This window comes from Kitasatospora sp. NPDC056138 (assembly GCF_042264695.1).
Taxonomy (GTDB): Bacteria; Actinomycetota; Actinomycetes; order Streptomycetales; family Streptomycetaceae; genus Kitasatospora.
Genome location: NZ_JBHJVK010000046.1, coordinates 1 through 56,079 on the forward strand (window position 1 = coordinate 1; position 56,079 = coordinate 56,079).

Annotated in this window: 54 protein-coding genes and 1 riboswitch (1 of these 55 only partly in view); of the genes, 42 read left to right on the plus strand and 12 right to left on the minus strand. The window is 72.3% G+C overall.

From position 1 onward, the window contains the following. The 7 genes from ACFC1R_RS25260 to ACFC1R_RS25290 form a co-directional block, all read left to right on the plus strand. A partial coding sequence (locus tag ACFC1R_RS25260; RefSeq protein WP_375942237.1) for a chorismate synthase occupies positions 1-390 on the plus strand: 390 nt, incomplete at its 5' end. Next, entirely contained in the window at positions 387-902 is a 516-nt protein-coding gene (locus ACFC1R_RS25265) for a shikimate kinase (RefSeq protein ID WP_375942239.1), read from the plus strand. The genes ACFC1R_RS25260 and ACFC1R_RS25265, both read left to right, overlap by 4 nt. After that, positions 899-1,987 (plus strand): 3-dehydroquinate synthase, encoded by a 1,089-nt coding sequence (gene aroB / locus ACFC1R_RS25270; RefSeq protein WP_375942241.1) that lies wholly within the window; start codon positions 899-901, stop codon positions 1,985-1,987. Before ACFC1R_RS25265 ends, aroB begins: the two co-directional genes overlap by 4 nt. Continuing rightward, positions 1,984-2,424 (plus strand): type II 3-dehydroquinate dehydratase, encoded by a 441-nt coding sequence (gene aroQ, locus ACFC1R_RS25275; RefSeq protein WP_375942243.1) that lies wholly within the window; start codon positions 1,984-1,986, stop codon positions 2,422-2,424. Before aroB ends, aroQ begins: the two co-directional genes overlap by 4 nt. 131 nt (positions 2,425-2,555) lie before the next feature. After that, positions 2,556-3,410, plus strand: coding sequence for an AAA family ATPase (locus ACFC1R_RS25280; RefSeq protein WP_375942245.1), 855 nt, complete (start codon positions 2,556-2,558; stop codon positions 3,408-3,410). Between the two features lie 309 nt (positions 3,411-3,719). Next, positions 3,720-4,529 carry an Fpg/Nei family DNA glycosylase gene (locus ACFC1R_RS25285; RefSeq protein WP_375942247.1) on the plus strand — a complete coding sequence of 270 codons (810 nt, stop codon included), beginning with the start codon at positions 3,720-3,722 and terminating at the stop codon, positions 4,527-4,529. Positions 4,530-4,567: 38 nt separating this feature from the next. Continuing rightward, positions 4,568-4,756 (plus strand): hypothetical protein, encoded by a 189-nt coding sequence (locus ACFC1R_RS25290; protein WP_375942249.1) that lies wholly within the window; start codon positions 4,568-4,570, stop codon positions 4,754-4,756. 57 nt (positions 4,757-4,813) lie between these two features. Here the strand turns inward: ACFC1R_RS25290 and ACFC1R_RS25295 are convergent, their stop codons facing one another. Beyond that, on the minus strand, positions 4,814-5,248 hold the full coding sequence (locus ACFC1R_RS25295; protein ID WP_375942250.1) for a MarR family winged helix-turn-helix transcriptional regulator: 435 nt from the start codon (positions 5,246-5,248) through the stop codon (positions 4,814-4,816). 101 nt (positions 5,249-5,349) lie between these two features. On the opposite strand from ACFC1R_RS25295, the gene ACFC1R_RS25300 reads away from it, so the two are divergent. Next, a complete protein-coding gene (locus ACFC1R_RS25300; RefSeq protein WP_375942252.1) occupies positions 5,350-6,297 on the plus strand; it encodes a zinc-binding alcohol dehydrogenase family protein in 948 nt (315 codons plus the stop codon). 228 nt (positions 6,298-6,525) lie between these two features. Continuing rightward, complete coding sequence (locus ACFC1R_RS25305) at positions 6,526-8,193, plus strand: peptide-N4-asparagine amidase (RefSeq protein WP_375942254.1); 1,668 nt, start codon at positions 6,526-6,528, stop codon at positions 8,191-8,193. 79 nt (positions 8,194-8,272) lie between these two features. Here ACFC1R_RS25305 and ACFC1R_RS25310 read toward each other — a convergent pair whose 3' ends face one another. The 4 genes from ACFC1R_RS25310 to ACFC1R_RS25325 all read right to left on the minus strand — a co-directional run bounded on the left by ACFC1R_RS25310 (position 8,273) and on the right by ACFC1R_RS25325 (position 10,986). Then, complete coding sequence (locus tag ACFC1R_RS25310; RefSeq protein WP_375942256.1) at positions 8,273-9,340, minus strand: M14 family metallopeptidase; 1,068 nt, start codon at positions 9,338-9,340, stop codon at positions 8,273-8,275. A gap of 15 nt (positions 9,341-9,355) precedes the next feature. After that, positions 9,356-9,667: a hypothetical protein gene (locus ACFC1R_RS25315; RefSeq protein ID WP_375942257.1), complete on the minus strand. Its 312-nt coding sequence runs from the start codon at positions 9,665-9,667 to the stop codon at positions 9,356-9,358. A gap of 96 nt (positions 9,668-9,763) precedes the next feature. Further along, on the minus strand, positions 9,764-10,504 hold the full coding sequence (locus tag ACFC1R_RS25320; RefSeq protein WP_375942259.1) for a TetR/AcrR family transcriptional regulator: 741 nt from the start codon (positions 10,502-10,504) through the stop codon (positions 9,764-9,766). Between the two features lie 119 nt (positions 10,505-10,623). Beyond that, positions 10,624-10,986, minus strand: a complete 363-nt coding sequence (locus tag ACFC1R_RS25325) for an ArsR/SmtB family transcription factor (protein WP_375942261.1) — start codon at positions 10,984-10,986, stop codon at positions 10,624-10,626. An 82-nt stretch (positions 10,987-11,068) separates the two neighbouring features. Continuing rightward, positions 11,069-11,285, plus strand: a riboswitch (cobalamin riboswitch). A gap of 30 nt (positions 11,286-11,315) precedes the next feature. On the opposite strand from ACFC1R_RS25325, the gene ACFC1R_RS25330 reads away from it, so the two are divergent. After that, a complete protein-coding gene (locus ACFC1R_RS25330) occupies positions 11,316-12,419 on the plus strand; it encodes a HoxN/HupN/NixA family nickel/cobalt transporter (protein WP_375942355.1) in 1,104 nt (367 codons plus the stop codon). Between the two features lie 76 nt (positions 12,420-12,495). On the opposite strand, the gene ACFC1R_RS25335 is transcribed toward ACFC1R_RS25330, so the two are convergent. Then, positions 12,496-13,812, minus strand: coding sequence for an MFS transporter (locus tag ACFC1R_RS25335; RefSeq protein ID WP_375942263.1), 1,317 nt, complete (start codon positions 13,810-13,812; stop codon positions 12,496-12,498). A 97-nt stretch (positions 13,813-13,909) separates the two neighbouring features. Here ACFC1R_RS25335 and ACFC1R_RS25340 point away from each other — a divergent pair, with 97 nt between their 5' ends. The 6 genes from ACFC1R_RS25340 (at position 13,910) to ACFC1R_RS25365 (ending at position 19,197) form a co-directional block, all read left to right on the plus strand. After that, positions 13,910-14,836: a winged helix-turn-helix transcriptional regulator gene (locus ACFC1R_RS25340; protein WP_375942265.1), complete on the plus strand. Its 927-nt coding sequence runs from the start codon at positions 13,910-13,912 to the stop codon at positions 14,834-14,836. 38 nt (positions 14,837-14,874) lie between these two features. Then, positions 14,875-15,981, plus strand: coding sequence for a M24 family metallopeptidase (locus tag ACFC1R_RS25345; RefSeq protein WP_375942267.1), 1,107 nt, complete (start codon positions 14,875-14,877; stop codon positions 15,979-15,981). A 78-nt stretch (positions 15,982-16,059) separates the two neighbouring features. Beyond that, a complete protein-coding gene (gene efp / locus ACFC1R_RS25350; RefSeq protein ID WP_045304247.1) occupies positions 16,060-16,623 on the plus strand; it encodes an elongation factor P in 564 nt (187 codons plus the stop codon). A 2-nt stretch (positions 16,624-16,625) separates the two neighbouring features. Beyond that, positions 16,626-17,066 carry a transcription antitermination factor NusB gene (gene nusB / locus ACFC1R_RS25355; protein ID WP_375942269.1) on the plus strand — a complete coding sequence of 147 codons (441 nt, stop codon included), beginning with the start codon at positions 16,626-16,628 and terminating at the stop codon, positions 17,064-17,066. Positions 17,067-17,194: 128 nt separating this feature from the next. After that, positions 17,195-18,052 (plus strand): acyl-CoA thioesterase, encoded by an 858-nt coding sequence (locus tag ACFC1R_RS25360; RefSeq protein ID WP_375942271.1) that lies wholly within the window; start codon positions 17,195-17,197, stop codon positions 18,050-18,052. A 242-nt stretch (positions 18,053-18,294) separates the two neighbouring features. Beyond that, positions 18,295-19,197, plus strand: coding sequence for a hypothetical protein (locus ACFC1R_RS25365; protein WP_375942273.1), 903 nt, complete (start codon positions 18,295-18,297; stop codon positions 19,195-19,197). Between the two features lie 151 nt (positions 19,198-19,348). On the opposite strand, the gene ACFC1R_RS25370 is transcribed toward ACFC1R_RS25365, so the two are convergent. Next, entirely contained in the window at positions 19,349-19,852 is a 504-nt protein-coding gene (locus ACFC1R_RS25370) for a transcriptional regulator (RefSeq protein WP_045304251.1), read from the minus strand. Between the two features lie 364 nt (positions 19,853-20,216). On the opposite strand from ACFC1R_RS25370, the gene pyrR reads away from it, so the two are divergent. From pyrR to ACFC1R_RS25445, 15 genes are all read left to right on the plus strand, one after another. After that, positions 20,217-20,813 carry a bifunctional pyr operon transcriptional regulator/uracil phosphoribosyltransferase PyrR gene (gene pyrR, locus ACFC1R_RS25375; RefSeq protein ID WP_375942275.1) on the plus strand — a complete coding sequence of 199 codons (597 nt, stop codon included), beginning with the start codon at positions 20,217-20,219 and terminating at the stop codon, positions 20,811-20,813. A gap of 110 nt (positions 20,814-20,923) precedes the next feature. Next, positions 20,924-22,228 carry a dihydroorotase gene (locus ACFC1R_RS25380; protein WP_375942277.1) on the plus strand — a complete coding sequence of 435 codons (1,305 nt, stop codon included), beginning with the start codon at positions 20,924-20,926 and terminating at the stop codon, positions 22,226-22,228. Then, positions 22,225-22,785 carry a hypothetical protein gene (locus tag ACFC1R_RS25385; protein WP_375942279.1) on the plus strand — a complete coding sequence of 187 codons (561 nt, stop codon included), beginning with the start codon at positions 22,225-22,227 and terminating at the stop codon, positions 22,783-22,785. The genes ACFC1R_RS25380 and ACFC1R_RS25385 overlap by 4 nt, the downstream gene beginning before the upstream one ends. Continuing rightward, a complete protein-coding gene (carA, locus tag ACFC1R_RS25390) occupies positions 22,782-23,957 on the plus strand; it encodes a glutamine-hydrolyzing carbamoyl-phosphate synthase small subunit (protein WP_375942281.1) in 1,176 nt (391 codons plus the stop codon). Before ACFC1R_RS25385 ends, carA begins: the two co-directional genes overlap by 4 nt. Before the next feature lie 2 nt (positions 23,958-23,959). Next, positions 23,960-27,268 carry a carbamoyl-phosphate synthase large subunit gene (gene carB / locus ACFC1R_RS25395; RefSeq protein WP_375942283.1) on the plus strand — a complete coding sequence of 1,103 codons (3,309 nt, stop codon included), beginning with the start codon at positions 23,960-23,962 and terminating at the stop codon, positions 27,266-27,268. Between the two features lie 67 nt (positions 27,269-27,335). After that, on the plus strand, positions 27,336-28,436 hold the full coding sequence (locus tag ACFC1R_RS25400; RefSeq protein WP_375942285.1) for a quinone-dependent dihydroorotate dehydrogenase: 1,101 nt from the start codon (positions 27,336-27,338) through the stop codon (positions 28,434-28,436). A 227-nt stretch (positions 28,437-28,663) separates the two neighbouring features. Then, positions 28,664-29,512 carry a dihydroorotate dehydrogenase electron transfer subunit gene (locus tag ACFC1R_RS25405; protein ID WP_375942287.1) on the plus strand — a complete coding sequence of 283 codons (849 nt, stop codon included), beginning with the start codon at positions 28,664-28,666 and terminating at the stop codon, positions 29,510-29,512. Further along, on the plus strand, positions 29,512-30,483 hold the full coding sequence (locus tag ACFC1R_RS25410; protein WP_375942289.1) for a dihydroorotate dehydrogenase: 972 nt from the start codon (positions 29,512-29,514) through the stop codon (positions 30,481-30,483). Before ACFC1R_RS25405 ends, ACFC1R_RS25410 begins: the two co-directional genes overlap by 1 nt. Then, positions 30,480-31,316: an orotidine-5'-phosphate decarboxylase gene (pyrF, locus tag ACFC1R_RS25415; protein WP_375942291.1), complete on the plus strand. Its 837-nt coding sequence runs from the start codon at positions 30,480-30,482 to the stop codon at positions 31,314-31,316. The genes ACFC1R_RS25410 and pyrF overlap by 4 nt, the downstream gene beginning before the upstream one ends. A 266-nt stretch (positions 31,317-31,582) precedes the next feature. Continuing rightward, a complete protein-coding gene (gene mihF, locus ACFC1R_RS25420; RefSeq protein ID WP_375942293.1) occupies positions 31,583-31,909 on the plus strand; it encodes an integration host factor, actinobacterial type in 327 nt (108 codons plus the stop codon). 72 nt (positions 31,910-31,981) lie between these two features. After that, entirely contained in the window at positions 31,982-32,539 is a 558-nt protein-coding gene (gene gmk / locus ACFC1R_RS25425) for a guanylate kinase (protein WP_375942295.1), read from the plus strand. 80 nt (positions 32,540-32,619) lie between these two features. Then, a complete protein-coding gene (gene rpoZ, locus ACFC1R_RS25430) occupies positions 32,620-32,886 on the plus strand; it encodes a DNA-directed RNA polymerase subunit omega (RefSeq protein WP_030240625.1) in 267 nt (88 codons plus the stop codon). A gap of 216 nt (positions 32,887-33,102) precedes the next feature. Beyond that, positions 33,103-34,326: a bifunctional phosphopantothenoylcysteine decarboxylase/phosphopantothenate--cysteine ligase CoaBC gene (gene coaBC, locus ACFC1R_RS25435; protein ID WP_375942297.1), complete on the plus strand. Its 1,224-nt coding sequence runs from the start codon at positions 33,103-33,105 to the stop codon at positions 34,324-34,326. 183 nt (positions 34,327-34,509) lie between these two features. Further along, positions 34,510-35,718 carry a methionine adenosyltransferase gene (metK, locus tag ACFC1R_RS25440; protein ID WP_375942299.1) on the plus strand — a complete coding sequence of 403 codons (1,209 nt, stop codon included), beginning with the start codon at positions 34,510-34,512 and terminating at the stop codon, positions 35,716-35,718. A gap of 422 nt (positions 35,719-36,140) precedes the next feature. Further along, positions 36,141-38,210, plus strand: a complete 2,070-nt coding sequence (locus tag ACFC1R_RS25445; RefSeq protein WP_375942301.1) for a primosomal protein N' — start codon at positions 36,141-36,143, stop codon at positions 38,208-38,210. A gap of 248 nt (positions 38,211-38,458) precedes the next feature. Here the strand turns inward: ACFC1R_RS25445 and ACFC1R_RS25450 are convergent, their stop codons facing one another. Next, positions 38,459-38,971: a hypothetical protein gene (locus ACFC1R_RS25450; RefSeq protein WP_375942357.1), complete on the minus strand. Its 513-nt coding sequence runs from the start codon at positions 38,969-38,971 to the stop codon at positions 38,459-38,461. Positions 38,972-39,234: 263 nt separating this feature from the next. Between ACFC1R_RS25450 and def the strand changes: the two genes are divergently transcribed. From def to ACFC1R_RS25465, 3 genes are all read left to right on the plus strand, one after another. Continuing rightward, on the plus strand, positions 39,235-39,780 hold the full coding sequence (gene def / locus ACFC1R_RS25455) for a peptide deformylase (protein WP_375942303.1): 546 nt from the start codon (positions 39,235-39,237) through the stop codon (positions 39,778-39,780). A gap of 28 nt (positions 39,781-39,808) precedes the next feature. Then, the gene (gene fmt / locus ACFC1R_RS25460) at positions 39,809-40,744 is read left to right on the plus strand and encodes a methionyl-tRNA formyltransferase (RefSeq protein WP_375942305.1); all 936 of its coding nucleotides are present in this window, start codon (positions 39,809-39,811) and stop codon (positions 40,742-40,744) included. Positions 40,745-40,888: 144 nt separating this feature from the next. Next, positions 40,889-42,319 carry an RsmB/NOP family class I SAM-dependent RNA methyltransferase gene (locus ACFC1R_RS25465; RefSeq protein ID WP_375942306.1) on the plus strand — a complete coding sequence of 477 codons (1,431 nt, stop codon included), beginning with the start codon at positions 40,889-40,891 and terminating at the stop codon, positions 42,317-42,319. Between the two features lie 381 nt (positions 42,320-42,700). On the opposite strand, the gene ACFC1R_RS25470 is transcribed toward ACFC1R_RS25465, so the two are convergent. Next, a complete protein-coding gene (locus tag ACFC1R_RS25470) occupies positions 42,701-43,396 on the minus strand; it encodes a TetR/AcrR family transcriptional regulator (RefSeq protein WP_375942308.1) in 696 nt (231 codons plus the stop codon). 97 nt (positions 43,397-43,493) lie between these two features. Between ACFC1R_RS25470 and ACFC1R_RS25475 the strand changes: the two genes are divergently transcribed. The 4 genes from ACFC1R_RS25475 to ACFC1R_RS25490 all read left to right on the plus strand — a co-directional run bounded on the left by ACFC1R_RS25475 (position 43,494) and on the right by ACFC1R_RS25490 (position 47,234). Next, entirely contained in the window at positions 43,494-44,444 is a 951-nt protein-coding gene (locus tag ACFC1R_RS25475; RefSeq protein ID WP_375942310.1) for an ATP-binding cassette domain-containing protein, read from the plus strand. Beyond that, on the plus strand, positions 44,444-45,280 hold the full coding sequence (locus tag ACFC1R_RS25480) for an ABC transporter permease (RefSeq protein WP_375942312.1): 837 nt from the start codon (positions 44,444-44,446) through the stop codon (positions 45,278-45,280). Before ACFC1R_RS25475 ends, ACFC1R_RS25480 begins: the two co-directional genes overlap by 1 nt. A 204-nt stretch (positions 45,281-45,484) precedes the next feature. Continuing rightward, positions 45,485-46,456: an aldo/keto reductase gene (locus ACFC1R_RS25485; protein WP_375942314.1), complete on the plus strand. Its 972-nt coding sequence runs from the start codon at positions 45,485-45,487 to the stop codon at positions 46,454-46,456. 151 nt (positions 46,457-46,607) lie between these two features. After that, positions 46,608-47,234 (plus strand): C39 family peptidase, encoded by a 627-nt coding sequence (locus tag ACFC1R_RS25490; RefSeq protein WP_375942316.1) that lies wholly within the window; start codon positions 46,608-46,610, stop codon positions 47,232-47,234. Positions 47,235-47,397: 163 nt separating this feature from the next. On the opposite strand, the gene ACFC1R_RS25495 is transcribed toward ACFC1R_RS25490, so the two are convergent. Further along, complete coding sequence (locus ACFC1R_RS25495; RefSeq protein WP_375942318.1) at positions 47,398-47,781, minus strand: hypothetical protein; 384 nt, start codon at positions 47,779-47,781, stop codon at positions 47,398-47,400. Between the two features lie 1,141 nt (positions 47,782-48,922). Between ACFC1R_RS25495 and ACFC1R_RS25500 the strand changes: the two genes are divergently transcribed. Together ACFC1R_RS25500 and ACFC1R_RS25505 are read left to right on the plus strand one after the other, a co-directional pair. Next, the gene (locus tag ACFC1R_RS25500) at positions 48,923-49,957 is read left to right on the plus strand and encodes a glycosyltransferase (RefSeq protein WP_375942320.1); all 1,035 of its coding nucleotides are present in this window, start codon (positions 48,923-48,925) and stop codon (positions 49,955-49,957) included. Between the two features lie 53 nt (positions 49,958-50,010). Continuing rightward, complete coding sequence (locus tag ACFC1R_RS25505) at positions 50,011-51,549, plus strand: ATP-dependent DNA ligase (RefSeq protein WP_375942321.1); 1,539 nt, start codon at positions 50,011-50,013, stop codon at positions 51,547-51,549. Positions 51,550-51,769: 220 nt separating this feature from the next. On the opposite strand, the gene ACFC1R_RS25510 is transcribed toward ACFC1R_RS25505, so the two are convergent. Further along, complete coding sequence (locus ACFC1R_RS25510) at positions 51,770-52,624, minus strand: hypothetical protein (RefSeq protein ID WP_375942323.1); 855 nt, start codon at positions 52,622-52,624, stop codon at positions 51,770-51,772. Positions 52,625-52,854: 230 nt separating this feature from the next. On the opposite strand from ACFC1R_RS25510, the gene rpe reads away from it, so the two are divergent. After that, positions 52,855-53,538, plus strand: a complete 684-nt coding sequence (gene rpe / locus ACFC1R_RS25515) for a ribulose-phosphate 3-epimerase (RefSeq protein ID WP_375942325.1) — start codon at positions 52,855-52,857, stop codon at positions 53,536-53,538. Positions 53,539-53,949: 411 nt separating this feature from the next. Continuing rightward, a complete protein-coding gene (locus ACFC1R_RS25520) occupies positions 53,950-54,909 on the plus strand; it encodes a pirin family protein (protein ID WP_375942327.1) in 960 nt (319 codons plus the stop codon). A gap of 197 nt (positions 54,910-55,106) precedes the next feature. Here ACFC1R_RS25520 and ACFC1R_RS25525 read toward each other — a convergent pair whose 3' ends face one another. After that, on the minus strand, positions 55,107-56,079 hold the 3' portion of the coding sequence (locus ACFC1R_RS25525; RefSeq protein WP_375942329.1) for a YrhB domain-containing protein. It continues 332 nt past the right edge of the window; only the last 973 of its 1,305 coding nucleotides appear in the window; its start codon lies beyond the right edge, outside the window; its stop codon occupies positions 55,107-55,109.

Below are 56,079 nucleotides of genomic sequence, written 5' to 3' on the forward strand. Positions count from 1 at the left end.
GGGGACGGTTTCGAGCTGGCCCGGGTTCCCGGTTCCCTGGCGCACGACGAGATCGTGCCGACCGCCGGGGGCGTCAGGCGCACCTCCGGGCGCTCCGGCGGCACCGAGGGCGGTCTGTCCACCGGTGAGCTGCTGCGGGTGCGTGCCGCGATGAAGCCGATCGCCACCGTGCCGCGCGCCCTGCAGACCCTGGACGTGCGGACGGGTGAGCCGGCGAAGGCGCACCACCAGCGTTCGGACGTCTGTGCCGTTCCGGCGGCGGGGATCGTCGCGGAGGCGATGGTCGCGCTGGTGCTGGCCGACGCGGTGAGCGAGAAGTTCGGCGGCGACAACGTCTCCGAGACCCGCCGCAACGTGCAGAACTACCTCGACAACCTGATCGTCCGATGACCGCGCCGCTGGTCGTGCTGGTGGGCCCGCCCGGGTCCGGCAAGAGCACGGTCGGCCGCCTGCTCGCCGAGCGGCTCGGTGTCGCCTTCCGCGACACCGACGCCGACATCGAGCAACTGGCGGGCAAGCCGATCCCGGAGATCTTCGTCGACGAGGGCGAGCCGCACTTCCGCGAGCTGGAGGTGCGGGCCGTCCGCGAGGCCGCCGGGACCCACGACGGTGTACTGGCGCTCGGCGGCGGCGCGGTGATGGCCCAGGCCACCCGTACGCTGCTGGCGCCGCTGCCGGTGGTCTTCCTGGAGGTCGCCCTGGGCGACGCCGTGAAGCGGGTCGGCCTGGACGCGCCGCGCCCGCTGCTCGCCGTCAACCCGCGCGCCCGCTGGCGCGAGCTGATGGAGGCCCGCCGCCCGCTGTACCTGGAGGTGGCCACCGCCGTGGTGAACACCGAGGGGTGCACCCCGGAGCAGGTCGCCGACGCCGTACTCGAAGCACTGGAGCTGAAGAACCCATGACGGACACCGTCACCATCCACGTCGGTGGCAGCGCCGGCCACGACCCGTACGACGTGCTGATCGGGCACCAGCTCCTCGGTGAGCTGGGCAAGTTGGTCGGCAACCGGGCGAAGCGGGTGGCGATCATCCACCCGGAGGCGCTGACCGCGACCGCGGACGTGATCCGCGAGGACCTGGCCGGCGAGGGCTACGAGGCCATCGCCCTCCAGGTGCCCAACGCCGAGGACGCCAAGAGCGCCGAGGTCGCCGCGTACTGCTGGTCGGTGCTCGGCCAGACCGGGTTCACCCGCAGCGATGTGATCGTCGGTCTCGGTGGCGGCGCCACCACCGACCTGGCGGGCTTCGTCGCGGCCACCTGGCTGCGCGGGGTGCGCTGGATCTCGATGCCGACCACGCTGCTCGGCATGGTGGACGCGGCGGTCGGCGGCAAGACCGGCATCAACATCGCCGAGGGCAAGAACATGGTCGGCGCCTTCCACCCGCCGGTCGGCGTGCTGGCGGACCTGGCGACCCTGGAGACCGTCCCGAAGCACGACTACGTCAGCGGCCTGGCCGAGGTGATCAAGGCCGGGTTCATCGCCGACCCGGTGATCCTGGACCTGATCGAGTCCGACCCGCAGGGTGCCACCAGCCCCGCGGGCCCGCACACCCTGGAACTGATCCGGCGGGCGATCCAGGTCAAGGCGGACGTGGTCTCCGGCGACCTCAAGGAGGCCGGCCGCCGGGAGATCCTCAACTACGGCCACACCCTCGGCCACGCCATCGAGCGCAACGAGCGCTACAAGTGGCGGCACGGCGCGGCGATCTCCATCGGCATGGTCTTCGCCGCCGAACTCGGCCGCCTGGCCGGGCGGTTGGACGACGCGACGGCCGACCGTCACCGCACGGTGCTGGCCTCGGTCGGCCTGCCGCTGAGCTACCGGGCGGACGCCTGGCCGAAGCTGCTGGACGCCATGAAGATCGACAAGAAGTCGCGCGGCGACCTGCTGCGCTTCATCGTCCTGGACGGCCTCGGCAAGACCTCCGTACTGGAGGGCCCGGATCCGTCCCTGCTGGTCGCTGCCTATGCGGAGGTCTCGGGATGACCCGCGTGATCGTGCTCAACGGCCCTAACCTGGGGCGCCTGGGCAGCCGGGAGCCGGACGTCTACGGCGCGACCTCGTACTCCGGGCTGGTCGAGCGCTGCACGGCGCTCGGCAAGGAGTTCGGCTTCGAGATCGAGGTCCGCGAGACCAACTCCGAGCAGGTGATGGTCGAATGGCTGCACCAGGCGGCGGACGAGGGCACTCCGGTGGTGATCAACCCCGGTGCGTTCACGCACTACTCGTACGCGATGCGCGACGCCGCCGCCCAGCGGACCGCACCGCTGATCGAGGTGCACATCTCCAACCCGTACGCGCGCGAGGAGTTCCGGCACACCTCGGTGATCGCCTCGGTCGCCTCCGGCACCATCGCCGGCTTCGGCCTCGGCTCGTACGAGCTGGCGCTGCGCGCCATCGCCGAGCAGCTCACCACCCGCTGACGCCCGATCAACGGCAGCTCACCGACTGCTGATCCGCAGCTGACCTGCGACTGATCGGCAGCTCACCGGCCCGGCGGCGGACTGTGCCCGCCGCCGGGCCGACGTGTAGTGTCGCCGCTTGGGAGGTGTCAGTGACGCAGTACGCAGGGGGAGGACAGGTGCCGCCACGGCCGCCGGCGCCGCCGAACGTCCACCCGAACCAGCCGACGGGCGGGCATCCGCCGTACCCTCCGGCGACCTCCGGACGAGGGGGCCCGCTCCAGCCCGCCGCGCACTCCCAGCAGCAGTCGCCCCAGCTCCAACCCCAGCCGTACACCTCGCAGTCGACGGTGCCGCTGACCGTCGTACCGCCGGGCGGGGCGACCGGTCACTTCATGCTGCCGCTGGGTGCGCCCGTGCAGCTGCCGCCGCCTCCGCCGCTGCACGCCGCCACCGGGCCGATCGCCGTGCTGTTGATCGGTCCGGCCGGGGCGGGCAAGACCACCGTGGCCAGGCACTGGGCGGAGCGCCGTCCGACACCGACCGCGCACATCAGCCTGGACGACGTCCGCGAGTGGGTGCAGTCCGGCTTCGCCAACCCGCAGTCCGGCTGGAACAACGCCTCCGAGGCCCAGTACCGGCTGGCCCGCCGCACCTGTGGCTTCGCCTGCCGCAACTACCTGGCCAACGGCATCTCCTGCATCATCGACGACGCCGTCTTCCCGGACCGGCCGGCGATCGGCCTGGGCGGCTGGCGACGGCACATCGGGCCGGGCATGATCCCGGTCGTCCTGCTGCCCGGCCTCGACTCCGTGCTCGGGCGCAACGCCCGGCGCAGTGGCAACCGGCGGCTGAGCGACGACGAGGTGGCCCGGATCCACGGACGGATGGCCGGCTGGTACAACTCCGGCCTGCCGATCATCGACAACTCGCAGCTCGACGTCACCGCGACGGCGGCCGCCCTGGACCGCGTGATCGTCGCCCAGCTCTCGGGGCGCCCTGCCTGACTGCCGGCGCCCGGCCTCAGCGCCACCGCTCGGCCTGAGTGCCATCGCCCGGTCTGAGTGTGGGCGCCCGGCAGGTCACCGCCACCCGGGACTCCGCGCTCCTCGCCTGGGCAGCCGGCCCCCGAGGGGCGCCGGGAACTGGGCGAGGGGCCGGGTCGCCCCCGGACGGTTGCGCGTGCACAGCCCTCGCGCCCCCTCCCGGAGGCTCTGCCGAACCGCTGTCGAACGGCCGCCTTGCCGATCCCGGCTGTCAGTGCGGGCTGCGATGATTGTCGGGTCGCAACGGATCGATCGGGGGAGCTGCCGCCCGTGCCAGAAGGCCACATCATCCACCGCCTCGCCATCGAGAACGCCAGGACCTTCGGTCTCCGTCCGGCCAGGGTCTCCAGCCCGCAGGGCCGCTTCGCCGACGGCGCGAGGCTGATCGACGGGCAGATCCTGGCGGAGGCGGAGGCGCACGGCAAGCACCTGTTCCTCGGATTCGAGGAGGGGGCCTGGCTCCACGTCCACCTGGGCCTGTACGGCGGTTTCACCTTCGGCACGGGGCCGGCCCCCGCCCCGGTCGGTCTGGTCCGGCTGCGGCTGGAGAACGACGACGCGTACGCGGACCTGCGCGGCCCCAACACGTGTGAGCTGCGCACACCCGCCGAGAAGGCCGCCGTGCACCGGCGGCTCGGCCCCGATCCGCTGCGCCAGGACGCCGACCCGGACGCCGCCTGGCGGCGGATCTCCAACAGCGGTACGACGATAGCCGCGCTGCTGATGGACCAGAAGGTGCTGGCGGGCGTGGGCAACGTCTACCGCGCCGAGGTGCTGTTCCGGCTCGGTATCGCCCCGCACCGGCCCGGGCGCGAGCTCTCCCGCACGGAGTGGGACGCCGTCTGGGCCGACCTGGTCGCACTGATGCGGGACGGCGTCGGGGCGGGCCGGATCGACACCGTACGGCCCGAACACACGCCCGAGGCGATGGGGCGCCCGCCGCGGGTGGACGACCACGGCGGCGAGGTCTACGTCTATCGCCGGGCCGCGATGCCCTGCCTGGTCTGCGGCACCGAGGTCCGTACCGAGACGCACGCCGCCCGCAACCTCTTCTGGTGCCCCACCTGTCAGCAGCGCTAGCCGTGCGGTCCGCTGTTCTCGGGGGCGAGGCGGACGGCATGGACGACGCGGACGACGAGATCGAGGTCGTGCCTGCGGTCCGCTCAACCGGGTCCGCGCCCGGCTTCGGTGCCCGGTCGAACGCCGTGCGGCTCAAGCGGCGGCGGATCCTCTGCCGGGCCTGCAGCGTCCCGGACGGGCTGACGTCGGCAGCCGGAGTCGGCCTCACCCCGGAGGGTCGCTGCTGAGCGGGCTCGCTGTTCGATCACGGCCACCGACCGACTTCGGAATGCCCGTCCGGCGGCCTAGCGGTCGGCGATGATCCGCCTGAGCAGGTCGTTGAGCTGTTCGCGTTCGGCGGGGCTGAGCGGGGCGACGAGTTCGGCGTTGGCCTGTTCGCCGAGGGCCTCCGTGCGGTGCAGCAGTTCGCACCCGCCGGGGGAGAGGGTGATCAGGTTCCGCCGGGCGTCCTTGGGGTCGCGGGTCCGGGTGACGAGGTCGCGGGCCTGCAGGTCGTTGAGGACCGTGACCATGTCCTTGGGGTCGATCTTGACGGTGCGGGCCAGCTCGGCCTGGGCGACCGGCTGGTACTCGGCGACCGCGCACAGCACGGCGTGGTGCGACAGCCGCAGCTCGACCTCGGCGAGGTGATCCGCGACCAGGCGGTGGCCGAGGGCGGCGGCGCGGCCGAGCAGCCAGCTCGGCAGGGTCTGGAGGCGTCTGAGCGCGGGGTCGGTCATGACCGGAATCCTATCGCCAAAACGTTGGACATCCCCATGGATTTACATCTATCGTTGGGATCGCCAACGAAACGTTGGTGATCCCAACGAAGGGTGTTCCCATGCGCAAGGTCAGGATGCACGGCTACGACGGTCCCTCGGCGCTCCGGCTGGACGAGGTCCCCGCGCCACTGGCCGGCCCGGGCGAACTGCTGGTCCGCGTCGAGGTGGCCGGCCTCACCCTTCCGGTCCTCAAGGTGCTGAACGGCTTCGGCCGGGTCCCGCTGCCGCACACTCCGGGTGGTGACCTGGTCGGCCGGGTGGAGGCCGTCGGCCAGGGGGTGAAGGGCTACCGGGTCGGCGACCGGGTCGGTGGGGTGGTCTTCCAGGACCTGTACGCCGAACTGGTCCCGGTCCAGGCCGCGCTGGTCACGCCGGTGCCCGAGGAGATCGCCGCGGCCGACGCCCTGGCGGTCGTCCGCGGCGGACTGGTCGCGCTCGCCGCGCTGCGCGCCGGGCGGCTGGAGCGGGGCGACTCGGTCCTGATCACCGCCGCCGCGGGCGGGGTCGGCCACCTCGCCGTCCAACTGGCCCGCGCGCTCGGCGCGAGCCGGGTGGTCGCGGCGGTCGGCTCGGCGGCCAAGGCGGAGTTCGTCCGCGGGCTCGGTGCGGACGAGGTGGTCCGCTACCAGGACGCAGCCTGGGGCGAGCCGGTCGACCTGGTCGTCGACAGTGTCGGCGGGCAGGTGCTCCAGCGGGCGGCCGAGGCCCTCGTCCCGTTCGGCCGACTGGTCGTCAACAGCGGTGCGGGCGGCACCCTGGACGCGGGCGTGCTGCTGCGCGGCATGCACACCGTCACCGGGCTGGCGATGGCCCAGCTCTCGCGGTTGCGGCCCGACCTGGTCGAGAGCCACCGTGCCGAGCTCTGGGCGCTGCTGGCGGACGGGGCGCTGCGCCCGGTCGCCGAGCGGTTCCCGCTGGAACGGGCTGCGGAGGCCGCGGAGGTGCTGGCGGCGCGGGCCAATCTCGGCAAGCTGCTGCTCGACCTCTCCCTGGAGCCGGCCGCCTGATGCCTGCCGTCTGATGCGGACTTTCTGACGCCGGCCGCCAGGTGCCAGCCACTCCGGCTCCTGCGCCCACTCCGGCGCCGGCTCCTGCCTCCCACTCCGGCGGCGGCCGCACGCCACGCCCTTGACAGGTCCAGTTCACCGCCTGGAGGATGCCCGGTGGCCCGCTCGCGACGACGGGTCGTCAGCATCCGTCGGTGGCACCGGCGGTGAGAAACGAGGTCGAGGGCTTTGTCAGCGCACCCCGCACTCCGCCGGACGGCCCGGTTGCTGCTCGCCGCCCTGCTCGCCCTGGTCGCCACCCTGACGGCCGGCGCCCCGGCGCACGCCGACTTCGGCACCGACTACCACGACCCGTTCACCGTCACCCAGCCCCTGAAGCGGCCCACCACCGCATCCTGTGCGGTCGAGGTGATGCACGAGCGGCAGTTCCGCAACGGGTACGGCAACCCGCCGGACACCCCGTACGTCGGACAGCTCACCCCGCCCACCGCCTGCGCGGGTCCGTGGTCGAAGGTGGTGCTCGACCTGCACGGACAGGTGGCCGGACGACAGTTCGACCGGCTCTTCACCGTCCGGGTCGGCGGCATCGAGGTGATGATGTCCTCCACCCCCGAGCCCTCCCAGGACGGCATCGAGTGGCGGGTCGAGCACGACCTCACCCGCTACGCACCGCTGCTGAACACCCCTCAGCCCTTCGAGTTCGACCTGGCCAACGTCACCGACGCCACCTACACCGGCGTCTTCACCGTCTCGGCCACCGTCACCTACTACACCGCCGACGCCGCCTGGCCCGCGCCCGAACAGGCCGACCGGCTGCTCACCACCGGCGCTTTCAGCCTCACCCAGGCCGCGCCCTCGGCCGCCAGGGACCTGGTCTTCCCGGCCAACCTGGAGCGCCTCACCGCCGAGGTGTACGCCAGGGGCGGCGGCGCCTGCGAGGAGTTCGCCTACGCCTCCGCGCCGGACGACTTCGTCTCCCGGAACCCCGGGCTGGGCTACTGCGGCAAGGGCCCGTTCCGCGAGCTGCGGCTCGCCGTGGACGGCCGGATCGCCGGGACGGTGTGGCCGTACCCGGTGATCTACACCGGCGGCTGGGAACCGCTGCTGTGGCGACCGGTCCCCGGGATCTTCGCCTTCGACCTTCCCGCGTACCAGGTGGACCTCACCCCGTACGTCGGTCTGCTGCTCGACGGCCGTCCGCACTCCGTGTCGATCACGGTCAACCAGGCCGAGAAGCAGGGCAACGACGCCTGGACCGGCCAGGTCAACCTGTTCGCCGGGGTGGACCACGGCAGTGCCAGGACCACCGGTGCGCTGACCGACCACCGGGTCGCCCCCGACGCCGCCGTCTCCACCACGCTGGACGACCAGGGCGGCGGCAGTGGCGCCTGGCAGGTCACCGCGGTCCGCCACGATCTCGCCCGGGGCTGGGTGCAGACCTCGCACGGCCGGGTCACCACCGAGGTCCGCAGCGACCTGAGCTTCCGCTCGGGGCAGCAGCTGCGGGACAAGGGCAACGACCTGGTGCTGCACAACGACGCCGACCTGACCCGGACCACCTCCAGCTGGGGCGGGGGCCCGCACCGGGTCCGCACCGTGCGCGAGGGCGAGCCGCTGGACGTGACCTACCGCAGCACTTCGGACTCCGCCGGGAACTCCGACCAGCGCACCGCCATGCGGCTCGGCTACCACCGCACCGACACCACGGCCGTCGGCGCCCGGATCACCGCCCGCTCGACCGTCGACCACACCCTGAGCCCGAGCGCCCACCGCCAGAGCGGTGCCACCACGGTGCGCACCGCCGACTCCACCGAGAGCTACCGCGCCACCGGCCCCGACGGACCGTACGCGCGCACCGTCACCACCCGCGACGGCTGGCCGGTGGACGGCGGCTGACGGGAGCGCCCGACGGCGTGATCGGGCGTGATCAGGCGGCCCCGGACGACCCCTGACGGTCGTCCTGGGCCGCCGGTCGCTACTTCAGTGCCGCCAGGCAGAACTGCACGAGCCCGGCGTCCACGTCCTTGATGATCTTCGCCATCTCCGCCCAGGGCGGCTGGAACTCGGTGCCCCACTCGACGGTGTAGCCGAAGATCTTGCCCTTCTCCGGGTCGGCGAGGTGCCGGGAGAAGGCGTAGTCGTCGCTGGTTCCGCTGGTCGGGTAGAGGTCGTAGCCGGCCTTCGGCGTGTAGCCGGTGCCACGGACGCTCTGCAGCCCCTGGCAGAACTGCTGGGCGAGCAGGGTCGAGGTGTCGAAGTCGTCCTTGGCGATGAACTCGCCGTAGGCGTCGTGGGCGATGCCGCGCTTCCCGTCGAAGGTGGGGTTCAGGAAGGTCATGGTCCTGTCGGTGGACTGGTTGTTGTCGTCGCCCCAGACGTAGAGCATGTCCTCGGAGTAGCTGTGCACGTCGACGAACCACCGGGTGCGCGGGTAGGACTCCAGCAGTGCGCGGACGTTGCGCGTCTCGGGTTCGGAGAACGCACTCGGGCCGTGGAACACCTGGTAGTCGCAGGGGTCGGCGGAGACCTGGACCCCGGAGGCCGGGGCGAACGCGGTGGTGAAGTCGAACAGGAAGTCGTAGTTGCGGTTGATGTCCACCCCGACGCAGGCGGCGCGGCCGCCCGAGTACGCCGGGTTGCGGTTCTTGCGCCACATCGGGTCGACGGTCTGGCTGTAGTGGCGTCCGTCCGGGTTGACCAGCGGGAAGACCACGAGGTCCAGGCCCTCCACCACGGCGCGCACCTGTGCGGAGCCGAAGCTCGCGGCGCCGTAGCGCAGGCCGGTGCCGACGTGGTACGCCTCCAGCAGGTCGGCGGCGAGGTGGACGAGGATCTCGCAGCTGCCCCATTCGCGGGCGTGCACCCCGCCGATCAGCACGGCGCAGTCCCGGGTGCCGGTCGGGGCGGTGCCGATCCGCAGGGCGTGGCAGGCGGTCTTCTCGACCGAGGTCTCGGGGAGGGTGAGGAGTTGACAGAGCGCCGGGTACGCGGTCGACAGGTTGGTCACCGCGGAGTCGACCTCGGCGGTGTTCAGGTACGACATCTCGACCTCCTGAGGTCAGTCCTGCACCTTGAGGCCCAGGCCGCGCGGAACCTGTTCCCCGGCGGCGTACCGGTTGCCCTGCCCGACCTCGGCCTGGCGGGCGCGCCCGGTGGCGGAGGCGTCCTCGATCACCTGGACCGTCACGCCCTCGCGCTGGAGCGCCTCGGCTTCGTCCGGGGAGACGTAAGCCTCGACGCTGATGCTCTCGTCCGCGCCGCGACTGGGGCGTCCGCCGACGTCCGGCCGTTTCTCGCGGAGGAGGGCGTGCAGTGTGGCAGGGTCCGTGGCCGTGACGCGGACCCGGAGAATCGTGTCGCGAGTGGACATGGCGACCTCTTCCGGGGGCGCCGTCGGAGCGCTCGTCGCAGACGTCGACGACGGCGCGGCCTGTGTAGGGATATGTCCTATGTGTACCTCGTATCCTCAGCCTGCTCTTCCGTCGTAGAACGCGTCAAGGGGGGCGTCGGGCATTCGGCTGAGCAGACTGTCGAGCCCGTCCAGCAGTTCCTGCTGGTCGTCGTAGTCGGCGAGCAGCGGGACGAGTGCCCGCAGCCTCGGGTACTGGTCGGCGGCCAGCCGGTGCAGGCCCAGCCGCAGCATCGGGTCCGGCTCGTCCGGGTTGTCGATCACCTGGCGCTTGTCGACCAGCAGGCAGCCGAGGTTCCAGGCCACGAACATCCGGTAGACCATGAGCGAGGTGGTGTGGTCGAACCCGGCCCGGCCGAGCACGGCGAAGACGTGCTCGGTGAGCTGCAGCATCGGGGCCGGTCGGCGGGCCATCGGGACGCTCAGCGGGCGGGTGGCCACCAGCGGCAGGATCTCGGGATGGGCGTGCGCCACGACGGCGAACGTACGGGCGATGCGGCGCAGCTCCGCGCGCCAGGCCTGGCCGCCCTCGGCCGGTTCGGTGGCCTCGGCCGAGGTCCGCAGCAGGGCGTTCACCTCGGCGAAGAAGGCTTCGACCAGACCGTCCACCAGGGCTTCCTTGCCCGGGGTGTAGCGGTAGATGGCCATCGACTCCACCCCCAGCTCGGCGGCCAGGCGGCGCATGGTGAGCGCGGCCAGCCCCTCCCGGTCGACCAGTGCGACGGCTGCGGAGAGCACCAGGGGGCGGCTCAGGCGTCCTCGCTTCTCCGGAGTGCTCCGGTCGGGCTCCGCTGCCATGTCGGCCTCCCTCGCCTGCCTGCGGGGACGAACCCGGGCTGTTGTCGGGTGACACCAAAAGGATACAAGGTATGTATCAGGCATAAAGCGACGCGGGACGGACGACTTGTGCGGCCGGGTCAGTCCTGGTGGCCGAGCACCCCGTGGGCCAGGACCTCGGCGACGGCGGTGTCGACCAGCCGGTAGCGGATGATCCGCCCGTCGCGCTCGCCGCTGACCAGCCCGCCGGCGCGCAGCAGCCGCAGCGCCTGGGAGACGGCGGGGTCGCGCATTCCGGTGGCGACGGCGAGGTCGGTGACGGCGAGCGGTCCCGTCTCGTACAGGGCCAGCAGCAGCGAGAGCCGTCCGGGGTCGGCGAGCAGGGCGAAGCGCTCGGCCCAGGCCCGGACGTGCTCGGTGTCGCCGATCGCGGCGATGGCCTCGCAGACCCGGTGCCCGTCGATGGTCCTGCGGTCGGCGCGGTCGGCGGGGACGAGATGCATGCCTCGCATTCTCGCAGCAGACCCCTGTGATACCGGACACCTGCACAGCTGTGCAGGCTTGCAGCGGTGGCGCGCGGACCCCTACGGTTGTCCCCGCCGTGGTGTTCGGGAAGACCGGTGACAGACCCTCAGGGGTCTCAGACCGGAGCGGCCCTCGCCACTGTGATCGGGAAGTACCGGCACCATCCCCGTCCCTGCCAGGGCCGGGCGGCCACTGGACGCAGCCGCGTCCGGGAAGGCCGGGTGCGGGTGCGTTCGACCCGTCAGCCAGGAGACCGGCCACGGCATCTCACGAAGTGATCCACGAGGTGCTGGAGCGTGACCCGCAGATGACCCTGCCCGGAATCGAGACCGCCCCGGCGGCGGCCCCCGCCCTGCCGGCCTTCCGCTGGAAGCGCGAGGACACGGTGCGGACCGCCGGTCTGATGGCCGTGATCCTGGCCATGCACGTGCTGGCCTTCGGAACCCTGATCTTCCTGGTGGTGCCGGAGAAGTACGAGGTGGGCACCCAGGTCTACGGGGTCGGCCTCGGCATCACCGCCTACACCCTCGGCATGCGGCACGCCTTCGACGCCGACCACATCGCCGTCATCGACAACACCACCCGCAAGCTGATGGCCGACGGCAAGCGCCCGGTCTCGGTGGGCTTCTGGTTCGCGCTCGGGCACTCCTCGATGGTGGTGGTGATGGCCGCGCTGGTGGCCGGAGGCGCGGCGCTGGCCGGGACGCTGATGGACGATCAGTCGACCACCCACCAGGTGCTCGGCATGGTCGGCACCACCGCCTCCGGGGTCTTCCTCTACCTGATCGCGGCGCTCAACCTGGCCGCGCTGGTGGGCATCGCGAAGGTGTTCCGGGCGATGCGCGCGGGCCGGTACGACGAGAGCGAGCTGGAGGCGCACCTCAACTCGCGGGGTCTGATGAACCGCATCCTCTCCCGTGCCACCCGTTCGATCACCCGCCCCGGTCAGATGTTCCCGGTCGGCATGGTGCTCGGTCTCGGCTTCGACACCGCGACCGAGGTCACCCTGATGGTGATGGCGGGTTCGGGCGCGGCGGCCGGTCTGCCCTGGTACGCCATCGTCTGCCTGCCGCTGCTGTTCGCGGCGGGGATGAGCCTGTTCGACACCCTCGACGGCACCTTCATGAACTTCGCGTACCAGTGGGCGTTCTCCAACCCGGTCCGCAAGGTGTACTACAACCTGACCATCACCGGCCTGTCGATCGCGGTCGCCTTCATCATCGGCACCATCGAACTGGTCGGCGTGCTGCACGAGAAGCTCGACCTCACCGACCCGGTGACGGGCTGGATCGCCGGACTGAGCCTGGACAACGTCGGGTTCGTGATCGTCGGCCTGTTCGTCGTGGTCTGGGTGGCGGCGGTCGGCTACTGGCGCTTCGCCAAGGTCGAGCAGCGCTGGTCGACGGAGTAGGCCGCGCCGTGGACGCGCCGTCCGCTCGCTCCGGCGCCGGCCGGGCCTGATCGTCCGGGCGGCGGGCGGCGGGCGGTTACGAGCGGGGGATCGACACGTCCCGCTCCGCGCCTGCCGGCGCGGCCCGCCCACCCGCTGAGCGCTCCGGGCGCGGGAGGTCCGCCGTCCCGCGCCCGGAACGCAGGCGGGCGGCGGTGGGCCGGGCAGCGGCGAACACGGCCAGCCCGGCGAGGGCGGCGAATCCGGCGCACAGCGGCCAGAGCAGGCCGGGCGCGGACTGGTAGAGCGCCCCGCCGAGCGGCGGCGCGAGTACGGTGCCGCTGGTCGAGGCCCCCGCGTAGAGGCTCTGGAAGCGGCCCTGGAACTCCTGCGGCGCGCTGTCCGCGACATAGGCGGTCGCCGGGGTCTTGTAGAGGATCTCGCCCGCCGTGACCAGCAGCATCATGACCACCGCGGTGCCCACCGACGCCCCCGAGGCCAGCGCCGCGAAGCCCGCACCGACCAGCAGCAGACCGGTCCCGATGATCCGCAGCGGCGCCCGGTCGCGCAGCGCGACGGTGGCCGGCAACTCCAGCAGCAGGATCGCCCCGCCGTTGACCGCCAGCACCAGGCCGTACACGCCGGTGCCGATCCCGTGGTCGGCCAGGAACACGGGCAGGGTCGAGTACTGCTGCCGGTAGACCGTGTCGACCACGACGATCGCGGGGAGCAGCACCAGCAGCGCGGGCCTGGCCCGCAGGGCCGTCCACAGTCCGCTCCGGGCGGCGGCCGGCCGGCTGCGGGGCCGGCCGGCCGTCACCACCCGCGCGGCGTACACGGCGAAGAGCAGCGATCCCAGGCCGTCGGCACGGAACAGCCACTCGTAGGACCAGTGGGTCGCCACCAGTGCGCCGAGCGGCGGCCCGACGGTGAACCCGGCGTTGGACGCGAACCGCATCACCGCGAAGCCCTGCCGCCGGTCGCCCGGCGGCACGGTCTCGGCGACCAGCGCCGAGTTGGCCGCCCGTACGGTTCCGGCCGCGTACTGGCAGACCGGCAGCACCAGCAGCAGGGCGGCCGTCGGCAGCGCGGGCAGTGCGACCAGTCCGGCGCCGGAGACCGCGGCCCCGGTGAGCAGCGTGCGGCGGTGCCCGAAGCGGTCGCCGAACCAGCCGCCGGTGAAGTTGCCGGCCACCAGCCCGATGCCGCCGAGACCGGCCACCGTCCCGGCCCCGGCCGTGCTCAGCCCCCGCCCGTCGGTCAGGTAGACGAAGAGGTAGACGAAGGTGAAGGCCATCACCATGTTGACGAAGGACCCCGCCGCCAGCAGCCACACCACCTTCGGTACGGCCCGCAGCGCACCGCCGGACCGTCCGCCGCCCCCCTGCCCAGCCGCTTCGCTCCTGCCGCGCATCTTCGCCCCCTTGTCAGTTCATTTTGGGAACTGACTATGGCAGCCTGGCAGAGTCAGGGTCAACGCCCGATCCCGATCACATCCCGGAGGTGGCCAGGTGGTCCGACGCGGCGACCCGGAGGACGTCAACTGCTCGATCGCCCAGGCACTGGACGTGGTGGGGGACAGCTGGACGCTGTTGATCATCCGTGACGCGGCCCGCGGGCTGACCCGCTTCGAGCAGTTCCAGCAGGAGCTCGGTCTCTCCAGGAAGGTGCTGGCCGAACGGCTGCGCCTGCTGGTCGACGCTCAGGTGCTCACCCGCCAGCCGTACCAGGAGCGGCCCCTGCGCCACGAGTACCGGCTGACCCCGCGCGGGCGGGCGCTGCTGCCGGTGCTGGTCGCGCTCCAGGACTGGGGCGACAGCTGGCTGCTGGGGACGGGTGAGCCCACGGCCACCACCGTCGAGGCGTCCCGGGAGGCCGAGCGGGTGCACGCCCTGCTCGGCACCCGGATCCCCGAACTGCTGCTCCCGGGGGCCGACGGCGAACCGCACGACCCGGTCGCGGCCGGCGGCGCCACCGTCCTGTACTGCTTCCCGGGGGCGTTCGTCCGCCCCGAGTCCTACCCGCCCGGCTGGTCGGCGGTGCCCGGCGCGCCCGGCTGCACCCTGGAGTCGCTGACCTACCGTGACCGGCTCGCCGAGTTCACCGCCGCCGGTGCCGCCGTGCACGGGGTCTCCACCCAGCGGCCGGACGAGCAGCGCGCCTTCGCCGAGGCCGAAAGCCTCGGCTTCCCGCTCCTCTCCGACCTCGGGCTCGGCCTCACCGGCGCGCTCCGGCTGCCCACCCTCCGGGCTGCCGGGACCACCAGGCTGAAGCGGCTGACCCTGGTGGTCGACCGGGACCGGACGGTCCGCGAGGTGCTCTACCCGGTCACCGACATCACCGCGAGCGTGGCGGCCGCGCTGCGGGCGGCCCGGGGCGTCCAGGCAGATCGGGCCGCCACCCGATCCGGTCATGCTGTCCGCCCGTCGGCCCGCTGAACGGGCGGTGGCCGGTCGGGCTCCGTAGGCTCGGGGCCATGTCTGATGCGTACGCGGCCCGGCGGGAGCGGCTGAGGGAGCACTGCAGTGCTTCGGGGGTCGACGCGGCGCTGATCACCCGCTCCGCGAACGTCCGCTACCTGACCGGCTGTCCGCCCTGCGGGGCGAGTCTGCTGCTCACCCGGGAACGGGTCCTGCTCGCCCTTCCCGACGACCTGCCGCCGGACGACGTCGGCGAGCACCCGATCGGCGAGGACATCCCCCGGCTCGCCGTCCCGGGGGAGGGCGACACCGCGCTGGCCGCCGCCGAGGCGGCGGGCCGGCTGCGGGTGCGGGACCTCGGCGTGGAGGAGCACGACCTCACCGTCAGCCGTCACCGCGGCGTCACCGAACAGCTGGCCGGCGTGCGTCTGACGGACCTCGGCCGGGCCGTCGAGCGCCTGCGGGTGGTCAAGGACGAGCAGGAGATCGCCGACCTGCGGATCGCCGCCGAGATCGCCGACCAGGCGCTCGGCGAGCTGCTGGAGTCCATCCTGGTCGGCCGCACCGAGCGGCACCTGGCGATGGAGCTGGAGCGCCGCATGATCGACCACGGTGCCGACCGGGCCGCCTTCCCGGTCTCCGTCGGCACCGGCACCCACTCCGGCCAGGAGGCCCACCAGCCCACCGACCGCCGGGTCGAGGAGGGCGACTTCCTCACCGTGGTGCTCGGCGCGCAGTACCGGGGGTACGGGGTCTCCACCGCGCGCACCTTCGTGATCGGCGCCGCCCCCGCGCCCTGGCAGGTGGAGCTCCACCGGCTGGTCTTCCGGGCCCAGCGGGCCGGACGGGAGGCGCTCGGCCCCGGCGTCCCGCAGCACGTCCCGGACCAGGCGGCCCGGGAGATCCTGCAGGCGGCCGGTCACACCGAGCGCTCCGCGCGGCCGGTCGGACACGGAATCGGCCTGGAGATCCGGGAGGCGCCGCGCCTCGGTCCCGCCGACATGGGTAAACTGGACAACCGCGTGCCGGTCACCGTCGGCCCTGGGGTGCACATCCCGGGCAAGGGCGGGGTCCGGATCGAGGACACGCTCGTCGTACGCCCCCTCGAAGAGGGCGGGCCCGAGCTGCTCACCATCACAACCAAGGAGCTCCTCGCCCTGTAGGCCGCGGCTTCGCCGCCACGGCCCCGGGACGCCAACCCCCTTGGTTCCTTGACAGCTATATCAGGAGTAAGTGCGCCCGTGGCTTCCACGAACGATCTCAAGAACGGCATGGTCCTCAAGCTGGAGGGCGGCAAGCTCTGGTCCGTCGTCGAGTTCCAGCACGTCAAGCCCGGCAAGGGCCCGGCCTTCGTGCGCACCAAGCTCAAGGAGGTCCTGACCGGCAAGGTCGTCGACAAGACCTTCAACGCCGGCACCAAGGTCGAGACCGCCAACGTCGACAAGCGCGGCATGCAGTTCTCCTACAAGGACGGCGAGCAGTTCGTGTTCATGGACACGGACACCTACGACCAGGTCCACATCGACCCCGCCGTCGTCGGTGACGCCGCCAAGTACCTGCTGGAGGGCTTCGACGCCCTGGTCGCCATGTACGAGGGCTCGCCGCTGTACATCGAGCTCCCGGCCTCCGTCGAGCTGGTCATCTCGCACACCGAGCCGGGCGTCCAGGGCGACCGCTCCACCGGTGGCTCCAAGCCGGCCACGCTGGAGACCGGCGCCGAGATCGCCGTCCCGCTCTTCATCGTCACCGGCGAGAAGATCAAGGTCGACACCCGTGACGGCAGCTACCTCGGTCGGGTCAAGTAACAGTGACAGCTGCACGCAGCAAGGCCCGCACCAGGGCCTTCCAGATCCTCTTCGAGGCCGACCACCGCGGGGTCGACCCGCAGCGGGTGCTGGCCGACTGGGTCGCCCGCGCACGCGAGCCGAAGCCGGACGAGGGCACCCCGCAGGTCGGTGAGTACACCATGGAGCTCATCGAGGGGTACGTCCAGCACGCCCGCCGGATCGACGAGCTGATCTCGCAGTACGCGGTGGGCTGGACGCTCGACCGGATGCCGATCGTGGACCGCAACGTCCTGCGGCTCGGCGCGTACGAGCTGATCTGGGAGGACGGCGTCCCGGACGCGGTCGTCCTGGACGAGGCGGTCGAGATCGCCAAGGAGTTCTCCACGGACGACTCCCCGGCGTTCGTCAACGGTCTGCTCGCGCGGTTCATGGAGCTCAAGCCGACGATCCGCCGTAGCTGACCGCTTCGGATCCTCGCTCTGCGAAGGCCCGCTGGATCTTGTGTCCAGCGGGCCTTCGCATGCCCCGGGACGGTGGCGTATGTTGACTACCGACCGGTAACTTTGCAGCAGCGAAGGGCGAACCACCCATGACCACCGCGATCCGAAGCGAGTTCGACCGGGGCATCGCCCTGACCCCGTGCCCGGGGGCGCCGGGCCACTACGACGGTGAGTTCGACGCGGGCTGGCAGATCGGCGGCGGCATCAACGGCGGCCTGCAGCTCGCGGTGGCCGGACACGCGCTCTCGCTCCGGCACGGTGACCCCGCTCCCGACGGAGCAGGGGGTGCGCACGCCGACCCGATCTCGATCAGCGGCTACTACCTCTCCGCCGCCACCCCCGGACCGGTCGAGGTCCGGACCGAGACGGTCCGCCGCGGGCGCAGCCTCTCCACCGGCACCGCCTCGATCGTCCAGGGCGGCAAGGAGCGGCTGAGAGTCATCGCCAGTCACGGCGACCTGACCACCGCCGAGGGTGACGTGCACACCACCGCCACCCCGCCGCAGCTCCCGCCGCCCGAGCGGTGCGTCAGCGTGGCCGAGGCGCCCAGGGCGATGATCTCGCAGGCCGCGCTGCTGGAGCGGTTCGACCTGCGGCTGGACCCGGCGACCGTCGGCTGGGCCCTCGGGCAGCCCGCCAAGGCCGGCCGCATCCAGGGCTGGTTCAAGCTGGCCGACGGCCGTGAGCCGGACCCGCTGATGCTCCTGCTGGTCGCCGACGCGCTGCCGCCGGTCACCTTCGACCTCGGCATGCCCGGCTGGGCGCCGACCGTCGAGCTGACGGTCCACCTGCGGGCCAGGCCGGTCCCGGGCTGGCTGCGGGTGGTGCACTCCACCCGAAACCTGGCCGGCGGCTACTTCGAGGAGGACGCCGAGGTCTGGGACGAGTCCGGCCGCCTGGTCGCCCAGTCCCGCCAGCTCGCCAGGGTCCCGCGCCCGCAGCTGTGACGCTCCGGGGGAACCGCCCGACCGGCCCCGCAGGGTCCGGCGCGCGGTTCCCCGCCGCCCTTCGGGCACCCCCCCGGTCCGGTCCCGGGCGACGCCAGGCGATGCAGGGCGGTGCCGCACGGCCGTGGAGGACTCACGGTCGGTTACTGAGCTGTGACACGCCGTACGTGTGCGACTCGCGGGGATGGGGAGGAAGAGGACCAAGCGGCATCCCGCCGCCACCCCGGTCACAGGAGCACCAGATGTCGCGGAACAGCCACACCCCCCGGACCTTCCGCTGCACCGTCGGTGCGTCCGGCCGGGACCGGATCCAGCCCCAGTCCCGCCGCCGCAGCGAGCAGACCTTCGTCACCGGCATCCTCACCTGCCACGCCGACTTCGAGCACGCCCGGCCCTGGGGGCTGACCGACGCCGCCGACTTCGACAGCTACCTGCTGGACACCGCCGTGCTGCTGGCCGAGGCGCAGCAGGCGTACGGCAGCGTCCAGGCCAGGATGTTCCACCCCGGTGACTTCGCCGACTTCTGCCTGCTCCACCACCTCGACCCGGCCGACACCGCCGCCCGCGACCGCTACCTGCTCAACCCCTCGCTCCGCACCCAGCTGCTGCCGTACCAGGGCGAGGAGCTCTCCGGTGACTTCGTCCCCCGACTGGTCCGCGCCAGGGAGAACGGCCTGACGCTGCGCCACATCGACCTGCTGCTGGACGGCAACCTGTACGGCAGTCCCAACGGCGCGCAGGAGGCGCCGGATCCGAGGGTGCGGTCGGCCTTCGAGCAGGGCGGCGAGTTGTTCCGGCGGATGCTGGTCGGCGCGGGCTGCGGTGCGTACCAGTTCCGCTGCGCGGTGGAGGCGCCCGGCGGACGACTGACGGCGGATGCCCGGATCCTGCACTGGGAGGACGGCGTGGTCAGGCTCAACGACGAGGATCTCGACCTGGTCTGCGCGGTGTTCTGCGCGGGCCTCGCGCTCGAACTGCCCGGTGTGGCGGCACTGTACGGCTCGCAGGGCGGGGCGGGCAGCTGCGGCGAGTACCGGCAGGTGGCGTGGGCCTGGCAGAGCACCGGCTTCGGCTGGGTCCCGGCGCGGCTGGACCTGGGGGAGGTCGTGGCGGAGCCGGGCTTCGCGCTCGGCTCGGTCTGCTAGGGCCCGCGACCGCCCGGGCCCCCGAGTGGTCGAGGGCCGTGGCCGAGGGTCGTCAAGGAGCGGGGCGGCTGTGCGTGGAACGCCTGCCCGAAAGCCGTCACGGCGGGGTCCACCGACCCCGCCGTGACGTTTCTGCGCAACCGGCCGAAGATCAGACGGTGTCGTCCTCGCGGACCGCGCGCCGCGCGTCCGGGTTGAGCACGCCCCAGCTGATCAGCTGCTCGGTGAGGATCGACGGCGACTGGTCGTAGATCACGGCCAGGGTGCGCAGGTCGTCCTGGCGGATCGAGAGCACCTTGCCGTTGTAGTCGCCGCGCTGGCTCTGGATGGTGGCGGCGTAGCGCTGCAGCGGGCCGGCCTTCTCGGACGGCACCTGGGTCAGTCTCTCCAGGTCGAGCACCAGGCGCGGCGGCGGCTCGGCCGCACCGCCCGGGGTGCCGCCGGGCAGCAGCTCCTGCACCGGGACGCCGTAGAACTCGGCCAGCTCGGCGAGGCGCTGCACCGTCACCGCACGGTCGCCGCGCTCGTAGGAGCCGACCACGACCGCCTTCCAGCGCCCCTGGGACTTCTCCTCGACGCCGTGCAGGGAGAGCCCCTGCTGAGTGCGGATCGCTCGGAGCTTGGCCCCGAGTTGCTTCGCGTAGTCGCTGGACATTGGTCTCCCCGGACGAGATTGCTTCGCGTTGAGTGGTGAGCCACGAGGATCGCGGGTGGGTGACCGCTCACCCGACCACTCCACCGGTGGGTGCGTCGGTCGTCTCGTAACTCACTGTGAGGTTACGTAGAGTGAGGTAGTTGCGTCAAGCCGAATGGGGCAGTCGTGCGAATAGCGCGGGCGGCTGCTGTCAACCGCAGGCGTCCGACCGGGTTGACCTGGGGGGACGGCGGACGGGCGACCGTGCGTCGGGCGCGAGTGACCGGACTGTTAGGATGGCTGGAAGCTCTGGGTGCGCCCCGGGCAACCCCCAGACATCCTTTAAAGCCCGTCCTGTGAGGCGGGGAAGGAGGTCGGCTTCGGCATGACCACACGCATTGACTCCACGCGTCCACCGCACCAGGTGCTGGACGCCACCGACATCGCCCGGGTGATCACCCGGATCGCCCACGAGATCGTGGAGCGCGCCAAGGGCGCCGAGGATGTCGTGCTGCTCGGCATCCACACCCGAGGGGTCCACCTGGCCCGGCGGCTCGGTGCCAGGCTGACGCAGATCACCGGCCGCGAGATCCCGCTCGGCACCCTGGACATCACCATGTACCGGGACGACCTCCAGCTGAAGCCGGCCCGCGCCGCCGAGCACACCGAGGTCCCGGCCGACGGCGTCGAGGGCAAGCTGGTCGTGCTGGTCGACGACGTGCTCTTCTCCGGCCGCACCATCCGCGCCGCGCTCGACGCGCTCAGCGACATCGGCCGCCCGCGCGCCGTCCAGCTCGCCGTCCTGGTCGACCGGGGCCACCGCGAGCTGCCGATCCGGGCCGACTACGTGGGCAAGAACCTGCCGACCTCACTGCGCGAAGCCGTCCAGGTCCGGCTCTCGGAGGTCGACGGCCGGGACGCCGTCCTGGTCGGCGACCGCGACTACACCGCGCGCTCCACCCAGGCCATCGCCGGGGAGTGACGGGTGATGCGCGACACCCGCACCCGCTCGACCCGCGCCCCCTCGACCCGTACCCGCAGCAACCTCGCCGCCGCCGAACCACCCCGCACCAACCCCCCGGAGGCCGCTCTGTGAGCAGCTATCTCATTCGCAATGCCAAGATCCTCGGCGGCCCCCCGCAGGACGTCCTCGTCGCGGACGGTGTCATCCGCCAGATCGGCACCGACCTGTCGGCCGAGGCCGACATCGACATCGACGCGCACGGGCTGATCCTGCTGCCCGGCCTGGTGGACCTGCACACCCACCTGCGCCAGCCCGGCAAGGAGGAGGCCGAGACCGTCCTCACCGGGAGCCAGGCCGCCGCGATGGGCGGCTACACCGCCGTGCACGCGATGGCCAACACCAGCCCGGTCGCCGACACCGCCGCCGTGGTCGAGCAGGTCTGGCAGCTCGGCAAGGAGTCCGGCTACTGCGACGTGCAGCCGGTCGGTGCCGTGACCGTCGGCCTGGACGGCGAGGAGCTGGCCGATCTCGCGGGCATGCACGGCTCCGCCGCCGGTGTCCGGGTCTTCTCCGACGACGGCAAGTGCGTGGACGACGCCGTGCTGATGCGCCGGGCGCTCGAGTACGTCAAGACCATCGACGGCGTGGTCGCCCAGCACGCCCAGGAGCCCCGGCTCACCGAGGGCGCCCAGATGAACGAGGGCACCGTCTCCGCCGAGCTCGGACTGCCCGGCTGGCCGGCCGTCGCAGAGGAGGCGATCATCGCCCGTGACGTGCTGCTCGCCGCGCACACCGGCGCCCGGCTGCACGTCTGCCACCTGTCCACTGCGGGGTCGGTGGAGATCGTCCGCTGGGCCAAGGCCCAGGGCTGGGACGTGACCGCCGAGGTGACGCCGCACCACCTGCTGCTCACCGACGAGCTGGTCCGCTCCGGTGACCCGGTGTACAAGGTGAACCCGCCGCTGCGGACCGCCGCCGACGTGCACGCGCTGCGCGCCGCGCTCGCGGACGGCACCATCGACGCGGTCGCCACCGACCACGCGCCGCACCCGTCGGCGGACAAGGACTGCGCCTGGGCCCACGCCGCGATGGGCATGGTCGGCCTGGAGACCGCACTGTCGGTGGTCCAGCAGACCATGGTCGAGACCGGCATGCTGAACTGGGAGGGCGTCGCCGACCGGATGTCGCACCGCCCGGCCCGGATCGGCCGGCTCAGCGGCCACGGCCGACCCGTTTCGGTCGGCGAGCCTGCCAACCTGGTGCTCTTCGATCCCGCGTACCGTGGGACCGTGAACGCCGAGACCTTCGCCACACGCAGCCGCAACACCCCGTACCGCGGGCTCGAGCTGCCGGGGCGGGTGCACGCGACCTTCCTGCGCGGCGTCGCCACGGTGCTGGCCGGCGAGCTGGCCGAGCAGGGTGACCTGGCATGATCACCCTCGCCGAGCAGCAGGCCAAGGTGACCAACTGGCCCGGCTACATCGGCTGGACGGTCGGTCTGCTGATCCTGATCGCGCTGGCGTACTGGCTGATGCGGCAGGGCTGGAACTGGCGCCGCACCCTGCAGTCCGACCTGCCGCCGCTGCCCGCCGTACCCCAGGACCCGGGCCCGGCGATCCGCCAGGCCGCCGGCCGCTACCACGGCAGCACCACCGCCGGGAACTGGCTGGACCGGGTGGTCGCGCACGGTCTCGGCACCCGCAGCCTGGCCGAACTCACCCTGACCGAGCGCGGGCTGCTGGTCCGCCGCCCGGGCGACACCGACCTGTGGATCCCGGCCGAGCAGCTGACCGGAGCCCGCACCGACTCCGGCATCGCGGGCAAGGTCGTCCCGGCCGGCCTGCTGGTCGTCACCTGGACGCTCCAGGGAACCGCGCTGGACTCCGGCTTCCGGGCCGACCACCCCGATGAGCACGCCGCCTGGATCGAGGCGGTCGAAGCTCTTGTGACACGTACGAAGACGAAGAAGACGGAAGAGGCCGCCTCATGACCGCACCTGCCCCCACCACCCAGCGCCAACGGCGGGAGCGAGTGCCTGCCGTGCTCGTCCTGGAGGACGGCCGGACCTTCCGCGGCCAGGCCTACGGCGCGGTCGGCGAGACCTTCGGCGAGGCGGTCTTCAACACCGGCATGTCCGGTTACCAGGAGACGCTGACCGACCCCTCGTACCACCGCCAGGTGGTCGTGATGACGGCCCCGCAGATCGGCAACACCGGCGTCAACGACGAGGACCCGGAGTCGGGGCGGATCTGGGTCGCCGGGTACGTGGTCCGCGACCCCGCCCGGATCCCGTCGAACTGGCGCTCGCGCCGCTCGCTGGACGAGGAGCTCAGCAACCAGGGCGTCGTCGGCATCAGCGGGATCGACACCCGCGCGCTCACCCGCCACCTGCGCGAGCGCGGTGCGATGCGGGTCGGCATCTTCTCCGGCGAGGCGCTGGCCGACCAGGCCGTCCTGCTGGCCAAGGTGCAGGCGTCGCCCGAGATGAAGGGCGCCGACCTCTGCGCCGAGGTCGCCACCACCGAGAAGTACGTCGTCCCGGCGGTCGGTGCGAAGAAGTTCACGGTCGCCGCCCTCGACCTCGGCATCAAGGCGATGACCCCGCAGCGGATGGCCGAGCGCGGCATCGAGGTGCACGTCTTCCCGGCCAACTCCACGCTGGAGGAGCTCTACTCGGTCGAGCCCGACGGTGTCTTCTTCTCCAACGGCCCCGGTGACCCGGCCACCGCCGACCACCAGGTCGCCGTGGCGCAGGGCGTGCTGGAGCGCCGGACCCCGTTCTTCGGGATCTGCTTCGGCAACCAGATCCTCGGCCGCGCGCTCGGCTTCGGCACCTACAAGCTGAAGTACGGCCACCGGGGCATCAACCAGCCCGTGCAGGACCGCACCACCGGCAAGGTCGAGGTCACCGCGCACAACCACGGCTTCGCCGTGCAGGCGCCGTTGGACCGGGTGAGCGACACCCCGTACGGCCGGGCCGAGGTCTCCCACGTCTGCCTGAACGACGACGTGGTCGAGGGCCTGCAGTGCCTGGACACTCCCGCATTCAGCGTGCAGTACCACCCCGAAGCGGCGGCCGGCCCCCACGACGCCGCCTACCTCTTCGACCGCTTCGTAAGCCTGATGGCCGCCGCCCCGGCCCGCACCACCGCAGGGAGCTGACCGTGCCGAAGCGCACTGACATCAAGTCCGTCCTGGTCATCGGGTCCGGCCCGATCGTGATCGGCCAGGCGGCGGAGTTCGACTACTCGGGCACCCAGGCCTGCCGCGTGCTGCGCGCCGAGGGCCTGCGGGTCGTCCTGGTGAACTCCAACCCGGCCACGATCATGACCGACCCGGAGATCGCCGACGCCACCTACGTCGAGCCGATCACGCCGGAGTTCGTCGAGAAGATCATCGCCAAGGAGCGCCCCGACGTGCTCCTGCCGACCCTCGGCGGGCAGACCGCGCTCAACACCGCGATCTCGCTGCACGAGAACGGCACGCTCGCCAAGTACGGCGTCGAGCTGATCGGCGCCAACGTCGAGGCCATCCACAAGGGCGAGGACCGCCAGCTCTTCAAGGGCGTGGTCGAGGCCGTCAACGCCAGGATCGGCCACGGCGAGTCCGCCCGCTCGGTGATCTGCCACTCCATGGAGGACGTCCTCAAGGGCGTCGAGACGCTCGGCGGCTACCCGGTCGTGGTCCGCCCCTCCTTCACCATGGGCGGCGCCGGCTCCGGGTTCGCCCACGACGAGGAGGACCTGCGCCGCATCGCCGGCCAGGGCCTGACCCTCTCGCCGACCACCGAGGTGCTCCTGGAGGAGTCCATCCTCGGCTGGAAGGAGTACGAGCTCGAGCTGATGCGCGACAAGAACGACAACGTCGTGGTCGTCTGCTCGATCGAGAACTTCGACCCGATGGGCGTGCACACCGGCGACTCGATCACCGTCGCCCCGGCGATGACGCTGACGGACCGCGAGTACCAGACGCTCCGTGACATCGGCATCGCGATCATCCGCGAGGTCGGCGTCGACACCGGCGGCTGCAACATCCAGTTCGCGATCAACCCGGTCGACGGCCGGGTCATCGTGATCGAGATGAACCCGCGCGTCTCGCGCTCCTCCGCGCTGGCGTCCAAGGCCACCGGCTTCCCGATCGCCAAGATCGCCGCCAAGCTGGCCGTCGGCTACACGCTGGACGAGATCCCGAACGACATCACCGAGCAGACCCCGGCGTCGTTCGAGCCCACCCTCGACTACGTCGTGGTGAAGGTCCCGCGCTTCGCGTTCGAGAAGTTCCCGAGCGCCGACGCCACGCTGACCACCACCATGAAGTCGGTCGGCGAGGCCATGGCCATGGGCCGCAACTTCCCCGAGGCGCTCAACAAGGCGCTGCGCTCGCTGGAGAAGAAGGGCAGCCAGTTCTCCTGGGCCGGTGAGATCGGTGACAAGACCGAGCTGCTGACGAAGGCCCAGGTCCCCACCGACGGCCGGATCAACACCGTCATGGCGGCCATCCGGGCCGGTGCCACCCAGGAGGAGGTGTTCGAGGCCACCAGGATCGACCCGTGGTTCGTCGACCAGCTCTTCCTGCTCGACGAGATCGCCACCGAGCTGGCCGAGGCCGAGAAGCTCGACCCCGAGCTGCTCCGCTACGCCAAGCGGCACGGCTTCTCCGACCAGCAGATCGGCGAGATCCGCGGCCTGAAGCCGGACGTGGTCCGCGAGGTGCGGCACGCGCTCGGCATCCGCCCGGTCTTCAAGACCGTGGACACCTGCGCCGCCGAGTTCGCCGCCAGGACCCCGTACTTCTACTCGTCCTACGACGAGGAGAGCGAGGTCGCGCCGCGCACCAAGCCCGCAGTGATCATCCTCGGCTCGGGCCCGAACCGCATCGGCCAGGGCATCGAGTTCGACTACTCCTGCGTGCACGCCTCCTTCGCGCTCGCCGAGGCCGGGTACGAGACCGTCATGGTCAACTGCAACCCGGAGACCGTCTCCACCGACTACGACACCTCCGACCGGCTCTACTTCGAGCCGCTCACCCTGGAGGACGTGCTGGAGATCGTCCACGCCGAGCAGCAGGCCGGCCCGCTGGCCGGTGTGATCGTCCAGCTCGGCGGCCAGACCCCGCTGGGCCTGGCCCAGGCGCTCAAGGACAACGGCGTGCCGATCGTCGGCACCCAGCCCGAGGCCATCGACCTGGCCGAGGAGCGCGGCGCCTTCGGCCGGGTGCTGCGCGACGCGGGCCTGCCCGCGCCCAAGCACGGCACCGCCTTCTCCTTCGAGGAGGCCAAGGCGATCGCCGACGAGATCGGCTACCCGGTCCTGGCCCGCCCGTCCTACGTGCTCGGCGGCCGCGGCATGGAGATCGTCTACGACGAGGCGTCGCTCGCCTCCTACCTGGAGCGGCACGCCGGCCTGATCTCCGAGCACCCGGTGCTGATCGACCGCTTCCTGGACGACGCGGTCGAGATCGACGTCGACGCGCTCTACGACGGCACCGAGCTCTACCTCGGCGGCGTCATGGAGCACATCGAGGAGGCCGGCATCCACTCCGGCGACTCGGCCTGCGCGCTGCCCCCGATCACCCTCGGCGGCTACGACGTCAAGCGCCTGCGCACCTCCACCGAGGCGATCGCGCGCGGTGTGGGCGTCCGCGGCCTGATCAACATCCAGTTCGCGCTGGCCGGGGACATCCTGTACGTCCTGGAGGCCAACCCGCGCGCCTCGCGCACCGTGCCGTTCACCTCCAAGGCCACCGCCGTCCCGCTGGCCAAGGCCGCCGCCCGGATCTCGCTGGGCGCGACCATCGCCGAGCTGCGCACCGAGGGCCTGCTCCCGGCCGAGGGCGACGGCGGCACGCTGCCGGCCGACTGCCCGATCTCGGTCAAGGAGGCCGTGATGCCGTGGAGCCGCTTCCGCGACATCCACGGGCGCGGCGTGGACACCGTGCTCGGCCCGGAGATGCGCTCGACCGGCGAGGTCATGGGCATCGACAAGGTCTTCGGCACCGCGTACGCCAAGGCCCAGTCCGGCGCGTACGGCGCCCTGCCGACCAAGGGCAAGGTCTTCGTCTCGGTCGCCAACCGTGACAAGCGCAACCTGGTCTTCCCGGCCCGTGCGCTGGTCGACCAGGGCTTCGAGGTGCTGGCCACCGCCGGTACCGCCGAGGTGCTGCAGCGCGGCGGCATCCCGTCCACGCTGGTGCGCAAGCACAGCGAGGGCGAGGGCCCGAACGGCGAGAAGACCATCATCCAGCTGATCCACGAGGGTGCGGTCGACCTGATCATCAACACCCCGTACGGCACCGGCGGCCGTCTCGACGGGTACGAGATCCGCACCGCCGCCGTCTCGCGCGGCGTGCCGTGCCTGACCACCGTCCAGGCGATGGGCGCGGCGGTCCAGGGCATCGACGCGCTGCTGCGCGGCGAGGTCGGGGTGATGTCGCTGCAGGAGCACGCGGCGTTGATCAACGCCGGCCGTCAGTAGTCCGATCCCAGTGGGGGGCGCCCGTGCCGGCGCCCCCCACACCCATGCTCAGGAAGGGCTCAGCGCCGTGTACAAGCTCCTGTTCAACCTGGTCTTCAAGAAGATGGACCCGGAGAAGGCCCACCACCTCGCCTTCTTCTGGATCCGGCTGGCCGCCTCGGTGCCCGGCCTGCGTTCGCTGGTCCGCCTGGTGCTCGCCCCGCGCGACCCGCGCTTGCGCACCACCGCGCTCGGACTCGACCTGCCGGGCCCGTTCGGGCTCGGCGCCGGCTTCGACAAGAACGGCATCGGCATCGACGGACTGTCCATGCTGGGCTTCGACTTCGTCGAGATCGGCACCATCACCGGTGAGGCGCAGTCCGGCAACCCCGCGCCGCGCCTGTTCCGCCTGGTCGAGGACCGGGCGCTGATCAACCGGATGGGCTTCAACAACCAGGGCTCCGCCCGGGTCGCCGCCCGCCTCGCGGCCCGTCCGCACACCAGCTCCACCCCGGTGATCGGCGTCAACATCGGCAAGACCAAGGTGGTCGACGAGGCCGACGCCACCGCCGACTACCTGAAGAGCACCGAGCGGCTCGCCCGGCACGCCGACTACCTGGTGGTCAACGTCAGTTCGCCGAACACCCCCGGACTGCGCAACCTGCAGGCCGTCAAGGTCCTCGGCCCGCTGCTCTGGGACGTCCGCAAGAAGGCCGACGAGGTCACCTCGCGCCACGTCCCGCTGCTGGTGAAGATCGCCCCCGACCTGGCCGACGAGGACATCGACGAGATCGCTGACATGGCCCTGCACCTGGGCCTGGACGGCATCATCTGCAACAACACCACCATCGGCCGGGGCGGCCTGCGCGAGTCGGCCGCCCGGATCGAGGAGATCGGCGCGGGCGGGCTGTCCGGGGCCCCGCTCAAGGAGCGTTCGCTGGAGGTGCTGCAGCGGCTGCGCGCCCGTACCGAGGGCCGGCTGGTGCTGATCGCCGTCGGCGGCATCGAGACCGCCGAGGACGCCTGGCAGCGGATCGTGCACGGCGCGGACCTGGTGCAGGGCTACAGCGCCTTCATCTACGAGGGGCCGTTCTGGATGCGCCGCGTGCACAAGGGCCTCTCGGCCCGGCTGCGGGCGAGCGGCTACCGCACCATCGCCGACGCGGTGGGCACGGCCAAGGAGAGCTGAGGCAGGGCCTGGGGGCGCGGGGGACCGCACAGCCGGCGCTCCAGGGAGCTACACGCTCCCTGGAGCCGCGCCCGCGCCCCCCGGGGGGTGCCCGCTCGCGACCCTCGACGTGGTGTCTCGCGACCCTCGGTGGTGTGCGGAGCACGGGGGATATGACAGGGCACGTGGTGGTTTGGGAGAGTTCGGAGCGTCACGTGCGCACAGGCCAGCCGGAAGGTGAACCACACATGGCCCACCCCGTCCAGATCCGAGCCGAGGTACTCTCCCGGACCGCCGAGGGTTCCTACCACCGCCTGGTGCTGCGGGCACCCCAGGCCGCGCCACGGGTCAGACCGGGCCACTTCGCGACCCTGGCCTGCGCCGACTCGGGCAGACTGCTGCGGCGGGCCCTCGCCATCCACCGGGCCGACCCCGAGGCCGGGACGATCGAACTGGTCATCGCCGAACGGGGCGAGGGGACAAGGGAGTTGGCCCGCACCCGGGTCGGCGACCGGCTCGACCTGATCGCCCCGCTCGGGACGCCGTTCCCGCTCCCGGACGGTCCGGTGTCCGCACTGCTGGTCGCGGACGGCTACGGCGGCGCGCCGCTGGTCGCGCTCGGCGAGGAGATCCGGCGCCGGGGCGGCCAGGTCGGCTTCATCCTCGGCGCCGCGAGCGCCGACCGGCTGTACGGGGTCGAGCAGGCCCGTGCGATCACCCAGGACGTCCTGGTGGTCACCGAGGACGGTTCGGCCGGGCTGGCCGGCAGGGTCACCGACCCGCTGGCGCAGGCGATCAAGGCGATCGACGCCACCGTGGTGCACGCCTGCGGCCCGATGCCCGTGCTGCGCGCCGTCACCACCATCGCCCTCGGCCTCGGTGCCCGCTGCCACACCGCCGTGGAGGAGGCGATGGCCTGCGGTGTCGGCATCTGCATGACCTGCGTGCTGCCGGTGGTCGGGGCGGACGGCGTGAGCCGCTTCGTCCGCTCCTGCACGGACGGGCCGGTCTTCGACGGCGCCCGGGTCCGCTGGGGCGACATCGGCACCGTACCGCCGGACCTGGAGGGCGCCGCCGCGATGGAAGGGCTGAGCTGATGGACCCTCAGGACGTGGACCTCACCGTGCAGTTCGGCCCGCTGACGCTGCCGAACCCGCTCACCACCGCCTCCGGCTGCGCCGGGTACGGGCGGGAACTGGCCAAGTTCGTCCCACTGGACGAGCTGGGCGCGGTCACCACCAAGACGATCATGCCGCTGGCGCGTTCCGGACGGGCCACCCCGCGGATGGCCGAGACCCCGTCCGGGATGCTCAACTCGGTCGGGCTGCAGGGCCCCGGCATCGACGCCTTCGTCCGCAACGAGCTGCCGTGGCTGGCCGAGCGCGGCGCCCGGGTGCTGGTCTCGATCGCGGGGGAGCGCCTGGAGGAGTTCGTCGAGCTGGCCGCCCGGCTCAACGGACAGCCCGGGGTGATCGGCCTGGAGCTCAACATCTCCTGCCCCAACACCGCCGACCGCGGCCTGCTGTTCGCCGCCAACCCGGCCACCAGCTACGACGTCGTACGGGCCGTCCGGGAGGTCGCCGACGCCGAACTGCCCGTCTACGCCAAGCTCTCGCCGGACGTCACCTCGATCACGGAGATCGCCGCCGCCTGCGTCCAGGCCGGCGCCGACGGCCTGTCCATGGTCAACACCACCCTCGGGCTGGCCATCGACCTGGACACCCTGCGGCCCGCACTGGCCGGCGGCACCGGCGGCCTGTCCGGACCGGCCATCCGGCCGATCGCGGTGCGCTGCGTCCACCAGGTGCACGCCGCGATGCTGGCCGGCCGGATCCCGCCGGTGCCGATCATCGGCATGGGCGGCATCCGGACCGGTCGGGACGCCCTGGAGTTCGCGCTCGCCGGGGCCGGCCGACTCGCCGTCGGCACCGCCCTGTTCAACGACCCGACGGCCCCGCTGCGCATCCTCGACGAGTTGCGCACCGAGCTGGCCCGACGAGGCTTCGCCAAGTTCACCGAAGCGGTGGGATACGCCCACCGCCCAGTCACCGCTGAAAGGCTCCCATGACTCTCGCCCCCTTCGGCGCCCGCCTGCGCCACGCCCTCGACACCCGTGGTCAGCTCTGCGTCGGCATCGACCCGCACGCCTCCCTGCTGGCCGCCTGGGGGCTCGGTGACGACGTCGCCGGGCTGGAGAGGTTCAGCCGCACCGTGGTGGAGGCGCTGGCCGAGCAGGTCGCCGTGCTCAAGCCGCAGGCCGCCTTCTTCGAGCGCTTCGGCAGCCGCGGCATCGCCGTCCTGGAGCGCACCGTCGCCGAGGCCCGCGAGGCCGGCGCGCTGGTGCTGATGGACGCCAAGCGCGGCGACATCGGCTCCACCATGGCCGCCTACGCCGAGACCTTCCTGTCGCCCGCCAGCCCGCTCTTCTCGGACGCCGTCACGGTCAGCCCGTACCTCGGCTTCGGCTCGCTGCAGCCCGCGCTCGACCTGGCCCGCGCCAACGGCGCGGGGGTCTTCGCGCTGGCGCTCACCTCCAACCCCGAGGGCCACGAGGTGCAGCGCGCGGTGGCCGCCGACGGCGCGAGCGTCGCCCAGAACGTGCTGCGCCGCCTGGCGGCCGAGAACGCGGGTGCCGAGCCGATGGGCTCCTTCGGTGCCGTGGTCGGCGCCACCCTGGCCGAGGCCGGGGTGGACCTGGACATCAACGGCCCGCTGCTCGCCCCCGGCGTCGGCGCCCAGGGCGCGACCGCCGCCGACCTGCCCCGGGTCTTCGGCGGTGCGGTGCGCGACGTGGTGCCCAGCGTGAGTCGCGACATCCTCAAGCACGGACCGTCCGTGACGGCGCTGCGTGACGCCTCGGCGCGCTTTGTCGAGGAAATCGGCGCCGTACTGGAAAAGTGAGCAGCATCACATCTGTTAGCAAAACCTGCTTTCCGACAGGTTGATTTGTCCGGAAAAGTCCTGGTCGGCCTTGGCTGACCAGGACTTTTCGTGTTCTTTTCCTGACGCGCGGGCTCAAGTTGGGTAGTGTCCGGCGATAGGTCACCAAAGGGCTTCGCGAAGCGTTGCTCTTGCAGGTCAGAGCCATTAGGTTCCACTGCAACCGGTGTCCTTGGCACCAAACAGTCATAGCTCATCCCTTCCTTCCACATCCCGAGGTGAACGGCGTGGCTCTTCCGCCCCTTACCCCCGAACAGCGCGCCGCTGCGCTCGCCAAGGCCGCCGATGCTCGCCGGCAGCGCGCTGAGGTCAAGAACAAGCTGAAGCACTCCAATGCCTCGCTGCGTGACGTGATCAAGGCGGGCAAGTCCGATGACGAGGTCATCGGCAAGATGAAGGTCTCCGCCCTGCTCGAAAGCCTTCCGGGCGTCGGCAAGGTGCGGGCCAAGCAGATCATGGAGCGTCTCGGGATCAGCGAGAGCCGCCGAGTGCGCGGTCTCGGATCGAACCAGATCGCGTCGCTGGAGCGGGAGTTCGGCAACACCGCCTCCTGACTCCGGCCCCCGGACTGACCCGTCCGGGCCCCCGTGGTCCCCGGAACGTCCGCGATCCGGGATAATCGGTACATGAGTGAACGTCCGCGGCTGACCGTGCTCTCCGGCCCTTCGGGGGTCGGCAAGAGCACGGTCGTCGCTCATATGAGGCAGCAGTACCCCGAGGTCTGGCTCTCGGTGTCGGCGACGACCCGGCACCCGAGGCCGGGCGAGCAGCACGGGGTCCAGTACCACTTCGTCGACAACGACGAGTTCGACAAGCTGGTCGCCAACGGCGAGTTGCTGGAGTGGGCCGTCTTCGCCGGCAACCGCTACGGCACGCCCCGCCAGGCCGTCCAGGAGAGGCTCGACCGCGGTGAGCCGGTGCTGCTGGAGATCGACCTGCAGGGCGCCCGCCAGGTGCGCGAGTCGATGCCCGAGGCGCAGCTGGTCTTCCTGGCTCCGCCGAGCTGGGAGGAGCTGGTCCGCCGGCTCACCGGCCGGGGCACCGAGTCGCAGCACGTGATCGACGAGCGGCTGGCCGCGGCCAAGGTGGAGCTGGCCGCCGAGAGCGAGTTCGACACCACCCTGGTGAACACCTCCGTCGAGCAGGTGGCGGCCGAGCTGCTAGCCTTGCTGGGTGTAGCCTGACCAGATCGTTGCCGTTACGGCAGCACCGCTGATCTGATCGGCATTTCTGTTTTTTAGCCACCGTTTCGGAAGGTTTTCGCGTGTCCTCTTCCATGACCGCGCCCGAGGGCATCATCAACCCGCCGATCGACGAGCTGCTTGAGGCCACCGACTCCAAGTACAGCCTGGTGATCTACGCGGCCAAGCGTGCGCGTCAGATCAACGCGTACTACTCGCAGCTCGGTGAGGGCCTGCTGGAGTACGTCGGCCCGCTGGTGGACACCCACGTGCACGAGAAGCCGCTGTCGATCGCTCTTCGCGAGATCAACGCGGGCATGCTCACGGCCGAGGCCATCGAGGCTGCCTGAGCCCGTCGTCGAAGGGGCCCGTCGGACTGTCGTCCGGCGGGCCCCTTCGACGTGCCGAGGCTCCTGCGCGGCGCCTTCGCGGTCGTTCGCCGTGCCGCGGGGCCTTCGAGGTCCTCCGCCGTGCCTTTGCTGTGCCGTGGGACACGGTCTGGTGCAGTCGGCTTCTGATGCGCCGTAGGGTGGGCGTGACCCCACCCGGAGGAGAGAGACCCCGTCATGAACGCTCGCCCGGAGCAGCCCGACGCCCCCCGTGTCGTCCTCGGCGTCAGCGGCGGCATCGCCGCGTACAAGGCCTGTGAGCTGCTGCGGCGGTTCACCGAGTCCGGGCACCAGGTGACCGTGGTGCCGACCGCGGCCGCGCTGCACTTCGTCGGCGAGGCCACCTGGGCCGCGCTCTCCGGCCGGCCGGCCGCCACCGAGACCTGGGACCGGGTGCACGAGGTCCCGCACGTGCGGATCGGCCGGGAGGCCGACCTGGTGGTGGTCGCCCCGACCACCGCGGACATGCTCGCCAAGGCCGCCCACGGCCTGGCCGACGACCTGCTCACCAACACCCTGCTGACCGCGGGCTGTCCGGTGGTCCTCGCCCCCGCCATGCACACCGAGATGTGGGAGCACCCGGCCACCCGGGAGAACGTCGCCACCCTTCGCCGCCGGGGCGTGATCGTGCTGGAGCCGGCCGTCGGACGGCTGACCGGTGCGGACACCGGCAAGGGCCGGCTGCCGGAGCCGGAACAGATCTTCGAGGCCTGCCGCCGGGTGCTCGCCAGGGGCCGCCTGGAGCAGGACCTGGCGGGACGCCACGTGGTGATCTCGGCGGGCGGCACCCGTGAGCCGCTCGACCCGGTCCGCTTCCTCGGCAACCACTCCTCCGGCAAGCAGGGCTACGCGCTGGCCACCACGGCCGCCGCCCGCGGCGCGCGGGTCACCCTGCTCTCGGCCAACGCCACCCTGCCCGACCCGGCCGGGGTGGACGTGGTGCACGTCTCCACGGCACTCCAGCTGCGCGAGGCCGCGCTGAAGGCCGTGCTGGACGCCGACGCGGTGGTGATGGCCGCGGCCGTGGCCGACTTCCGTCCGGCCGAGTACGCCACCGGCAAGATCAAGAAGGTGGACGGGGTGGACCAGCCGCCGATCGCGCTGGTCCGCAATCCGGACATCCTCGCCGAGCTCTCCGCCCGGCGGGCCAGGCCCGGCCAGCTGGTGGTCGGCTTCGCCGCCGAGACCGACGACGTGCTCGCCAACGGCCGTGCCAAGCTCGCCCGCAAGCGCTGCGACCTGCTGGTGGTCAACGAGGTCGGCGGTGGCAAGGCGTTCGGGCAGGACACCAACGCCGCGGTGCTGCTCGGCGCGGACGGCGCAGAGATTGCCGTTCCCGACGGGCCCAAGGAGGCGCTGGCGGATAGGGTCTGGGACGAGGTCGCCGCTCGCCTCGGGTGATCCCGGGACGGGGTTCGCGAGGAGTTCGGGCGGACGATCGAATATGAGTGATCGGTCTCAAGATTTCGATGTGAGTGCCGTCAGCCGGTAGCTGACCGTTACACTCCAGGAATCAAGTCTTTCCGGATGCCTCCGGACCCCGGAGGCGTTCAGTCAGCAGCCGCTGCAACCCCAGGGAGCGCTGTGTCTCGCCGCCTGTTCACCTCGGAATCCGTGACCGAGGGACACCCCGACAAGATCGCTGACCAGATCAGCGACACCATCCTGGACGCCCTCCTCAAGGAAGACCCGACCTCCCGGGTCGCCGTGGAGACGCTGATCACCACCGGCCTGGTGCACATCGCCGGTGAGGTGACCACCAAGGCGTACGCGCCGATCGCGCAGCTGGTCCGGGAGAAGATCCTGGAGATCGGCTACGACAGCTCGAAGAAGGGCTTCGACGGCGCGTCCTGCGGCGTCTCGGTCTCGATCGGCGCGCAGTCCCCGGACATCGCCCAGGGTGTCGACACCGCGCACGAGCACCGGGTCGAGGGCGACGACGACGAGCTCGACCGCCAGGGCGCCGGCGACCAGGGCCTGATGTTCGGCTACGCCTGCGACGACACGCCCGAGCTGATGCCGCTGCCGATCACCCTCGCGCACCGCCTCTCGCGCCGCCTGACCGAGGTCCGCAAGAACGGCACCATCCCGTACCTGCGCCCGGACGGCAAGACCCAGGTCACCATCGAGTACGACGGCGACAAGGCCGTCCGCCTGGACACCGTCGTGGTCTCCACCCAGCACGCCAGCGACATCGACCTGGACTCGCTGCTCACCCCGGACATCCGCGAGTTCGTCGTGGAGCCGGAGCTCAAGGCGCTCGCCGACCAGGGCATCAAGCTGGTCACCGAGGGCTACCGCCTGCTGGTGAACCCGACCGGCCGCTTCGAGATCGGCGGCCCGATGGGCGACGCCGGGCTCACCGGCCGCAAGATCATCATCGACACCTACGGCGGCATGGCCCGCCACGGTGGCGGTGCCTTCTCCGGCAAGGACCCGTCCAAGGTCGACCGCTCCGCCGCGTACGCGATGCGCTGGGTCGCCAAGAACATCGTTGCGGCCGGTCTGGCGCAGCGTGCCGAGGTCCAGGTCGCGTACGCGATCGGCAAGGCCGAGCCGGTGGGTCTGTTCGTGGAGACCTTCGGCACCGAGACCGTTCCGGTGCTGAAGATCCAGGAGGCCGTCACCGAGGTCTTCGACCTGCGTCCGGCCGCGATCATCCGCGACCTCGACCTGCTGCGCCCGATCTACTCCCTGACCGCCGCGTACGGCCACTTCGGCCGTGAGCTGCCGGAGTTCACCTGGGAGCGGACCGACCGCGCCGAGGCGCTGAAGAAGGCCGTCAGCGCCTGATCCACACCACCGCGTGCCGCAGGCGGCGGTCACCCTTCACGGGGTGGCCGCCGCCTGCGGTTGTGCGCCGGGCAGGCGCGGCGCAGCCTGGGCTGGCGGCTGGCGGCTGGCGGCTGGCGGCTGGCGGCTGGCGGCGGGCCGGTTGGTTGGCGGTCGGCCGGGTGGGGTCGGGAGGCAGCCGGTCAGGGGGCGGCTGATCGGGGGTGCGGGGAACTGCGCGCGGCGGGAGGCGCCGGGCGAGGCCGGCCACGGCGGGTGGGTTGCATCCCGTTGCCCCGGTGAGGTCCGGACCCCCGGTGCGCTTCGGATTCCGGTGGGTTCCGGCCCTGCCGCGAGGGCTGCGGGTGGGGCCGTTCGGCCACGTTGTCGGTGCCGGGGGCTATGTTGGGCAGGCCCGGGGTGGCGGGTCGCATGGAGGGCGGATGAGCAGCACAGACGGAGCCGGTGAGCAGCTGGCGTTCATCCGGGAGACGGTCCGCAAGGCCAAGCCCCGGACGTGGCGCGGCGCCCAGCTGGCGGACGACCTGCCGGTGGCGCGGGTGCTGGTCGACAAGGGGCTGCTCCATCTCGACCAGTACTTCGACTACGCCGTTCCCGCGACCATGGCCGAGGAGGCGCAGCCCGGTGTCCGGGTGCGGGTCCGCTTCGGTGCCAGGATCGTCGCGCCGGGCCGTCGTGAGGGTGGCGAGCTGCACAGCGGCTTCATCGTCGAGCGCCGGGCCGACTCCGACTACGCGGGCCCGCTGGCCCCGCTCGCCCAGGTGCTGTCCCCGGAGCGGGTGCTCACCCCCGCGCTGCTGCGGCTCTGCCGCACGGTCGCGGACAGGTACGCGGGTTCGCTCGCCGACGTGCTCCAGCTGGCGATCCCGCCCCGGCACGCCAAGGCCGAGGCCGAGCCGTCGGCACCGCTGCTGCCGGTGCCGCCCCGCCCCGAGCCCGGGAGCTTGACCCGCTACCCGCAGGGCGCGGACTTCCTGGCGGCGCTCGCCGAGGGGCGTTCGCCGCGTGCGGTGTGGACGGCGCTGCCCGGGCCGACCTGGCCGGAGGAGATCGCCCGCGCCGTCGCCGCGACCCTGGCCGGCGGCCGGGGCGCGCTGGTCGTCCTGCCGGACGGCCGGGCGGTGGCCCGGGTGGACGAGGCCCTCACCGCGCTGCTCGGCGAGGGCCGGCACGCCGTACTGGCTGCCGACCTCGGGCCGAAGGAGCGCTACCGGCGCTGGCTGTCGGTCAGCCGGGGCGCGGTGCGGGCCGCGGTCGGGACACGGGCGGCGGTCTTCGCCCCGGTCCGGGACCTGGGCCTGGTGGTGGTCTGGTCGGACGGCGACAGCAGCCACAGCGATCCGCGGGCCCCGCACCCGCACGTCCGGGAGGTCGCGCTGCTGCGGGCCGCCGAGGAGAACGCGGGCGTCCTGCTCGGCGGGCTGTCGGTGACGGTGGAGGCCGCGCAGCTGCTGCGCACGGGCTGGGCGCGCCCGCTGGCCGCCGAGCGCGAGACCGTCCGGGCGGTGGCCCCCCGGGTGCGTACGGTCACCGACCAGGACCAGGCGCGGGACGCCGCGGCCCAGGCGGCCCGGCTGCCGTGGCTGGCCTGGGAGGTCGCGCACGAGGCGCTGAAGCTGGGCCCGGTGCTGATCCAGGTTCCCCGCCGGGGCTACGTGCCGAGGCTGGCGTGCGGGCGGTGCCGTACGCCGGCGCGGTGCCGGCACTGTGTGGGGCCGCTGGAGGCGGGCTCGGCCGGCGCGCCGCTGGAGTGCGGCTGGTGCGGGCAGCCGGAGGCGGAGTGGCACTGCCCCGAGTGCGGCTCGTTCCGGCTGCGGGCGCAGGTGGTCGGTGCCCGGCGGACGGCCGAGGAGCTGGGCAAGGCGTTCCCCCGGGTGCCGGTCCGTACCTCGGGCCGCGACGCGGTGCTCGCCGGTGTCTCCGGGGAGCCGGCGTTGGTGATCTCCACGCCGGGTGCGGAGCCGGTCGCGGAGGGCGCCGGGTACGCGGCCGCGCTGCTGCTGGACGGCTGGGCCCTGCTGGGGCGTCCGGATCTGCGGGCGGGGGAGGAGGCGCTGCGGATGTGGACGGCCGCCGCCGGGCTGGTGCGGCCCGCCGAGCAGGGCGGCACGGTGGTGGTGGTCGCCGAGGCGACGGCGCGGCCGGTGCAGGCACTGGTGCGCTGGGATCCGGCCGGGCACGCGGCGCTGGAACTGGAGGAGCGGACGGCGCTGCACTTCCCGCCGGTCTCCCGGATGGCCTCGGTGACGGGTGCGCCGCACGCGGTCGCCGACCTGCTCTCGCTGGTCCGGCTGCCGGAGGGGACGGATGTGCTCGGCCCGATCGAGGTGCCCGGCGGGCGGGGCGAGGAGCTGGAGCGTGCGCTGCTGCGGGTCGCGCCGGGGCAGGGGGCGGCGCTGGCGGCGGCCCTGAAGGCGGCGCAGATCGCCCGGGTGGCGCTGCGGACGGCGGATCCGGTGAAGGTGCGGATCGATCCGCCGGACATCGGCTGAGCTCCTTCGGGCCGGGCTCACCCGGGCCGAGCTCTTTCGGGCCGAGCCCTTCCGGAGGGGCGGAGATGTGGGGAACTGCGGGAGGGGGGAGCTGTACCGGTTGCCGGTGGGCGGGGTGCACCGCCCCCTGCGGGGCCACGCGGTGCACCCCGCTCCCCCCGGGAGATGTGCGGCACAGATCTCTTCCGATTCGCGCAGTTCCCCGCGCCCCTGTGTGCCCGCCCGATCGTGCCGGGGCGCGGCCGGGGTCAGCCGCGCAGCGGGATGCTCGGGCGCTCCAGGCCGCCCTGGCGGGCGGCGGGGACGGTGCGGGCCAGCGGCTGGGTGCCGGCGGGCAGCTCCTCACCGCGGTCCGGGCGGGACGGTCCGGGGACGCCCGGTGCCGGCACGGCCGCCGCCAGCAGTTCGCTGCTCGGGCGGCGCATGCCGTACCGCCGGTGCACCGCCTGCTTGGTGACGCCCAGGGCGGAACCGACGGAGTCCCAGGAGAATCCCAGCGCCCGGTCGAACTCGACGGCCGCCGCGACCAGCGTCTCCACGCTCTCGCGCAGCTCCTGGGCGAGCCGGACGGTGGGGGCGGGCGCGCGCCCGTACACCACGAATCCGGCGGAGGTACTGGGCCGACGCGGCCGGTAGACGTTGCCCAGCTGGGCGGTGAGGGTGCGCAGGGCGTCCACCTGTCGCCGCACCCGCTCGATGTCCCGCACCAGCAGGTGCAGGCTGGCCCGCGCCCGCGCGTCGTGGTTGATCTGCTCGGCCATGGCCCTCTGTGCCACCTCTCCGTACGGTGAATCCGGTCGGGACGCGTTCGCGTCCCGGTCAATCCCACTTGACCAACGCCGGACGGGCGCCGGGGTCACGCGCTGCGACCAGACGGGATATGCCAGAAGCTGGGCCGAACGGGCGTCCCGGATTGCATAGACTTCCCCGTGGCCTCCGCAGATGCCCGAACCGAACCGCACCGAACCAGCACTGCAACCGCACCGAACCAGCGCCGAACCCGTACCGACAGGAGCTCCCAGCCATGGCGATCCAGCCGATCCGGATCTTCGGTGACCCCGTGCTCCGCGCCACCGCACGGCCGGTGACCACCTTCGACAAGGAGCTGCGCGGGCTGGTCAAGGACCTCACCGACACCATGCTGGACGCCCCGGGCGCGGGCCTGGCGGCGCCTCAACTCGGCGTCTCCCTGCGGGTGTTCACCTACAACGTGGACGGTGTGGTCGGCCACCTGATCAACCCCGACCTCAGCCTCACCGACGAGGAGCAGGACGGCCCCGAGGGCTGTCTGTCGCTGCCGGGCCTGCGCTTCGACACCAAGCGCGCGTTCGGCGTGGTCGCCAAGGGCTTCAACATGTACGGCGACCCGGTGAGCATCGAGGGCACCCAGCTGCTGGCCCGCTGCATCCAGCACGAGACCGACCACCTGGACGGGATCGTCTTCATCGACCGCCTGGACCGCGAGCAGCGCAAGGCCGCGCTCAAGGCGATCCGCGAGGCGGACTGGGGCGACGGCCCGGCGCCGACCGTCAAGATCTCCCCGCACAGCACCTTCGGCTCCGCCCGCTGACCTCCGCAAGCCCCCCAGAAAGGCACCCATGCGCCTCGTCTTCGCCGGCACCCCCGAGGTGGCCGTTCCCGCCCTGGACGCCCTGCTGGCCTCCGACCGGCACGAGGTCGTCGCGGTGGTCACCCGCCCCGACGCCCCCGCCGGGCGCGGCCGCCGACTGGTCGCCAGCCCCGTCGCCCAGCGCGCCGAGGAGGCCGGGATCGAGATCCTCAAGCCGGCCAAGCCGAGCGACGCCGACTTCCAGGCCAGGCTCACCGAGATCGCCCCGGACTGCTGCCCGGTGGTCGCCTACGGCGCGCTGCTGCGCCCCGGCACCCTGGAGATCCCCGAACACGGCTGGGTCAACCTGCACTTCTCGCTGCTCCCGGCCTGGCGCGGGGCCGCTCCCGTCCAGCACGCGGTGCTCGCGGGCGACGAGGTGACCGGCGCCTCCACCTTCCTGATCGAACAGGGTCTGGACTCCGGCCCGGTCTTCGGCCTGCTCACCGAGGAGATCCGTCCGAACGACACCAGCGGCGTCCTGCTGGACCGCCTCGCGCACGCGGGCGCCCGCCTGCTGGTCGCGACCATGGACGGCATCGAGGACGGCACCCTGCAGGCCGTCCCGCAGCCCGCCGAGGGCATCACCCTCGCGCCCAAGATCACCGTCGAGGACGCCAGGATCGACTGGTCCCACCCCGCCCTGCGGATCGACCGCGTGGTGCGCGGCTGTGCCCCCGCACCCGGCGCCTGGACCACCTTCCGTGGCGAGCGGCTCAAGCTCTCCGGCCCGGTCAGGCTGCTGACGGAGGCCGCCGAGCTCGCCCCCGGCGAGCTCGCGGTCGCCAAGAACAGCGTGCGGGTCGGTACCGGGAGCCACGAGGTCGAGCTGGGCGAGGTCCAGCCGCAGGGCAAGAAGCCGATGCGCGCGGCAGACTGGGCCCGAGGCGTCCGGATCGAGTCCGGCGAGCTGCTCGGGCTCTGAGCCGCCGCCGCACCACTGTTGCAGTACCGCCGCAGCACCGCCGCCGTGGTACCGCCACGCCGCCGTCGCAGTACCACCGTTGCAGCACCGCCGTCGCAACCGGCGCCGACCACCTAACCAACGCAGCACCTTCCGAGGCATCAAGTGAGCACTCCCAGCGCCAAGCGCGCCCCCCGTCCGCACCGCCGTCCCAAGAAGGACCCGGCCAGGATCGTCGCCTTCCGCGCCCTGCGGGCGGTGGACGAGCGCGACGCGTACGCCAACCTGATCCTGCCGTCGCTGCTGCGCGAGGCCGAGCAGAAGGGCATGGACCGCCGCGACGCCGCGCTGGCCACCGAGCTGGTCTACGGCACGCTGCGCCTGCAGGGCACCTACGACGCGGTCATCGCCGCCTGCATCGACCGCCCGCTGCGGGAGGTGGACCCGCCGGTCCTGGACGTGCTCTCGCTCGGCGCGCACCAGCTGCTCACCACCCGGATCCCCACCCACGCGGCGGTCTCCGCCACCGTCGAACTGGCCCGTGCGGTGCTCGGTGAGGGGCGCGCCAAGTTCGTCAACGCCGTCCTGCGCAAGATCAGCGCCCAGGACCTGGACACCTGGGTGCAGCAGGTCGCCCCGCCGTACGAGCAGGACGCCGAGGACCACCTCGCGGTCGTCCACTCGCACCCGCGCTGGGTGGTCTCCGCGCTCTGGGACTCGCTCGGCCGCTGGCAGCCGGACGCCTCCGGCCGGACCGCGATCGAGGAGCTGCTGCGGGCCGACAACGACCGCCCCGAGGTGACCCTGGTCGCCCGCCCCGGCCGCGCCACCGTCGGCGAACTGCGCGAGGCGCTGCCCGAGGCGCAGGCCGGACGCTGGTCCCCGTACGCGGTGCGGCTCGCCGAGGGCGGCGAGCCCGGCGGTATCGAGGCCGTCCGGGAGAACCGGGTCGGTGTCCAGGACGAGGGCAGCCAGCTGGTCGCGCTCGCCCTGGCCAACGCGCCGGTGGAGGGCTCGGACCGGCTCTGGCTGGACGGCTGCGCGGGCCCCGGTGGCAAGGCCGCGCTGCTCGGTGCCCTCGCGGCCGAGCGCGGCGCCGCGCTGGTGGCCTCCGAGAAGCAGCCGCACCGCGCCCGCCTGGTCGCGCGTGCGCTGAACGGCAACCCCGGGCCGTACACGGTGATCGCCGCCGACGGCACGCGTCCCGCCTGGCGGGAGGGTGCCTTCGACCGGGTGCTGGTGGACGTGCCGTGCTCCGGGCTCGGCGCGCTGCGGCGTCGGCCGGAGGCCCGCTGGCGCCGACGGCAGGACGACATCCCCGGCTTCGGGCCGCTCCAGCGCGACCTGCTGCGTGCGGCGGTCCGGGCCACCCGGGTCGGCGGGGTGGTCGGCTACGCGACCTGCTCGCCGCACCTCGCCGAGACCCGTGCGGTGGTGGACGACGTGCTGCGCGCGGAGCCCGGCCTGGAGTGGATCGACGCGCGCCCGCTGCTGCCCGGTGTGCCCGCGCTGGGGGAGGGACCGGACGTCCAGCTCTGGCCGCACCTGCACGGTACCGATGCGATGTACCTGGCACTGCTGCGGCGTACTGCCTAGCCGCACTTCGGGGGCCGGCGGCCGGTGGCTCGGGGCCGCCGGGCAGTGTGCAGGGGGCGGCGGGCAGCGCGCGGGCCCCTGTCCGCCGGCTGTGGGCGCGCAGCGGGAGGCGGAGCCCGCGCTGTTCCTCCGGCGGGCCGGGTGCAGCACCCCGGGACGTGGCGGGGTGCACCCGGCCCGTGACCCGGTCCGCCGGGCCCGGCCGAAGGCGGTCGTCCTCCGCAGCCGCGCCCGCTGTTGACCGCGTCCCGCAGCCGCGCCCGCGGTCGACCGGGCCGTGGGGCCGGTCGGGCCGTGGAGTCGGCAACGTCCCGTGGTCGACCGCACCGTGCGGTCGAGCGCGCGACGGTCCGCTACCCGGCGTGGCGCTTCCTGGGAGGGTCAGGTTTCGCAGATGGCCGTCAGGATGCGCTGAAGCAGGCGGTCGAAGACGGCGTCCGGGCCGCTCGGGGCGGGCCCCTCGGCGAGGACCTGGGCGAGCCTCGGGTACCCGCCGCTCATGGCGACGCCCTGGAGGTAGGTCACCATGTCGGAGATCCAGCGCGGGCTGCTGCCGGTCGCCGAGCGTTCCCATTCGGCGAACTGGCAGAGGAACCCGTTGAGTTGGGACATCGCCTCCATCTTGGCCGAGCCGGTCAGTTCGGTGCCGGCCAGCGCGCCGAGGAAGTGCTCGGTGTAGCGCAGCCCGTTCGGTCCCAGTGACGGCCTGGTGGCGATCAGCCGCGCCGCCCAGCCGTGCCGGCGCAGAACGGCGAGCTGTCGGCCGGCCAGCGCGGTGAGGTCGGCCCGCCAGTCGCCGGAGGGCTCGGTGGGGAGCTCGTACTCGCCCGCGATCTGGTCGACCATCAGGTCGAAGAGGTGTTCCTTCTTCGGGACGTAGTTGTAGAGCGACATCGTCCCCGCGCCGAGCTCTGCGGCGACCTTGCGCATGGAGACCGCGTCCAGTCCTTCGGCGTCCGCGATTCTGACGGCGGCCGCCGCGATCGAGGCTCGGCTGTGCGCGGGACGTGGGCCCCGGCCGCTGTGCTCCGGGAGGAGCCAGATCAACTCGGGGGCTTCGGGCTGGCGGGACGGCATGTCGAAAGATCACCTCGGCAGCCAGTTTACTTAAGTACACCGTACGTAGTAGCGTCTGGGTATGTTCTACGTACGCCGTACCTAGAAAGGCGTCAGCATGACCGAGACAGCCATCGCCGTCGAGGGCCTGCGCAAGAGCTTCGGTGCGACCGACGCGCTGCGCGGCCTCGACCTGACCGTCCCGGCCGGCACCGTGTGCGGCCTGCTCGGCCCCAACGGTGCGGGGAAGACCACCGCCGTGCGGGTCCTGGCCACCCTTGCGCTGCCCGACGCGGGCAGCGCCCGGGTCAACGGCTACGACGTGGTCCGTCGGCCCGCCCAGGTCCGCCGCTCGATCGGGCTCGCCGGGCAGTACGCCGCCGTCGACGAGGGCATCACCGGGCGGGACAACCTCCACCTGGTCGGCCGCTTCCACGGGCTGGGCGTCCGGGGTGCCCGCCGCCGCGCCGGCGAACTGCTCGAACGCTTCGACCTCGACGAGGTCGCCGACCGCCTGGTGCGCACCTACTCCGGCGGCCAGCGCCGCCGGCTCGACCTGGTCGCCAGCCTGGTCACCGCGCCGCCCGTGCTCTTCCTGGACGAGCCCACCACCGGTCTCGACCCGCGCAGCCGTCAGGAAATCTGGGACGCGGTGCGGGAGTTGGCCGCCGGTGGTGCCACCGTGCTGCTCACCACCCAGTACCTGGACGAGGCGGACCGGCTCGCCGACGCCGTCGCCGTGATCGACCGCGGGGTGGTCATCGAGTCCGGTACGCCCGCCCGCCTCAAGGCCGCGATCGGCACCCGGATCGAGGTCACCGTCGCGGAAGCGGCGCAACTCGGCGCAGCTGCAGCCGTGTTGGCCCACTTCGCAGCCGGGGAGCCGGTCGCCGAACCGGTCGAACGGCGTGTCGTGGTAACCTCCGCCGCCGGCCGCAGCGTCGCTCTGCCGCAGCTCGTCCGGGAGCTCGACTCCGCCGGCGTGGCCGCGCAGGACGTGGCGCTGCGCACCCCCTCGCTCGACGACGTCTTCCTCGCACTCACCGCCCCACCCGGGAGGGCCGCCTGATGAGCACCGCCACAACGACCGTCTCCGCCAACCCCGTTGCCGCCCCGCCGGGCCGGGTCCGACTGCTCTCGGACACCCGGACCTCCGCCGTGCGCGTCCTGCTGGCCTACCGGCACTCGCCGGGCCTGATCCTCGCCTCGCTCGCGGTCCCGGTGGTGATGGTGCTGGTCTTCGGGTACGTCTTCGGCAGTGCGATGACCGTGCCCGGCAGCGGCAACTACCGCGAGTTCCTGATGCCCGGCCTGTTCGTGATGGTCGCCGTCAACGGACTGATGCCCACCATGGTCGGCGCCGCGCGGGACGTCGGCCGGGGCATCACCGACCGGATGCGGTCCATGCCGGTCTCCCGCACCGCACTGCTGCTCGGCCAGGCGCTCGCCGATCTGCTGGTGAACATCGTCGTCCTGGTCCCGCTCACCCTGGTCGGCCTCGCCGTTGGCTGGCGGATCCGCGACGGCCTCGGTCCGGCCCTCGGTGCGTACGGGCTGCTGGTGCTGTTCCGGTTCGTCATGACCTGGGTCGGCATGTACCTCGGTCTGGCCGCCGGGAAGGAGGAACTGGCCGGCCAACTGTCGGTGCTCACCTTCCCGTTGGCCATGGTGACCAACGCTTTCGTGCCCACCGGCGGCATGCCGGTCTGGCTGCGCGCGGTCGCGGAGTGGAACCCGGTCAGCGCGGTGGTCGGCGCCTGCCGTCGGCTGTTCGACAACCCCGGGGCCGTGGGGTCGGCCTGGCCGGTGCAGCACCCGGTCACCGCCACCCTGCTCTGGTCGGGGCTGCTGCTGGCGGTGTTCGCCCCGCTGGCCGTCCGCAAATTCGTCTCGCACGGACGGTAGTTCGGGGACCGGGCCGGATCGAACCTGATCGAACTGAATCGAAGCCGGCTGAATCGGCGTGAACCGGGGCGGACCGGTGTGGATCAGGGTGGACCCGCGTGGACCGAGGCGGATCGGAGCGGATCGAGGCGGACCGGGTGCGGCTCGCGGCCGTCGGGTGCCGGATGCTGGACAAGCGGGCTGGTGCGGGCGGAGGGTGACGGCATGAAGTTCACCCATCTCGGCCGCACCGGCCTCACCGTCTCCCGCCTCTGCCTGGGCACCATGAACTTCGGCCCGCACACCGAGGAGGCCGAGGCGCACGCCATCATGGACACCGCCCACGATCTGGGCATCAACTTCTTCGACACCGCCAACGTCTACGGCTGGGGCGAGAACAAGGGCCGCACCGAGACCATCATCGGCAACTGGTTCGCCAAGGGCGGCGGCCGGCGCGAGAAGACCGTGATCGCCACCAAGCTCTACGGCGACATGGGGGAGTGGCCCAACGAGGGCAAGCTCTCCGCGCTCAACATCCGCCGCGCGGTGGACGCCAGCCTGCGGCGGCTGCAGACCGACCACATCGACCTCTACCAGATGCACCACATCGACCGGGCCACGCCCTGGGAGGAGATCTGGCAGGCCATGGAGGTCCTGGTCGCCCAGGGAAAGATCATTTATGTCGGCTCCAGCAACTTCGCCGGCTGGCACATCGCCCAGGCCCAGGAGGCCGCCAGGGCACGCCACTTCCTCGGTCTGACCAGCGAGCAGTCGCTCTACAACCTGATGGAGCGCAGCCTGGAGCTGGAGGTCGTCCCGGCCGCCGAGCACTACGGCCTCGGCCTGATCCCCTGGTCCCCCCTGCACGGCGGACTGCTCGGCGGCGTCCTGCGCAAGGAGAGCGAGGGCGTCCGGCGGCTCAACGAGCACGCGGTGGGCCGCCTGGAGGCCAAGCGCGAGCAGCTCGCGGCCTACGAGGACTACGCGGCCGAACTCGGCCACGAGCCCGGCGACATCGCCCTCGCCTGGCTGCTCTCCCGCCCTGCGGTCACCGCTCCCATCGTCGGCCCGCGCACCCTGGAGCAGCTGCACGCCGCCGTCCGGGCACTCGACCTGACGCTGGACCAGAAGGCGCTCGACCGCCTGGACGAGATCTTCCCGGGGCACCGTCCGGCCCCGGAGGCGTACGCCTGGTGACGACTCCCGCCAGGCGCGATCCCTCGGCCTGAGCGGCGGCACGCGCCCGGAAGCGGACACTCCGTGTGCCGACGGGTGCTGTCCGTGTTCACGACGTGCTCGCCGCCCCGCCGTGGGGCGGCGAGCACGTCCGTGCGCCACAATCGGAAGCGTGGAGCCGATCACTCACCAGGTGCCCTACTACTCCCAGTGGGAGTCCCCGGAGCTCGTCCCGGACATCCTCGACGGGACGCTGCTCGCCTCCAGCGACCCGCTCTGGGAGCGCTCGGGTGCCGCCAGCCCGGAGGAGTACGAGTACTGGTCCTGGCGGTTGTGCGGGATGGCCTGTCTGCGGATGGCGCTCGACTTCTGGTGGGGTGTCGGTCCGGCCCCGGTGGCCCTGGCGCAGGAGTGCCTGGCGGCGGGGGCCTACGTCCGGCACCCGGACGGCAGGCTCGACGGGCTGATCCACGCGCCCTTCGCGGCCTACGTGCACCAGCGGTGGGGCCTGGCGGCGGAGGCCCGGTCGCCGCTGGCGGCCGAGGAGTTGCCCGACCTGCTGGCGGCCGGGCGGCTCGCCGTGCTCTCGGTGCACCCGTCCATCCGCACCCTGGATCCGCAGCCGCCCCGCACCGGCGGTCACTTGGTGCTGGCAGTCGGCGCGGACCAGGGCCACCTGCTCATCCACAACCCGTCTGGCTTCCCCGACGGCTCGCAGAGCTTCGCCCGGGTGCCGTGGGCCGACCTCGGCCGCTTCTACGCGGGGCGGGGGATCGTACTGGGGTCGTACGCGGACTGAGCCGGCCGAGCGGGCTGGGTGGGTGGTAGCAGCTCCGGACCGGTTCGACTGCCTGAGTGGCACGTTGGTCGGGTGCCGCCGAGGGGTGGGCGTGCCGTGAACGACAGCGCCCGTCCCGACCGTGGCGGTCGGGACGGGCGGGATCACCGGGGAGGGGATTTCGTCAGGACACGCGCCGGAACTTGGACTCCGGCCTGATCAGCTCGGGCTTCAGCAGCGCCTGCTCCGGCTGTGCCGCTGCCATCATCGGCAGTGCCGTGAGTTGGACCCAGGCGTTGTCGTCGCAGGTCAATGTCGGCGCTGGCCCGTTTGTGGCACAGGAGGTCTCAAAGACGTTGCCGTCCGTCGTGACCGTCTTGATGAACACGTTGTTGCCCATGTTCGCTACGCCGATGCCACAGGGAACGCCCGTCAAGCCCGGGTGATCGGTGAGCTCGACCCAGTTGACCGGGTTGAAACCGGTCGGCGGGGCGGGATTGATGATCTGCCGACCGATGAAGATCCGGCCGTCCGCCCTGAGCACTGCTGTGTACTGCGAATTGCCCATGATGTTGGCGTCGAGGTTGACGCAGGGACCGGTGGCTCCGGTGGCGCCCGTCGGCCCCGTCGGCCCGGTCGGTCCGGTGGCGCCCGTGTTACCGGTGGCTCCGGTGGGGCCGGTCGGTCCGGTGGCGCCCGTGTTTCCCCTCGGTCCGGTCGGCCCGGTCGGTCCGGTGGCGCCCGTGTTTCCCCTCGGTCCGGTCGGCCCCGTGGGGCCGGTGGCGCCCGTGTTTCCCCTCGGTCCGGTCGGCCCGGTGGGGCCGGTGGCGCCGGTGACTCCGCTGGCAGGTCCCGTAGGGCCGGTCGCGCCGGTGGCTCCGGTCGGCCCCGTCGGGCCGGTCGGTCCGGTGGCGCCCGTGTCTCCGGTGGCTCCGGTCGGCCCGGTCGCGCCCGTAGCTCCGGTCGGCCCGGTGGGCCCGGTGGGGCCGGTCGGTCCCGTCGGGCCGGTGCGGCCCTCCTTCTCGCACTTGTGGCCGTGGTCTCCACCGCCGAGGCTCTGCTTGCCGTTCGGGTCGCGCAGGTGGGCCCGGTTGTCCTCATCGCAGCACTCGTCGTCCCCGCCGCCTGCGATGCGCTGCTTGTCGGCCGACAGTGTCCGCTCGTGACAGCGTTGTCCCGGATTGCCGTCGTGAGTGGAGAGCGCCGAAGCGGTGCTGCCGGTCGTGGTGAGGGCTGCGAGGAGGAGCAGGGCGCTCCCGGCCAGGGCCTTGCGGCGGTTCGGCACAGCCCCACGCGGGCCGAGCGTTCTGGGTGAAGTCATTCGGGTGAGTCCTCATCTGTGGAAAGCCGGACCGGCACGCGCCGGACTGTTGCATGACTAGCCACAGTCAAACCGGGCCGAAACCGAGAGCTCCGAAGCTCCCCGTCGAAGCGCAGAGGAACCATGCGTTCGGACCTCACCGGGCCTCCGAATGGATCATTCGGTCGTCGTCCTCCGGCTGATCAATGTGACGACAAGGAAATGAAATTGATTGATCGTAAGACTTGTTCCGCTCATTCGATGTGGCTCGTGTTGGGTGCCGGAGAGCCGATGCCGTCGAACTACCATCGGGGTCCTTCCCCCGTGCTCGAATCCGGAGATCGTAGATCGGGAGGCACCCGTGGTGCAGTACAGTCCGCTCAGTCCGACGTCGTCCATCTGCCTCTGCATGATCGTCAAGGATGAGGCGGCGGTCATCGAGCGCTGCCTCGCGTCCGTGCGCGACCTCGTCGACACCTGGGTGATCTCGGATACCGGGTCGACCGACGGCACCCAGGCGCTGATCCGCCGCGCACTCGACGGCATCCCCGGCGAGCTGCACGAGGAGCCCTGGGTGAACTTCGGGCGCAACCGCACGCTGAACATCGAGCACGCCCGGGGCAGGGCCGACTACCTGCTGCTCATCGATGCCGACATGGTCGTGCGGCGGGACGGCGCACTGCCCGCACTGACCGCCGACTCGTACATGCTGCGGCACGCGGCCGACCTGGAGTACCGCATCAAGCGGCTGGTCAGGGGCGACATGGCCTGGCGCTACGAGGGCGCGACCCACGAGTACCTGACGACGGATCAGGTTGACCGGACGGCCAACCTGGATGCGCTGGTGATCGACCACTTCGCCGACGGGGGCTCGCGGTCGGACAAGTTCGAGCGCGACGCGAGGCTGCTGAGCGAGGACCTCCGGCGCGACCCGGACAACCCGCGCACGGTCTTCTACCTCGCCCAGACCATGCGTGACATGGGCCGGTCCGGGGAGGCGATCGAGCTCTACCAGCGGCGGGCGGCCATGGGCGGTTGGGTCGAGGAGATCTACTACGCGCTGCTCCAGGTCGGAGTACTGAAGGCCGAGGCGGGTGACTGGCCCGGCGCCATGGACGCGTTCCTGCACGCCTGGGAGATCAGGCCGGAGCGCCTGGAGGCCTGCTACGAGCTGTCCTCACGGCTGCGCCGGATGGGCCGCTACCAGGCCGCGCACGCCTTCGCCCAGGCCGGCCTCGACCGCCGGATGCCCGACGACTGGCTGTTCACCCAGCCCTGGGTGTACGGCTGGGGGATGCTGTTCGAGTACTCCATCACCGCGTACTGGGTCGGCGACCGGCGGGGATCGCTGGAGGCCTGCGACCGATTGCTGGCGATGCCCGACCTGCCGAAGCCCTACCGCGAACAGACGTTCCGCAACCGGGAGTTCGCGGTGACCCGGTAGGCAGGGGAGCTGGGGAGGTGCAGGCCGTCGCCACACGCTCCGGAGGAACCGCCGTGCTGCTCAAGCACCTCGCCGACACCTCGCGGGCCACCGCCGCCGAGCCCGCCCGCAACGCCAAGATCACGCTGCTCGCCGACCGCCTGCGGGGACTCGGCCCCGAGGAGATCCCCGCTGCCGTCGCGCTGCTCTCCGGGGAGTCCCGGCGGCTGCGGATCGGCGTCGGCTACGCCGCACTGCGCGAACTCCCGCCCCACGCCGGGACCGCAACGCTCGGCATCCGCGAGACCGAGGACGCGCTCACCGCCCTCGCGGCCGTCCATGGCAAAGGCGCTCAGGCCGAACGCGCCCGCCTGCTGGCGGAGTTGTTCGGCCGGGCGACGGAGGAGGAGCAGGAGTTCCTGCGGGCCGTGCTCGTCGGGGAGTTGCGGCAGGGAGCGCTCGACGCGATCCTCGGCGACGCCGTCGCCAAGGCCGCGGGCGTACCCGCGACCGCCGTGCGCCGGGCCCTGATGTTCCGGGGATCGGCCCGGGCGGTCGCCGCAGCAGCGCTCTCCGGCGGCGCCCCCGCGCTGCGGGCCTTCGGACTCGAACTCGGCCGTCCCGTACGGCCGATGCTGGCCGCCTCCGCGCCGGACGTCGCCACGGCGCTGGAGCGGGTCAGCCCCGCCGCACTGGAATGGAAGCTGGACGGCATCAGGGTCCAGGTGCACCGGGACGGCGAGCGGATCTCGGTCTTCACCCGCAGTCTGGACGAGATCACCGGGCGGGTTCCCGAAGTGGTCGAGGCGGCAGGCTCGTTGGCCCTCCGCTCCGCGGTCCTGGACGGCGAGGCCATCGCGCTCGGCCCGGACGGCCGCCCCCGCCCGTTCCAGGTGACCGCCGCCCGTGCCGCCTCCCGGCAGGACCCGGACCGGCTGCGCACCGAAGTCCCGCTCCAGGTCTTCTTCTTCGATCTGCTGCACCTCGACGGCCAGGACCTGATCGACCGGCCGGCCGAGCAGCGCTGGGCCCGCCTCGCCGAGGTCGTACCGGAACACCTGCGGGTGCCGCACGCGGTGACCGGTGGGGCCGAGCCGGCGGGTGCCTTCTTCCGCGACGCGCTGGCACGCGGACACGAGGGTGTGGTGGTCAAGGACCCCGCCGCGCCGTACGCGGCCGGCCGGCGCGGCGCGGGCTGGATCAAGGTGAAGCCCCGGCACACCCTGGACCTGGTCGTGACGGCCGCGGAGTGGGGCAGCGGCCGGCGCCGGGGCTTCCTCAGCAACCTCCACCTCGCCGCCCGGAACGACGGCGAGGCGGACCTCGAACCGTGGGTCATGCTGGGCAAGACCTTCAAGGGGCTCACCGACGAACTGCTCGCCTGGCAGACCGGACAGTTCCTGGCCCGCGAGGTCTCCCGCGACTCGTACACCGTCCACGTCCGCCCCGAACTCGTCGTCGAGATCGCCTTCGACGGCCTCCAGCGCAGCCCCCGCTACCCGGCCGGCCTCGCGCTGCGCTTCGCCCGGGTCCTGCGCTACCGCGAGGACAAGCCGGCCGCCGAGGCCGACACCATCACCGCCGTTCGCGGCCTGGCGGCGGAGGGGCTGTAGCGGCGCTCGGGCCGAGCGAGGGGCCCACCGGAGGTCGCTGCGGCCCGGTGCCGAGTCCCTGTGCGCGGGTGACCGGGTTTCTCTGCGGCCCCGCGCGCCACTGTCGGGGCCGCTGTCGGGCCACTGTTGGGGCCAACGTCGGCGGGGCCGTTGTCGCACGGGGGCTGAAGCAAAGGCATGAGGCGAGGGGAATGAGGCGAGGGGGCCTGAAGGAGGCCGGTCAGCTGCTGCCGGGGAGGCCGATCGGGTTGAGCGGTGGGAGTTCGGCGCGGCAGGCGGTCGAGATGGGCTTGAGGGCGGCGGCCAGCTCGTCCAGTTCGGTGCGGTGGAAGCCGGACCAGACGCGGGCGGCGGCGAGGTCGGTGGCGGCCTCCAGGGCCTGGTGGCGGTGGCGGCCGTCGGGGGAGATGGTGCCGTCCGGGCTGAGCCAGCCGCGTTCGGTCAGCCGGACGGTCGCCGCGTCCCACTCCTCGTCGCTCCAGCCCCGGAAGGGCTGGAGCACCTCGCGGCGGACGTCCAGCGCACAGCGCACCACCAGGGCCTCGCACCCGTCGAGCCCCTCGGCGACCAGGGCCGCGACGTGCCCGTCGCCCCGGTGCTCGCGCAGCACGGTGGTGGCGTGCCAGAGCCGGGCCAACTGGCCCTCGGGGCGCGGCAGGGCGGCGTTCGCGGAGGCCAGCACGCGCCCGCAACAGTCCAGGCCGTCCACCGCGCGCTCCAGCAGCTCCACCGAACGTTCGATCAGATCCGGCTTGACGGTGGCCAGCACCCGCTCCAGCGCGGCCGAAGCGCCCGCCACCCGCGCCTGGAGCGCGGCCTCGGGAGCGGCCCGCGTCCAGACGTCGGGAAGCGCCCGTTCGACCATCCCGGGCGCGAAGCTGAAGAAGGCGGCGACCACGGGGGCGGCCTCCACCGGGCCGAGCGGCGCGGACCGTCCGGCGAAGTAGCCGCGCCAACTGCCGTGCAGCCCCGCCGTCTCGTACGCGGCCCGCCCCTCGGGTGAGAAGTAGGTGAGGGCGTGCACGGGCTCGAAGAGCCACCACAGAGCACGTGCGGGATGTACCGGCTCGGCCATCGGGACACCTTTCTCGGAGCGGGCTGCGGTGCGGTCCGAAGCGGGCCACCGTGCAGTCCTGAAGCGGGCCACGGCGAAATCGGGCACAGCGTACGAGACGCCGGTGCGGAACCGTTGTGATGCGGGTCACGCGCCGATCTCCCGATACGCCCTGCGCAGGTTGCAGGAGGGATGATGGACCCAAGGTGGCCGCTCCCGCCGCCCGCACCGAGTTGTGAAGGTACCCGGAAATGGCGCAGATCAATCCCAGCATCCTGTCCGCCGACTTCGCCCGTCTCGCCCAGGAGGCGGAGGCGGTCCGAGGCGCGGACTGGCTCCATGTGGACGTCATGGACAACCACTTCGTCCCCAACCTCACGCTGGGCGTGCCGATCGTCGAGTCGCTGGCCCGGGCCACCGACATCCCGCTCGACTGCCACCTGATGATCGAGCAGGCCGACCGCTGGGCGCCCCAGTACGTCGAGGCGGGCGCCGGTTCGGTGACCTTCCACGCCGAGGCCGCCGCCGCGCCCGTCCGTCTCGCCCGCGAGATCCGGGCCAAGGGCGCCCGCGCCTCGATGGCCCTCAAGCCGGCCACCCCGATCGAGCCGTACGAGGACCTGCTGCCCGAGCTCGACATGGTGCTGATCATGACCGTGGAACCGGGCTTCGGGGGCCAGGCGTTCCTGGACATCATGCTCCCCAAGATCCGCCGCACCCGTGAACTGATCGACAAGCACGGCCTGGACCTCTGGCTCCAGGTCGACGGAGGCGTCTCCGCCACCACCATCGAGCGCTGCGCCGAGGCCGGGGCGGACGTCTTCGTGGCCGGTTCGGCGGTGTACGGCGCGGCCGACCCGGCCGAGGCGGTCCGCGCCCTGCGGGCCCAGGCGGAGGCGGCGACGGCCACCGCGTCCTGGGGCTGCTCGCACTGACGGCTGCTCGCACCGGCGGCCGGGTGGCTTCGCGGCCCGCCGGTGCTGCGGTCCGGGGGCTGTGGTCCGGGGGCTGTGGTGCTGGGGTGTTGTGGCAATGCGGTGCTGCGGTGCTGTGGTGTTGTCGTGCTGCGGCTTCACGGCTTGACGGCTTCGCGGGTACTCGCCCGGGGTCGTAGTCGGACGGGACCCCGTCGGACGGGCGCCGACGGGGTCGGCACGCCAGGGGAGTTGACAGAGACTCGGTGGATTGCGAGGCGGCGGGACGGGTGTCGGCCGCACTGCTGCGGCCGGATCCGGGGTGACGGGGTGCGGTGTCGGCGCGCTCGGGTGCGGGCTGACGTTCCGTGGACCGTACGGTAGGACTCGGTACTGCCGTGAACCTCTCTGCCAGCCAGCCCTGGAGTGCGAATGAGCAACCTCGACCTCAAGCCCGCCACGACCCGTTGCGGCGGGGAGGCCAGTACCGGGCCGGTGAAGGAGCTCTTGACGGGCCGCCAGGTGAAGCTGGGCGAGTCCACCGCAGTGCGCCGACTGCTGCCCAACCTCGGCCGGCGGATGGTCGGTGCCTGGTGCTTCGTCGACCACTACGGTCCGGACGACATCGCGGACGAGCCCGGCATGCAGGTGCCCCCGCACCCGCACATGGGCCTGCAGACCGTCAGCTGGCTGCACGAGGGCGAGGTGCTGCACCGCGACAGCCTCGGCAGCCTGCAGACCGTACGGCCCTTCGAGCTCGGCCTGATGACCTCCGGCCGGGCGATCTCGCACTCGGAGGAGTCCCCGCGCGAGCACGCCCGGCTGCTGCACGGCGCACAGCTCTGGGTCGCGCTCCCCGACGAGCACCGGCACGCCGCTCCCGCCTTCGAGCACCACGCCGACCTGCCGAAGGTCACGGCGGCGGGCCTGGACACCACCCTGATCCTGGGCTCCCTGGACGGCGCGACCTCGCCCGGCCGGACGTACACGCCGCTGGTCGGCGCCGATCTGACGCTGCGTGAGGGGGCTGAGCACCGGCTGCCGCTGGAGCCGGAGTTCGAGTACGCGGTGCTCGCGATGACCGGCAGCGTGGACGTGGACGGCGTCCGGGTCGAACCCGACTCGATGCTCTACCTGGGCTGCGGGCGCCGCGAACTCCCGCTGCTGGCAAGGACGGACAGTTCGGTCCTGCTGATCGGCGGCGAGCCGTTCGACGAGAAGATCGTGATGTGGTGGAACTTCATCGGCCGGTTGGACGAGGACATCAGGCAGGCGCGCGAGGAGTGGATGACCGGCACCCGCTTCGGTGAGGTGCACGGCTACGACGGCGCCCGGCTGGCTGCTCCCGAGGTTCCTCCGGTGCCGCTGAAGCCGCGGGGGCGGGTGCGCTGAGCTGGGGCCTCGGGCCCAGGGCGGAGAGCCGTGAGTCGTGGTTGATCGCGGTTGGAGTAGTCCACGATCCACCGCTCCAACAGGCTGTCTGCACCTTCGAACGGCGGTCCCGTTGGTCGGCTGAGAGTCTCAGGTTCGGTCACCTCGTTGGCGATGAAGCGTCGGGCCCATACGGATGAGCTGAGCCCGACGCTCTGTCAGCGGTATCGGATCAGGTGCAGGGCGAGTACGCCCTGGGTCTCCATGGCTGCTGGTGCTCCGGTCATCGGGTCCAGCAGGACGAGGCCGCGTGTGGTGTGTGCCGCGTTGAGCAGCAGGCCGGTGGTTTCCCGGTTGTGGGTGGTGAGGCGGCGCACCCAAACGAGGGCTCGTACGCCTGGGGGCAGGGTGGCGAGTTCGGCCAGTACGGTTGGCCATTCGGTGTGGTCGGTGATGCGGATGGCGCCGCCGAGGTCGGTCAGGACACGGTCGAGCCAGTCGATGCGGCCGGGCGCCGGGGGGAGAAGGAGGTCTCCAGCACCGGGTGTTTCACCGGCAGACCAGCGGGTGAACCACTGCCAGGGATTGGAGTTGGGCAGAGGGAACGGTTCCTGGCGGTCTTTCGGGACGACCAGAGCCGCGTCGAGCAGAGCGTCTTCGCGGCGTCGACCGGCGAGGAACGCCCTGGTGTTGACGGGGAAGAGCCAGCCGCGCTCGTGTTCGTCGTCCGGTCGGGGGTCGGTGAGGACGACCTGCCCGGAGTACACCTCGTCCAGCCATGTCTGAGCCTTGCGCTTCGCGGAGTGGAAGTCCGGTGCCGCCCGTTGCCAGGGCTTGGTGAGCGTCTCGGGCACGGACGGCACACGGTGGAAACGGGCCAGTGTGATCCGTCGGACGTTCTGTGTCTCCAGTTCTGCCAGGCCACCCTGCTGCGGGTCGAGGACCACCACGTTGCCCTGGTTGTTGTGGGCGTAGAGCAGGTGCCCGGTGGCTTCCTCGCCGCCGAGTTCTCGGCGGAGCCACACGAGCCCCCGGGTGTCCGGGCCGGTGGCCTTCATGGCGGCGACGAGCTCGTCCCAGGAGGAGCAGACCGAGACGTCGGCGTCGCCGGCGAACCGCCGTCCGAGTCTCGCCCACCAACCCGGTGCTTCGTGGGAAGGGTGCCAGGGCAATGCGCTGGCCCGGGCGCCG

Coding starts and splice junctions, on each gene's coding strand:
- ACFC1R_RS25265 (WP_375942239.1), top strand. CDS start 387: ATGACCGCGCCGCTGGTCGTGCTGGTGGGCCCGCCCGGGTCCGGCAAG.
- aroB (WP_375942241.1), top strand. CDS start 899: ATGACGGACACCGTCACCATCCACGTCGGTGGCAGCGCCGGCCACGAC.
- aroQ (WP_375942243.1), top strand. CDS start 1,984: ATGACCCGCGTGATCGTGCTCAACGGCCCTAACCTGGGGCGCCTGGGC.
- ACFC1R_RS25290 (WP_375942249.1), top strand. CDS start 4,568: ATGGACGACGCGGACGACGAGATCGAGGTCGTGCCTGCGGTCCGCTCA.
- ACFC1R_RS25295 (WP_375942250.1), bottom strand. CDS start 5,248: ATGACCGACCCCGCGCTCAGACGCCTCCAGACCCTGCCGAGCTGGCTG.
- ACFC1R_RS25300 (WP_375942252.1), top strand. CDS start 5,350: ATGCGCAAGGTCAGGATGCACGGCTACGACGGTCCCTCGGCGCTCCGG.
- ACFC1R_RS25310 (WP_375942256.1), bottom strand. CDS start 9,340: ATGTCGTACCTGAACACCGCCGAGGTCGACTCCGCGGTGACCAACCTG.
- ACFC1R_RS25315 (WP_375942257.1), bottom strand. CDS start 9,667: ATGTCCACTCGCGACACGATTCTCCGGGTCCGCGTCACGGCCACGGAC.
- ACFC1R_RS25320 (WP_375942259.1), bottom strand. CDS start 10,504: ATGGCAGCGGAGCCCGACCGGAGCACTCCGGAGAAGCGAGGACGCCTG.
- ACFC1R_RS25325 (WP_375942261.1), bottom strand. CDS start 10,986: ATGCATCTCGTCCCCGCCGACCGCGCCGACCGCAGGACCATCGACGGG.
- ACFC1R_RS25330 (WP_375942355.1), top strand. CDS start 11,316: ATGACCCTGCCCGGAATCGAGACCGCCCCGGCGGCGGCCCCCGCCCTG.
- ACFC1R_RS25335 (WP_375942263.1), bottom strand. CDS start 13,812: ATGCGCGGCAGGAGCGAAGCGGCTGGGCAGGGGGGCGGCGGACGGTCC.
- ACFC1R_RS25345 (WP_375942267.1), top strand. CDS start 14,875: ATGTCTGATGCGTACGCGGCCCGGCGGGAGCGGCTGAGGGAGCACTGC.
- ACFC1R_RS25360 (WP_375942271.1), top strand. CDS start 17,195: ATGACCACCGCGATCCGAAGCGAGTTCGACCGGGGCATCGCCCTGACC.
- ACFC1R_RS25365 (WP_375942273.1), top strand. CDS start 18,295: ATGTCGCGGAACAGCCACACCCCCCGGACCTTCCGCTGCACCGTCGGT.
- ACFC1R_RS25370 (WP_045304251.1), bottom strand. CDS start 19,852: ATGTCCAGCGACTACGCGAAGCAACTCGGGGCCAAGCTCCGAGCGATC.
- pyrR (WP_375942275.1), top strand. CDS start 20,217: ATGACCACACGCATTGACTCCACGCGTCCACCGCACCAGGTGCTGGAC.
- ACFC1R_RS25385 (WP_375942279.1), top strand. CDS start 22,225: ATGATCACCCTCGCCGAGCAGCAGGCCAAGGTGACCAACTGGCCCGGC.
- carA (WP_375942281.1), top strand. CDS start 22,782: ATGACCGCACCTGCCCCCACCACCCAGCGCCAACGGCGGGAGCGAGTG.
- ACFC1R_RS25405 (WP_375942287.1), top strand. CDS start 28,664: ATGGCCCACCCCGTCCAGATCCGAGCCGAGGTACTCTCCCGGACCGCC.
- ACFC1R_RS25410 (WP_375942289.1), top strand. CDS start 29,512: ATGGACCCTCAGGACGTGGACCTCACCGTGCAGTTCGGCCCGCTGACG.
- pyrF (WP_375942291.1), top strand. CDS start 30,480: ATGACTCTCGCCCCCTTCGGCGCCCGCCTGCGCCACGCCCTCGACACC.
- gmk (WP_375942295.1), top strand. CDS start 31,982: ATGAGTGAACGTCCGCGGCTGACCGTGCTCTCCGGCCCTTCGGGGGTC.
- coaBC (WP_375942297.1), top strand. CDS start 33,103: ATGAACGCTCGCCCGGAGCAGCCCGACGCCCCCCGTGTCGTCCTCGGC.
- ACFC1R_RS25445 (WP_375942301.1), top strand. CDS start 36,141: ATGAGCAGCACAGACGGAGCCGGTGAGCAGCTGGCGTTCATCCGGGAG.
- ACFC1R_RS25450 (WP_375942357.1), bottom strand. CDS start 38,971: ATGGCCGAGCAGATCAACCACGACGCGCGGGCGCGGGCCAGCCTGCAC.
- def (WP_375942303.1), top strand. CDS start 39,235: ATGGCGATCCAGCCGATCCGGATCTTCGGTGACCCCGTGCTCCGCGCC.
- fmt (WP_375942305.1), top strand. CDS start 39,809: ATGCGCCTCGTCTTCGCCGGCACCCCCGAGGTGGCCGTTCCCGCCCTG.
- ACFC1R_RS25470 (WP_375942308.1), bottom strand. CDS start 43,396: ATGCCGTCCCGCCAGCCCGAAGCCCCCGAGTTGATCTGGCTCCTCCCG.
- ACFC1R_RS25475 (WP_375942310.1), top strand. CDS start 43,494: ATGACCGAGACAGCCATCGCCGTCGAGGGCCTGCGCAAGAGCTTCGGT.
- ACFC1R_RS25480 (WP_375942312.1), top strand. CDS start 44,444: ATGAGCACCGCCACAACGACCGTCTCCGCCAACCCCGTTGCCGCCCCG.
- ACFC1R_RS25485 (WP_375942314.1), top strand. CDS start 45,485: ATGAAGTTCACCCATCTCGGCCGCACCGGCCTCACCGTCTCCCGCCTC.
- ACFC1R_RS25495 (WP_375942318.1), bottom strand. CDS start 47,781: ATGGGCAATTCGCAGTACACAGCAGTGCTCAGGGCGGACGGCCGGATC.
- ACFC1R_RS25500 (WP_375942320.1), top strand. CDS start 48,923: ATGATCGTCAAGGATGAGGCGGCGGTCATCGAGCGCTGCCTCGCGTCC.
- ACFC1R_RS25510 (WP_375942323.1), bottom strand. CDS start 52,624: ATGGCCGAGCCGGTACATCCCGCACGTGCTCTGTGGTGGCTCTTCGAG.
- rpe (WP_375942325.1), top strand. CDS start 52,855: ATGGCGCAGATCAATCCCAGCATCCTGTCCGCCGACTTCGCCCGTCTC.
- ACFC1R_RS25520 (WP_375942327.1), top strand. CDS start 53,950: ATGAGCAACCTCGACCTCAAGCCCGCCACGACCCGTTGCGGCGGGGAG.